This is a genomic window from Rufibacter roseolus (assembly GCF_017916365.1).
Classification (GTDB): Bacteria; Bacteroidota; Bacteroidia; order Cytophagales; family Hymenobacteraceae; genus Nibribacter; species Nibribacter roseolus.
The window spans coordinates 634,058-691,728 of sequence record NZ_JAFMSU010000003.1 but is presented as its reverse complement, the minus strand read 5'-3'; the positions used below and the strand labels follow the sequence as shown (position 1 = coordinate 691,728).

Sequence of the window (57,671 nt, the reverse complement as noted above, 5' to 3'; positions counted from 1 at the left end):
CGGCCCTGACCGGCATGCTCCAGGGGAACCAGTTTGGGGCGGCCGGCAGCAAAGTGGTAGTAGAGGAATTCCTGCAGGGTATTGAGCTTTCGGCGTTCATTCTCACCGATGGTAAAGAGTACGTGCTCCTGCCTGAGGCTAAGGACTATAAGCGCATTGGGGAAGGCGATACCGGCCTCAATACTGGCGGTATGGGCGCCGTTTCCCCTGTGCCGTTCGCCGATGATGCCTTTATGAACAAAGTGCGCCAGCGCATTATTGAGCCCACCTTGCAGGGCTTACAGCAGGAAGGCATCCCGTACACCGGTTTCCTGTTCATCGGGTTGATGAACACCAACGGCGACCCGTACGTGATTGAGTACAACGTGCGCCTGGGCGACCCAGAGACAGAGGCCATTCTGCCCCGCATCAACTCAGATCTGTTTGAGCTTTTCCGGGCGCTGCATGACCACGAACTTGGTCAGTTCCAACTGGAGGTGGACTCACGCTCGGCTACCACCATTTTCCTGGTATCCGGCGGTTATCCCGGAGACTATGAAAAAGGAAAAGAGATCAGCGGTTTGCAGACAGCCTTACCAGAAAACACCCTCTGTTTCCATGCCGGTACCAAACAGACCCACTCCGGACAGATTGTCACCGATGGTGGCCGCGTGATTGCCGTGACGGCCTTGGGCCAGGACATGGAAGAAGCGCTGGAGAAAGCCAACATCGCCGCTGAGCAGATCACCTGGGAAGGCCGCAACTACCGCCGCGACATCGGGTTTGACTTGAAACGGTTTTTAGCCCAGCAACTGTAAAAACAAAAATCCGGCTCCGTCGATTGTTCCCGGGTTTCAGGGCTGTTTTCTAGAAACCGGGCTTAAAATAGGTGAAAAGCCTGAGGGAGTTGAAGGGCCGCAGAGCTCTTGAAATACATGTTCCACGGGTGTAATGCCGGTGGGGCACCCATAAAACCAATGATTCCATTTCAAGCCTGTTTTACAGAAAACGGGTTTGAAATGACAAAGGCCAGCCAAAGTGCTGGCCTTTGTCATTTTTGTGATGAAAGACAGAGTTGATCTTTGCGGCAGATTTACGTAGAACCTGAAGCATCAACCTGTAAACATCTCATGTCTCTCCAACCTGACTACACCACCGCCGAGGAAGCCGTTAAACTGATTAAATCCGGAGACCGTGTTTTTGTGCACGGGGCCGCCATGACGCCGCTGCGGCTGGTGAATGCCGTCTCTGCCCGCGGGCCTGAGCTCCGCGACGTAGAGTTCATCCACATGCACACCGAGGGTCCTGCGCCTTACACGTACCCTGAGCACGCGGGAAGTTTCAAGACCAATGCCTGCTTTGTGGGCGGCAATATCAGGCAGGCCCTCAATGAAGGCACCGCCGATTACATCCCTATTTTCCTGAGTGAAATTTCGCTTTTATTCCGCCGAAACATCCTGCCCCTGGACGTAGCCTTGGTGCAGGTGTCCCCGCCGGATGCGCATGGCTACTGTACGCTGGGCTCCTCGGTAGACGTGGCGCTGTCAGCGGTGGAAACGGCTAAAACCTTAATTGCGGAGGTGAACCCCAGGGTACCGCGGTCGCACGGAGATGGCATTGTGCACATCAGTAAGTTCCACGCCAAGGTGTGGTCAGACGAGGCCCTGCCGGAGCACACCGGGAAAGCCTGCGGCACAGTGGAAACGCAGATAGGCAAACTGGTGGCGGAACTAGTGGAAGACGGCGCTACGCTGCAGATGGGCATCGGCGGCATCCCCGATGCGGTATTGCAGCAGTTGGGCAACCACAAGGACCTGGGCATCCATACCGAGATGTTCTCAGACGGTATTATCCCTCTGGTGGAGCAGGGGGTGATTACCGGGGCCCGGAAGAGAGTCCTGAAGCACAAGATCGTGTCTTGTTTTGTGAACGGCTCCAAGAAGGTCTTTGATTTCCTGCACGATAACCCATCGGTGGTGATGAAAGAGACTGTGTTCACCAATGATACAGCCATCATCCGGCAGAACCCCAAAGTGACCGCCATCAACAGCGCCATTGAGGTAGACCTCACCGGCCAGGTCTGCGCCGATAGCATAGGCATGTACCAGTTCTCGGGCGTGGGCGGGCAGATGGACTTTATGCGTGGCGCGGCACTGTCTGAAGGCGGCAAACCCATCATCGCGCTGCCGTCCATCACGAACAAAGGCGAGTCCAAGATCGTGAACGTGCTGAAAGCCGGAGCCAGTGTCACTACCACCCGCGCCCATGTGCGCTACATCGTGACGGAGTATGGCATCGCGGATCTGTACGGCAAGAACCTCCGGCAGCGCGCCAAAGAGCTCATCAGGATCGCGCATCCCAACCACCAGGAGGAACTGGAGCGGCTGGCCTTTGAGCGGTTCAAGGTGTTGTAAGCTGTATCAGGCAAAAACCGAGAGGCTCATAGGACCTCGTAGCGTCCGGAGGACCTGCGAGCGTCATTGCCAAAGCCTTTCCGTTACGCCAATCAGGAGATTGGCTGTCCCTTGGTGCGGAGAGCGCTAAAGCTAACTCTTCGCACAACAATTTCACCACAATAGGTGGACTATAAGACCTGTGAGGTTTTGAAAACCTCACAGGTCTTTGCATTTACTGCCTGATTTTCTGGAAACATCCTAAAAACAGAAGAGCCTGACTAATAAAGTCAGGCTCTTCTGTTTTTAGCTTAAAGACTACCGCAGATTAGCAGTATTCTTCAAAGGCGCCTTGCAGGTTGTCTACAATGCGGGTTAGGTCATTGCCTTCAATATGGTGACGCTCAATCACGTGCACCAGTTCGCCGTCTTTGAAAAGAGCAATAGACGGGGAAGAAGGAGGATATGGCAGCATGTACTCACGTACTTTGGCTACGGCTTCGGTTTCCATACCGGCAAACACGGTTACCAGTTTAGCTGGTTTCTGCTCGCTGCTGGCCACAGCCATTTTCAGGGCCGGACGGGCTTTAGCGGCGGCGCAACCGCACACAGAGTTAACGGCTACCAACACGGTGCCTTCTTTCTGGCTCAATACAGACTCCACTTCTTCGGGCGTCATCAATTGCTCGAAGCCAACGGAGGTAAGGTCTTCCCGGATAGGAGCGACCATATATTCAGGATACATTGCCATGGATATGGTTGATTTAAAAGGTGAAATCTGTTTCTGGCGTAAAATTACGAAATCAACCGTAAAACACCGCGGTTAGCTTTCTGGTTTCCAAAAGGATACTATTTCTCTGGTCAGAAACCTTGGCTAAAATAGCAAGAGAGCCTGCCGATATGTGTTAACGACTGCTTCACCTATGGAAGAGAAAGGGTAGGAGGTAGGGCTGTTGGGGAGACATCACCTTTATTGCAATGTAAACCAGAGAAGGAGATACTGAAGCGGACATGTGGCTCTGGGGAAAACTTTTGCTTTAAAGCTGGAATTGGGAATAGAGAAATGTTACCTTTGCATTGCAAAAGAGCCCTGGCCGGGAACTCTTTCGCTTCTCCTTCCCTTGCAGGAAAGAGCAAAAGCAGAAACCCGATTAAATTTGGGCAAGTTTCTTGGAATTTATCTGGCAAGCTTGTAGTTTTGCAAACTCATTTAGAATCAGAGTCAAAAGCATTTATCTATATTCACAACCATGGCTAACCATAAGTCAGCATTAAAAAGAATCAGATCTAACAACGCGAAACGCTTGCTGAATCGCTATCAGGCGAAAACGACCCGTACCTTTGTAAAGCGTTTAAGAACCACAACCGACAAAGCCGAGGCGCAAGAGCTGTTCAAGACGGTATCTGGTATGCTGGACAAGTTGGCCAAGAAGAACGTGATCCACAAAAACAAAGCAGCCAACAACAAATCTAAATTGGCTCGTTTCGTGAATAACTTAGCTGCCTAGTCTATTAGGTAGTATTTACTTTCTTGGGTATTACCAAAAAGCCTTGCCAGCCGCAAGGCTTTTTGTATTGTAGTAGCTTTCTGTTTTAAGCCCCTTTGGTTGAAAACAGCTCTAAAACAACTTCTCTTTAGATCCGATAGAAGTGGAATATTGGATTTGAATTGACGCTGCTGTTCCTGATTTGTCTAAGCCAGACCCATATAAAAGAAGAAGGCCAGTCTCTGTGATGAGACTGGCCTTCTTCTTTTATATGGGTCTGGCTATTACCTCCAGCTTCTGGAGCTCTTAGTGAACCACGCTCAACTTGATCATGTTGGCGCGCTTCTTCTCCATTACCGGCATAGAACCGATATTGATGAAGATGTCGCCGGTCTCTAAATGGCCTTCTTTCACCAGGATTTCCTTGAGGTCAGCAATGGTTTCGTCAGTAGACACGAATCGGTCATAGTAATAACCTCTGATGCCCCAAACCAGGTTTAAGGTGTTCAGGAGCACGCGGTTGTCAGTGAAGACGAAAATGTTGGCTTTGGGGCGGTGCTTGGCCAATTGAATGGCGGTGTACCCAGACTTGGTAAGGCAGATAAGCGCACGGGCGTCTGTGTCACGGGCCAGGGTTACGGCACTTGCCACTACGGTGTCATTGTAGAACGTAGGTGATTGTTTGTTGAATACAAAGTTGCGGTGATACACAGCAGCCTGGGATTCTACAGACTTGATGGTGCGGTTCATGCTCCGGATGGTTTCCAATGGATACGCACCGGCGGCAGTCTCTGCGCTCAGCATCAAGGTATCGGCGCCGTCCATTACCGCATTGGCTACGTCGTTGGTTTCTGCACGGGTAGGGCGTGGGTTGGTGATCATGCTTTCCATCATCTGGGTAGCTACAATCACAGGTTTGCCCAGCTTGTTGCATTTCTCCACAATCATTTTCTGCAGCATAGGCACGCCTTCCATACCTACTTCCACCCCTAAGTCTCCGCGGGCTACCATGATGGCATCGGTAGCCTCAATGATAGAGTCAATGTTGCGGATGGCCTCTGGCTTTTCAATCTTGGCTACCACCTTGGCGTCTTTGCCACGCTCCGCGATGATACTTTTGATCTCATGGATGTCTTCTACCTTTCTTACAAAGGAAAGCGCTACCCACTCCACATCATTGTCTAGCCCGAAGTGCAGGTCCTGAAGGTCTTTCTCGGTTAGGGAAGGAGCGGTTACCACGGTGTCTGGCAGGTTCATGCCTTTGCGGGGTTTCACCACGCCGCCGTACACCACTTCGGTGATCACCTCGTTCACGCCATCAGTGCTCAGAACGCGCACCTCCAGTTTACCGTCGTCAATCAGGATGGCATCACCGGGACGCACGTCCTGGGCCAGGCGGGCGTAGCTGTGCGACAACTTCTGGGAGTTACCCATGGATTTGTCATAGACAAAAGTCAGTTGCTGGCCTTCCACAATCTCTATGGCGCCGTCCTGCACATCATTGATCCTGATTTTGGGGCCCTGCAAATCTTGCAGTAAGCATATATTGAAGCCTTCGGCAGCGTTGATGGCGCGTACGTGTTCAATCACCTTCAGGTGTTCGTGGTGAGCGCCGTGAGAGAAATTAAGACGGAAAACATCTACCCCTTCCTGAATCAGGGCGCGAAGGCGCTCAGGGGTGTTGCTGGCGGGGCCAACGGTTGCAATAATCTTGGTGTTGTTGAAGGGAATAGCCATGCGCTAAAAAAGCAGGTTTTCTTTATAACGTAAACAATGTGGGTCAAAGGAACGCACGTACTGCACCAGCGGTACGGCATTAAGGGTCTGCAGGATCTCTTGCTGAAGCTGGCTGAGTCCGCCAGACACCTGTATTACATAATCATATTCTTTGATATCCGGCACCAGGAAAGGCGCCGCCAAAGTGCTGGTTCCTACAGACCGGTTGCGGAACAAACGCAGTGTGCCGTGCTCTGCGCGGTGCAGGTAGTTGGAGATGATTAACCGACCCTTGTTGAGGAAGTCAATGCATAGGTCGGTCTGTTTCACCAGCCGAATTTTAAAGTACTTGTTCAGCGCCCAGGCAAGGGTGTGCTCCTTGCTGGATGAGACAACTCCATATAAGTCGAAATCAAAATCGTATTCAACGTCTAGACGGAAAGATTTCATGTGAGTTGCGGTGCGCTGGTTGTACTTTAGGTTGGGTTGGCAATTTAAAGAAGTCAAATGGAAACTCAAGTGAACTTCTCAGAAAAGTATCACAATAAAACAATCTCTCGTAATTTGTTTGGCATTGTGTTTCCAAATCTATTTCTTTGCACTGTGTTTTAAAAAACTTCTAAAAAAATGTCAGAAATCGCAGAAAAAGTAAGAGCTATCATTATTGACAAATTAGGCGTTGAAGAATCTGAGGTAACGCCTGAGGCTAGCTTTACAAACGACCTGGGTGCCGACTCTCTTGATACTGTAGAATTGATCATGGAATTTGAAAAAGAATTCAATGTGTCTATTCCAGATGATCAAGCTGAGAACATTGCAACGGTAGGCCAAGCGATCAGCTACCTGGAAGAGCACGCAAAGTAATCTCCTTCCTCTTTTTTCCTTTTATCGATCCAAATTTACCTAATTAATATAGGTTCTTTCCCTCTACTAGCAGCGTATGGAGCTTAAGAGAGTTGTCGTAACTGGCCTTGGTGCGCTTACCCCTCTGGGGAATACCGTCTCTGAATACTGGAACGGCCTCGTGAATGGGGTGAGTGGGGCAGCGCCCATCACCCGCTTTGATGCGTCAAAATTTAAAACCCAATTTGCCTGCGAAGTAAAAGGGTACGATCCTGAGCAATATTTTGAGCGTAAAGAGGCCCGTAAGATGGACCTCTTTACCCAATTTGCGGTAATTGTCGCCGATCAGGCGGTACAGGATGCTAACCTGCAAGACGAGTCTTTGGACAAAGACCGTATTGGGGTGATCTGGGGCTCCGGCATTGGTGGTTTGCGTACCTTCCAGGAAGAGTGTGTGAACTTTGCTAACGGTGACGGAACACCACGATTCAATCCTTTCTTTATCCCAAAAATGATCGCCGACATCAGCGCCGGTCATATCTCCATCAAATACGGCTTCAGAGGTCCTAACTTTGTGACTGTATCGGCTTGTGCTTCTGCTACCAACGCCCTTATTGACTCTTTCAACTATATCCGGTTGGGAATGGCTGATATTGTGTTGAGCGGTGGTTCTGAAGCAGCCGTTACCGAAGCCGGTGTTGGTGGTTTCAACGCTTTGAAAGCCCTTTCTGAGCGTAATGATTCCCCAGAGACTGCTTCCCGTCCGTTTGACAAAGACCGCGATGGCTTTGTATTGGGCGAAGGTGCTGCGGCTATTGTGCTGGAAGAATACGAGCACGCCAAAGCCAGAGGCGCTAAAATCTACGCCGAAATCATTGGCGGCGGAATGTCTGCCGATGCCTACCACATCACGGCTCCACACCCAGACGGTTTAGGCGCCCGCAACGTAATGCAGAACGCCCTCCGCGATGCCGGAATCTCTCCTGAGCAGGTAGACTACATCAACGTGCACGGTACCTCTACGCCGCTCGGCGACGTAGGAGAGGCCAAAGCCATTGAGCACGTATTCGGTGACCACGCCTATAACCTGAATATCAGCTCCACCAAATCCATGACCGGTCACTTATTGGGTGCTGCCGGTGCTATTGAGGCGGTTGCTTCTATTCTGGCTATCCAAAACGGTATTGTTCCGCCTACCATCAACCACATCACGGATGATGAGCAATTCAACCCTAAGCTGAACTTTACTTTCAACAAAGCTCAAGAGCGCGAAGTAAACATTGCCCTCAGCAATACCTTCGGATTTGGCGGACATAACACCTCTGTGATTTTCAAGAAATTCACCGAATAGCATTGAGCCCGATTAGACCGGTCTTTCGCGCAATCCATAAATTCTTTTACAAGGACAAGGCTTTTGTGAACGCCATTACCCACATTACGGGTATGGCCCCAGATAACCTGCACTTGTACCAGTTAGCGTTCACGCACACGTCTTTCGTGCGCCAGAACCTAAAAGGAAACCAGGAGACAAACGAAAGACTGGAGTTTTTGGGCGATGCCATTCTGGGGGCTGTGGTGGCCGAGTACCTTTTCAAGAAATACCCTTACAAAGACGAAGGATTCTTAACCGAGATCCGGTCCCGCATGGTGAACCGCGAGTCATTGAACAACCTGGCCGTGAAGGTAGGTTTGCACTCGCTCATCAAAGTAGACAACGTTTCTGGGGTAACCCGCCATAAGTTCATCAACGGTAACGCGCTGGAGGCCCTGGTAGGCGCCGTGTACCTGGACAAAGGCTATGAAGACACCAAAAGGTTCATCCTGAAGAAGCTGGTGAAGCCGCACTTTGACCTGCACCAGCTCACCACCACTACCAGCAATTTCAAGAGCAAACTCATTGAGTGGGCACAGGGCCAGAACCGTAGCATCAGGTTTGAGATTGTGGGGCAGAAACAGTCTGGCAGTACCACTGAGTTTACCGCCGCCGTGGTGGTAGACAATGACATTATTGCCTCGGGCAGTGGTCTCTCCAAAAAGAAGGCGGAGCAAGCCGCCGCCGAGAAAAGTATGGAAGTGCTCAAATCCACGGGCATTATCCTTTCCTGAATTTACTTCTAATTCCGGCTTATTTTCTCAAACCAGCCTTAAAACAGCAGGTTTTATTTCCTGTTTTATACATTATGGACTTCCGGAAAGGTATTCATTTTGAACTGCTTAGCCGTTTGGAGTTGCATTGATTTATGGCTTAAATAAGAGTAATCTTTATGGTGCAAATAACCTGTATTTCCTTTCCTGAATCCTCTTAAAGCGAACCTAATTAGCCCTTTTATTTCTGGCTTATTAACAGAAAAACAGCTTGAGAATGCAGCTTTATAGCTGAGGCGTTTGCCTTAGTTTCTGCACGGTTTCTTGGTTCTTGGGGCATGGTTCTTAGTTTTGTATAACTCAGGCACAACAGGCTTTAGCGCTGTTGCGGCCGGTTTTTAACTTGCAAGGCTGTTCTTGCGTTAGAAAAGTATAAATACTAGCATCCTATGAAACTTGCCGGCGCCGCCCTCAACCAAACCCCCCTGGATTGGGATAACAACCTCCGTAACATCAAATCTGCCATTGAGCAGGCCAAAGAACAGAACGTAGACATCCTTTGCCTACCTGAGATGAGTATTCCCGGGTACGGCTGCGAGGATCTTTTCCTGAGCGAATGGGTGAGTGTGGAGTGCTTTGAGCGGTTGCTGGAGATAAAGGATTGGTGCGAGGGTGTGATTGTCTGTGTGGGTTTGCCTATCCGGCTGAACAACACCACTTATAACTGCGCCTGCGTCATCAGGGACAAAGAAATTCTGGGTTTCACGGCCAAGCAGTTCCTGGCCAACGACGGCGTGCACTATGAGCCGCGCTGGTTCAGTTCCTGGATTCCGGATACAGTAGCAGAGTTTGAAGCCTTTGGCAAGACCTATCCCATAGGTGATATCATCTATGAGCATCAGGGCATCAAGTTCGCCTTTGAGATTTGCGAGGACGCCTGGCGCAACGAGAACCGACCCGCGTACCGGCACAAACCCAAAGGTGTGCAACTCATCATCAACCCCAGCGCCAGCCACTTTGCCATGAGCAAAACTGATGTGCGTTACCACTTGGTGGTGGATGCATCACGGCAGTTTGAGTGCACCTACCTGTACGTGAACCTGCTGGGCAACGAGGCCGGTAAAATGATTTACGACGGAGAAATCATCATTGCGCAGAACGGAAACCTGGTGCTCCGCAACCAGCTGCTTTCCTTCAAGAGCGTGGACTTTGAGTGTGCCGAGGTTTCCTTTGATACCCCGCTGCCGCCGGTGGAAATGGACCTCCTGCCAGTGGATGAAAACGTGGAGTTTATCTCCGCGATTACGCTGGCTTTGTTCGATTACCTGCGCAAGAGCCGTAGCCGCGGATTTGTGTTGTCGTTAAGCGGTGGTGCCGATTCTTCTCTGTGTGCCGTAGCGGTAGCCGAGATGGTGCGCCGGGCCGTGGAGGAAATAGGGCTAGAAGAGTTTGCCCATAAAACCAATTGCCTCACCCCCAATGAGATTTCTGATTACAAAGACCTTCCCGTGGACGAGGTCAAAGGCATACTGGTGAATAAACTGCTGGTCACTGCCTACCAGGGCACCATTAACTCCTCAGACGACACCTACCGTTCCGCTGAGGAACTGGCCAAATCCATCGGGGCGGTTTTCTATAACTGGACTATTGACGAAGAGGTGAAAAGCTACCGAGGCAAGATTGAGCACGCCATCGGGCGCAGCCTTACTTGGGAGCACGACGACCTCACGCTGCAGAACATTCAGGCCCGCGTACGCGCTCCCGGCATCTGGATGCTGGCCAACCTCAAAAACTCCCTGCTGCTGGCCACTTCTAACCGGTCCGAGGCCTCGGTAGGGTACGCCACCATGGACGGCGACACGGCGGGTAGTATCTCACCCATTGCGGGGGTGGACAAAGCGTTCATCCGGCAGTGGCTGGTGTGGGCGCAGGAGAACCTGGGCTACGAAGGCTTACAGTACGTGAATAACCTGCAACCCTCGGCGGAACTGCGGCCTCTGGAAAACACCCAAACCGATGAAGAGGACCTCATGCCGTACCCGCTCCTGAACCAGATTGAACGGCTGGCTTTCTTTGACCGACTCTCGCCGCAACAGGTGTTTGAGAAACTTAAAGGCACTTACCCAGACGAGCAGCTGCGCCAGTTCATCCAGCGGTTCTACTCACTCTGGAGCCGTAACCAATGGAAACGCGAGCGCTACGCCCCAGCCTTCCACCTGGATGACTACAACGTGGACCCGCGCAGCTGGCTCCGCTTCCCCATCCTCAGTGGCGGCTTCCGCGAAGAGTTGAGTGAGCTAAGGTAATTTGGAGATGTGGAGATTTGGGGATGTGAAGATGTGAGGATTTGAAAATTGTTTGGGGCCTGTTTTCCAGAAAACAGGCCCCAAACGCGTTCAGGTAGAGACGCAATACTTTGCGTCTTTTTGTGTCGTTGTTTTGCCTCACTAGCCAGAACTTGCCGCAACCTTCCGCTGTTTTCTGCCTGATTTCCGTAAAACAGACCTTAAAAGTTTCACCTCCGGAGGCGCAAGGATTGCGCGTCTGCCGTCGCGGTTTAGAATCTATGGAAGAGTTAGAGTGTCCGGCTAGTTTCAATGAGTTAGAGAGGGCGACTTGGGCTTTTGCCGTGAAAGCCCATGGCGAGCAGCGGCGCAAGTACCAAAATGAACCCTATGTGAAGCATCTGGAGCGGGTGGCGCAAACCGTGATGGCCTATAGCGGCACCACCGGCATGGTCATGGCCGCGCTCCTGCACGATGTGCTGGAAGACACGCCCGTGACGGAGGCGGAAATGCAGGCGTTTCTGGAGGAGGTCTGCCAGGGTACCATCGTGAAACCCGCCGAGGTGTTGCAGATGGTCATCGACCTTACGGACCAGTTCACTAAGCAAAACGCGCCCGGCCACAACCGCAAACGCCGCAAGCAGATGGAAGTGGAACGCCTGGCCCAAATATCCTCCCGCGCCCAAACCATCAAGCTTGCTGATATCATTGACAACACCAGAGACATCATCCAACATGACTTCAGTTTCGCGAAGGTGTATATCCCGGAGATTGTGGCTTTGCTGGAGGTCTTGAAAAGGGGCGAGCCGTTCCGGTTGTACATGCTGGCCTGCTACGAGGTGCAGAAAGCCGTGCTCCGGTTAGAGGAAGAGAGAAGGTTCCATTCCAACCCTGAGCAAAACACAGCCAGCGCTGAGCAGGACGCAGAGTAGCCCCGCTGGTTTAAAGCCTGTTTTCAGAAAAAAGCGTTAAATCAGCGGGGTTAACCTTCTTATTTACCGCCGCTCAGGGCATCATCGTTCTCAATAGTTTTCTTCTGCTTCTGGCTGGCCTGCATCTTCCCGAAAGTCCAGTCAAAACCGATTCTGAAGGTGCGGTTGTAGTTGATGTTCTGGACGGCCTGCTCGTAGCTAGGGGTCACCACGGTGTACTTGAAGTTGATGGTGCTGCTGAACGGGTTGTTCACCCCGAAACTGATGGAGCCTTTATCTTTCATCACTTTCTTGCGCAAAGAGAAACCGGTATAATAGTTCTCCCCGATATTCACCTGCAACATTTTGCTCCTGGAGTTGTAGCCGGCGTTGGCTTGGGCAGTCAGGCCTTTGCCAAACTCATAGCTGGTGTTCAGGTTCAGGTTGTACTGCAGCCCCTCTCTTTTCTGGCTATTGTCTTCCATCATCACATAATTCAGGTTCAGGCTCGGGCTAATGGTCCAAGCGGGCATTGGCTTGGTGGCACCAGATAGGCTGAGACCGTACACCTTGTTCTTCCCGATGTTATCGTGGGTAATCAGCAGGACCTCGCGCAGTTGGTTGTTCACCACCAGTTGCTCGGGCGCCAATACCTGCTGGATGGAGTTGTCTGTTTGACGCAGAAACAGTGAGGCATTGATGGAGGTAGTCTTGAAATAGGTATTGTAGCTCACCTCATAGGCGTGGGTCAACTCGGCATCCAGGGTGGGGTTGCCGCGGTACCCGAAGTTGAAGTCCTCCAGCTGCAGGAAAGGGTTCAGGGAATAAATCTGAGGCCGCTGGATGCGCTGGGTGTAGCTTACCCGTACGGTATGGATGGTGTCAATGGTGCGCGAAATGCTCAGGCTGGGAATCACGTTCTGGTAGGCATCTTTGAAAGCGCTTCTTACCAGTTGGGTTTCTTTGGCGGCATCGTTCCATTGGGAGTTCAGGAACACGCCATTGATGCTTGTGTGCTCATAGCGGGTACCCAGGTTCACCTCGAATTTCTTCAGCTGGAAAGCATAGGTAGCGTAGGCCGCCTTTACATTTTGGTCATAGTCAAAGTTGTTGATGACCGTAGAATCTGTCTGGGTGGGGAACGTGTAGGCGTAGGTGGTGCGGCTATGTGCATCCCGGAAGATGGCTTTGGCACCCAGTTCCAGTTTGCCGCCGTTCTTGTAGGTTTGGGTGTAATCCACCTGCAGGGTTTTCTCCTCGCTGGGCGAGGTGTTGTCGTTTACCTGGCGCTGTACCAAGGGCGCCTCGGGGGAGTAGAGCAGGTTATTGTAAAGGTCATTTGACTCGTTGTGGTTCAACTGGGCCAGGAAAGTCAGTTCCTGCTTGGGCTTAAAGGTGCGGGTGTACCCGAAGTTCACATCGTAGCCACCGCCGTTCCAGGGATTTCTCAGGTCTGAGTACGCCACCGGAAGTTGCTCAGAACCCGCGCCCCGGTTCAGGGTGGTCTGGAAGCCGGAGCCCGAGAAATAGTTGCGGCGGGTAGAGACACCCAGGTTAAAGGCGTTCAAGGTATCCGGGTCGAAGGTGAGTTCCGCTTTGGCGTAGAACCCGTGGTTCAGAGAAAGATTGCGGCTTTCCTGCTGCAGGGTAGACTGACCTTCGCTGGTGCGGTTAACCACGTTCATTCTGCGTTGGTTGTTATCATAGCCGCTCAGGCTGGTGCTCAGCCCAAATTTGCCCTTCTTGATGTTCAGGCTGCCATTCACGTTCCGGTACCGGCTGCCCAGAGAAAGGCTGGCCTTGCCGTTCACGCCCTGCAGGCTGTTCTTTTTGGTGATGATGTTGATGATGCCCGCCGTACCCTCAGCATCATACTTCGCCGATGGGCTGGTGATGACCTCAATGCTCTTGATGATATCCGCCGGAATCTGTTTGAGGGCATCGGCTAAGTTGTTGGCCAGGATGCTGGAGGGTTTGCCGTCCATGAGCACCTTGAAATTGGCGCTGCCGCGCAGTTGCACGTTGCCGTCTCCGTCTACCGTTACCGAGGGCACTTTCCGCAGCACCTCTGAGGCGGTGGTTCCCTGGTTGCTGATGTCCTGCTCGGCGTTGTACACCAATCGGTCTCCTTTGTCTTCAATGAGGGCTTTCTGGCCTACCACGGTCACTTCCTGCAATTTGGTGGCATTTGACCGCAGGCTGATGCTGGGAAAGGTGACTTCCTGTTTATCGCCTGAAATGGTGAAAGAAGGCAAAGAACTGGTAGCGTAGCCCATGTAACTCACGGAAAGGGCGTAGGTACCGTACGTCACTTTGGTGAAGCTGAAACTGCCTTTTTCATCGGTGATGGTGCCATCTACGGGTTTGCCGGTGGAGGTGCTGGTAAGCGTAACGGTGGCAAACGCTACGGGCTTGGTGGAAACGGAGTCCAGCACCTGGCCTGAGATTTTACCGGTTTGGACCTGGGCCCGCAGGGGAGAGGCTATGGTTAGAAAAAGGAAGAACAGAGAAGCAAGGAGAGAGAGACGCATCGGGATTTCTTTTGCAGGTTTAGGGTGTATTACATCAGGTTCACAGGGACGCACTTCTTCCATCCGCCGCTACCGCCTGGTAGCCGCGCCGTGAGGAAAATGGCATCTGTAGTGGGATTTGGTAAGCAGTTGATGCGCGCAACTGTCTATTAGATGTGAGACCTGCCCAAGCGGTTGCCTGAGGTTGCAAACTTTTTTTGTTTCTGTGCTATTTCCCAGAAAACAGGCTGAAAGCGGCGGTTCTGTGTCGGGGCAAAAGTGGGCAGGAGAGAACTCAGGCGAGGACAGCAGATTTCAGAAACTGAAAAGGCAAAAAAAGAAGCACCCCGTAAAGGATGCTTCTGCTAAGCTGAATAAAGGTCCTTTAATTGCCCTCTCCGCCTTTGGCGTCATCGTTGCGGATGGACTTGCTGCGGCGCGGCTTCTGGTTCATCTCCATTTTCCCGAAACGGTATGAGAAACTCACCCGCACGTTGCGGCTGTAATTCTGGTTAAGGCTGTGCTGCTCAAACGTAGTGCTCCGCAAATCAGAAGTAAACCGGATGGTCTTGGAAAACGGATTGTCCACGCCCAGGCTCAGACTGCCTTTCTTGTCCCAAAGCTGTTTCCGGATGCTGAAGCTAGAGTAGTAGTAGCCCGAGAATTTGCCCTGTATCGTAGGCCTTGGCGAGCTGTAATTCCCGAAGAACTGCACCGCCAGGTCTTTCCCGAAATCATAGCTGGAGTTGAGGCTGGTGCTGTACTGCATGGCCGAGTTGCTTTGGAGCGTACTCTTGAGGGTAATGTAGTTCAGGTTGAAAGAGCCCCCGATGGTCCACTTAGGCATGGGTTTGGTGTTCCCCGAAAAACTCAGGCCATAGGTAGCGTTCTTCCCGATGTTCTGGTAGGTGTTGTAAGAGACACCGGGCTGTTGCCAGGTACCATCCAGCACGGGCAAAGCACCTTCGTCGCCCACAATCCTCCGGATAGATTCAATGGCGTTATTGGTCTGGCGCAGGTATAAAGACACGTTCACCGAGCTGGTCTTGAAGTAGTTGCTATAACCCAACTCATAGGCATGCGACAACTCCGGCTCCAACTCAGGGTTCCCGAACGACACGTTCTTGGCGTCTATGATATTCACGTATGGGTTCAGATACCAGATTTGCGGCCGCTGGATGCGCTGGGTATACCCCACCCGCACGGTCTGGCTTTTGAAGTTGCGGGAAATGAGGATGTTGGGGATGAAATTGTAGTAGTTGTCGGTAAATGGGTCTTGGTAGGGCTGGATGTACTTGCCGTCAATGGCCGTGTACTCAAAGCGAGCACCTGATTTCACGTTGTAGTTTTTGAGCAGTTTGAAGCCGTAAGAAGCGTAGGTAGAGTACACATCCTGGTCATAGGAGAACTCATTGGGCCGCAGTTCCTCCGCGCCAGTAGACAACCTGAGCCTGCGGTACATCGCGTCACTCTCGGCGTGCCGCAGGATGCCTTTGGTGCCCACCTCCAACTGGGTTTTGTTCCGGAATGGATGCACGTAATCTACCTGGAACGTCACCTCGCGGTTGGTACCGTCGTTGGTGTTGCGCAGGAGCGTGTCCAAGGTGTAGTTCTGGTTCAGGAAAATGTCCTGGTCTGAAGAGCTGTTGTTCTTTCCCTTGTTCCATTGGGCCAGCACCGATAATTCCTGCTGCGGCTTGAAGATGTGGGTGTAGCCAATGTTTGCGTCTATAGAGGCATTCTTGCTGGCGCCCCTCAGGTCATTCTCAATCTGCTGAAGGCCAGCGGGGTCTCTGGTCAGAGAGTTCTGGTAACCTTGATTGTGGAAATTACCCCGGTAAATATTAACGCCTGCGTTGATGCTGTTGGAAGAGTCCAGGTCGGCGTCAAAACCAATTTGCCCAAACACCCCGCCGCCGCGCCGTTTAGATTCCCCCATCTGGTCCAGGAAAGTATCAAATTTCTCTAGGTTGGCTTTGCTTTTGGTGGAGCGGTGTAGTTCGCTGTCGTTTTGGTTGTTGTACTGCTGGTGGGTGCCCAAACTGGCGTTGAAGCCCACTTTGCCGCGCCGAACGTTCACGTTGCCGTTTCCGCTGGAGTTCCGGTTACCTACCGAGGTGCTCACGCTTCCGTTCACGCCGTACAGCGTGTTCTTCTTAGTGATGATGTTGATGATACCGGCCGTACCTTCCGCATCATACTTGGCTGAGGGGCTGGTGATGACCTCCACGGTTTTAATCATGTCTGACGGAATCTGCTTCAAGGCATCGGCCACGCTGTTGGCCATGATGCTGGAGGGCTTGTTGTTGATGAGCACCCGCACGTTAGAAGAGCCGCGCAGTTGCACGTTGCCGTCCAAATCCACCGTGAGCGAAGGCACTTTCTTGAGCACGTCTGAGGCGTTGCCGCCAATGTTGGTGATGTCCTGCTCGGCGTTGTAGACCATGCGGTCAACCTTATCTTCCACCAGCGGTTTCTCGCCTACCACGGTCACTTCCTTTAGTTTGTTCTGGATGGGTTTCAAAACAATGCGGTCTATCACTACCTCGGGGTCTTTGTCTGAAACAATTATCCCGGTACGGGTAAAGCTTTCATAGCCAATAAAACTCACGCTAACCGAGTAGGTGCCATAAGCCACGCGGGACAAAGTGAAACGGCCCCGGTCATCGGTTACGGTGCCGTCAACGGGTTTGCCGGTGGCGGTGCTCACTAAAGAAACCGTGGCAAACTCCACGGGCTTGGTGGTGGTGGAATCAGTGACTACGCCGCTTATCTTCCCGGCTACCCTCTGCACGCCTCCACCTGCTGCGGCGGCTGTGGAAGGGGTGGGAACAAGGGAGGAATTTTGTGCCCGCAAAGAGGCCACAGTTGCCAGGCTAAGGCAGGCAATTAGTAAAGGGTGACGCATGAAGAGAGGGTGGAAAGATAGATAAAGGGTTGAACGATAGATTAATAGATAAAATAAATAATAGATAATTCGGTAATCTGGTATTTGAAAACGGTAAAATAAAAATCTGATATGGTAAAGAAGTTGCCTGTAGAGATAACTGCGGGTTAGACTTATTTTACAGGCAAGGGTTTAAATTACTTTCCAAAGACAAGCAAATAAAAACATGGTTGCATTGGCTATTTACAGCGCCTTTGTTTTAGGGCTGATTTTATTAAATGAAGGCTAAAACAGATGCAAGAATGTTATTAGTTTTGACGCTGAACTTCCACATTTATGCCCATTCCTAAAGGGGTTAATTTCTCCCATTTCGCCTGGCTGGCATCTTTATGATAAGTGGTATGGAAACCGGGTAAGGCGCCCGAAATAGTCAAGGCTAACGCTTCTTTTTTAGGCAGGCAGTCTATCCATTCTAAAGAAACCACAAAGTCATCTTCTGCATATATTCCATAGGGCTCCAGGTCAACCGTCATCCAGCCTCTTTTCTGGTTTTCAATGGTCACGTAAATGTCTTTGGGTGCCAGGTTCTGGAAGGGCAGGTTGTCTTTTATGGAATAAACGTTCACCCTGAATTTAACCAGGTCATATTTGTTCATAGTGAGGCAGAAGTTAAGCTTGTTCAGGAAGGCGGTTTTCTGCCCGTTTTTGATCAGGATGCCCATTTCATGCCCCAAGTTTTCATGCAGCGGGCGCTGCGCGATGGCAAAGTTGTGATGCACCATGGTGACCGGGCCAGCGTCTCCGCCCAGCTTCCTCGTCTTCCATTTCTTAAGATGAACGTCTACTTCCGCAAGCTGAACGGGTTTTGCATTTAGGCTAATAACGAGCTTGTTTTCCGGTGTACGGGCACGCAACAGGCTGGCGATTTTCACCTCTTTGGCCTCATACCCAATGGCGGAAATCCTGACCATTTCTCCCAGTTTTTCCGTGGGAATGGAGAAACTGAAATTCCCTTTCTCGTCTGAGATTGTGCCCTCTGAACCGTTTAAAACTCCTATGCTGGCATAAGCAATAGGCTGATCTGTTCCACTAGTGATGACAGTGCCCGAAAGGATTGTTTTCTCTCTTTTTACCAGAACGTCTGGCTCCCACGTAGGGAAAGTAAAGGAGCATAGAAAAAGAAATACACCAAAAAAAGACAGGGTTATGGAGGGTCGTTTCATGTCGGGGGAATCCTGAATAAGAAGGCCTCTTATTCAGGATTGTTGATTAAATATTGAATTGAATATTTGATTGTAATATTTTATAAAGGTTAAAAGTTTAGGCATTCTTCGGGCTTTAAGGCAGTATGATTATTCAACCTGAAGTATATAAGGCAAATTGTATATACAAGAAGTATATATTGAAAAAATAGCAAGAGGCTTTCTCTAGTTAGGGGCTTTTTTTCCAGAAGCAGGCTTAAAACGAACGGCAAAAAAGAAGGGCGATGACCTTGAAGCCATCGCCCTTTTTACCTTTATCACAGAGGCTAAAGTTTAATTCTGCACGCCGCCACCGTCGCCTTGTTTGGCGTCATCGTTGCGGATAGATTTTTTGCGCTTAGGCGGTCCTTGCTGCTGCATTTTCCCGAAGCGGTATTCAAAGGTTAATCTGAAGCCGCGGTTGTACTGGGTTACCAGAGACTCGGTTCTGAAGGGCAGGCCAGAGGTGATGCTTCTGCCAGACAATTCATTCTCAAATCTTAATGCTTCCCTAAACGGGTTGTCCATGCCTAAGCTCAGCGCACCTTTTTTCTCAAACAGCTCTTTCCGGATAGCCAGGTTGTGGTAAGAGAAAGAGGAAGCGATACCTTGCAGTTGAACCCTGTCTGAGTTGAAACCACCGGAGAACTGCGCGCTGATTCCTTTCCCGAAGGTATAGCCTGAGCTCACGTTGATGTTGTACATCCAGCCCGAGTTAGAGGCGAAAGGCGCGTTCAAGTCAACAAAATACAGGTTTAGGTTTCCGTTGATGTTCCAGGCCGGGATAGGCTTGGTCGAGCCAGAGATACTGGTGCCGTAAGTCTTGTTCTTGGCAATGTTGTTGAAGGTCACATAGGTGATCTCATCCACCACATCAGAAACAGACTCAATGGCGTTGTCAGTGACGCGCATGTACGCCGATACGTTGATGGAAGTGGTTTTGAAGAAGGTGCTGTAGTTTACCTCATAAGAATCGGTTAACTCAGCGTCCAGTCTTGGGTTACCGTACACGATCACGTTTGGTCCCTGTTGCTGGCGGTACGGGTTCAGGAAGAACAACTGCGGCCGCTGGATACGCTGGGTGAACGAGGTCCGGAGCTTCATGTTAGGCTTCAGGTCATAGGCCAAGGTGATGTTCGGGATGAAGTTGTCGTAGTTCGTGGTGAAGTCCTGCTCTGGGTTCGCAAAATTCCCGGCCACGTCGGTGTACTCATAGCGTCCGCCAAACTTCACCTGGGTTTTCTTGTTCAGGTTGAAGCCGTAAGACAGATAAGAAGCAATCACGTTCTGGTCATAAGAGAAGCCGCTGTTCTGGCCAGAGCCGTTATACAAAGACTCACTGGAAACATCACGCAGAATGCCTTTGGCCCCAACTTCCAGCAGGGTATTCTTAGGCATGGGGTGCGCGTAGTCGGCCTGGAAGGTAAGTTCCTTGTTCAGTCCTTCGTTTTCATTGAGCAGGGTAGAGCGCAAAGGACCTTCCACCTCGTACCGGGTCTGGTTTACGCTGTTGTCCTGGTCGGTTTGGCTGTAGAGCGCCAATAAAGTAAGTTCCTGCTGCGGCTTTTTGAAGAGGTGCGTATAGTCCAGGTTCAGGTCCATGCTCAACCGTTGGTTGTTGTTCTTCATGGACAGGTTGTATTCATCCACCAGCGTGGGTTCGCCAAAGCTAGTGCCGGCATCATTTTGCCCCGCCATGGTGTTCGTGGCCGATTGATGGGAACGCATCTTGAAGGAACCGGTATTCACCCTTATGCCCGCTGCCAGACTGTTCTTCTCGTCCAGGTCGTACTCCAGGCCTAACTGACCAAACCCGAACATGCCGTCTACGGTACTGGTACCTACCTGAGCCACATTGTTCTCAAATACCTGACCTGTATTCTGATCCCGGCTTTGGTTCATCTGGTTGATGTTCATGGCGCCTTTGCTGTAGAAGCGGTTCACGCCCGCATTCACGTTAATGCCCAGTTTCCCGTGCTTGATGCCTATGTTGCCGTTGCCGTTGCTGGCGCGGGTACCGCCGGTCAATGTCACCGATCCGGTTACGCCCTGCAGGCTGTTTTTCTTCGTGACGATGTTCACAATACCAGCGGTTCCTTCGGCGTCATACTTCGCTGAGGGGCTGGTGATGATCTCCACGGTCTTGATCACATCCGCAGGGATCTGCTTCAAGGCATCGGCTACGCTACCGGCCATTACCGTAGAAGGTTTGCCGTTGATAAGCACCCGCACGTTAGAGGAACCGCGCATCTGAATATTGCCGTCCTGGTCCAGAGACACGGAAGGTACCTTCTGCATCACATCGGCAGCGGTACCCCCGGCATTAGTGATGTCTTTTTCGGCGTTGTAGACCATGCGGTCCACTTTGTCTTCAATCAAAGGCTTTTCGCCTACTACAGTCACCTCCTGCAGCCTGGTCTGCGAGCCGCTTAGTTGTACGCGGTTCAGGTTCGCTTCCTGGTCATTAGCGGAGATGGTGATGTTCTTCAGTTCCTTGGTTTCGTAGCCAATGAAGCTGATGTTAAGGGTATAGGTGCCATTGGCTACCCGGTTCAGCGAGAAATGGCCTTTCTCATTGGTGACGGTACCGTCTACTGTTTTGCCGTTGGCTGCATTGATCAACGCGATGGTGGCAAACTCTACGGGCTTGCCGGAGATTGAATCTACAATGGTTCCGGTGATTTTACCGGTTCCCTGGGCAACTTGGGTAATGGCTCCAGCAGCCCCAGCGGGCGCTGCCTGTGGACGGGGAGAATTGACTGGGTTCTGCGCCCAAAGCGGGGCAGACGAGGCGCAGCTTAACAAGGTTAAGAGCAGAAGTTTTTTCATACAGAGTTTAGAGAAGGTAATTGCTTTTGCGGCTGACAAAGGTACTTAATGATTTGCGGTGCCAGAGATAAAGGTTGAAGGCAGTTCGCAGCGCATCAGTATTTATTCAGTTGAAGCATTAGTATGCCCGCCCCGGTGATTATTACAGCCCCAAAAACAAAAAGAAGGTTTTTAACAGAACCTTAACATTTTCACCAAAGGCTTTTAAGGGATAAGTGTCAGAAGGTTAGTTGTTTGCGGGCAGTGTTTAGTCCAGAAGGAAAGGACGCGGATAGGTTAATCCCAAAGGATAACCATCTGGCCTTGTTACTGGGCTGATTTCTGGAAAAGAGATGAAAAACAAGATTAACTGAAAGGCATCGCCAGCCTATAACCAACCTTCCCGCACTGCCCTTGCAATTAGTTCTGAGGTACTGGCAGCCCCGGTTTTGGCCAGCATGTTCTTGCGATGCGTATTCACGGTGTGCTGACTGATGTACAACTTCTCACTGATCTGGGAACTGGGGAACCCGGCAATGAGCAGAGACAGAATCTCTTTTTCCCTTTTGCTTAGCAGGTCGCGGTCTGGGGAGAAAATGTTCTTGGCGTGGACGTTGATGTAAGAGGGCTCCCCCTGCAACCCGATGTAGGAAAGCACGGGTATGCCTTCTTTCTTCAGGTGCGAGATGTCTGTGTGCACCCCCAAGGTCCGCAACACCCCTCCAGAAGCATCTACCTGGATAGGCAGGGCCTGCTGAAGAATGCGGAGGTACTCGCCGTTGGCCTTCTTGAGCCGGTAATCGTAGCGTATCTTGTACTTGAGGCTTCTGTCTGGCGGTAAACTAAGTAAGAAATCCTTGGCCGCCTCTTCATAATTTAGAAACCAGACCAGGTCATCGGGGTGAATTTTGTCAAGGATGAATGGGACCGTAACCTCCTCAGGGGCATAGCCCAAAACAGACAATACATTGTCGTGCACAAAGTCTACCTTGGCTTCGTGGCAGTTGAAAATGTAGTGATAGTAATCTCCTACCTGAAAGATGTTCAAGAGCTTTCTACGCACTTTCAGGTCAAATCTTAGCTCGGGAACGGTAGCTTCTTTTGAGATTTGTTTCCAGATTCTTTGCGCTTCTTCAAAAGCAGTAAGTGGCATTGTGAAGTTTTTTAGTATAAAATATTTTATATATCTACTTTTCTTAATTTTCCTCAAGGTACAACTTTGGGTGAAATATTATGCAAAGTAGGTTAGAGGAAATAATTAAAAATTTGTGTCGAAGCCATAAAAAGCTAAGCGTTGAAAAAGAAAATTCCTATTTAGAGACAAGTAAGTTATTAGTAATCGTTTGGTTTTGATCCATTTTTCGCAGAATAGCCCTAAAACAGAGAAGCCCCGACAAATGCAGGAGATGCATCGGCCGGGGCTTCAGTAAAAGGAGTGTACTTCTTAGTGATCAGACATCACCCGCAGGACCATTCCGTCTAACTCAGGGGTAACCCTTATCTGGCAAGAGAGGCGGCTGCCATCGCGCAGGTTGGGCAGGTTCTCTAGCATGTAGAGTTCATCGTCTGAGGGCTCAGGCAGGGCCGGGGCCTCCAGGAGTTCCACGTGGCAGGTAGCACACAGGGCCATGCCGCCGCAGGTAGCCAGGATATCGAACTCGTTCGCTTTCAAGGCTTCCATCAGGCTCAGGCCCATGTCTGTGGGTACGGGAACGGCCACGCGCTCGCCGGCTTGGTTCTCTACATAAACGGTGATGTCTTCTTGCATGTTGTTACAGGGTTGGCACTCCGTTTACGGTAGTGTATTTCAAAACGAATTTCTTGTCTGGGTAAATGTGGGAGTAAGCGCTCTGGGCCATAAGGGCGGCCTCATGGTAACCGCACAGAATCAGCTTCAGCTTGCCCGGGTACGTGTTGATATCCCCGATGGCATAGATGCCAGGTATGTTGGTGCTGTAATCCACGGTGTTCACCACAATGGCTGATTTCTCCAGTTCCAGACCCCAGTTCTCCAGCGGCCCCAACTTAGGCACCAACCCGAAGAGCGGGATAAAGTAATCCGTTTCAATCTGGTACGGCTCGGCTCCATCGGGGGCCAGGGTAACTGCTTTGAGTTGGCCGTTGCCGTGTACCTCGGTTACGTTAGATTTCAGGAGCAGGCGCATGTGGCCTTCCTCGGCCAGGCTGGCCACTTTCTCGGCAGATTCCGGGGCGCCTCTGAAGGTGGTACCCCGGTGTACCAGGGTAAGTTCTTTGGCAACATCGGCCAGGTAAATGGCCCAGTCCAGGGCAGAGTCACCACCGCCGGCCAGTACCACACGCTTGTCACGGTAGTGCTCTGGGTCCAGGATCATGTAGTTCACGCCTTTGCCGCCTTCAAAGTTGGCCAGGTTGTCAATGGCTGGTTTGCGGGGCTCAAAAGAACCCAGGCCGCCGGCAATCACCACCACCTTGCAATGGATCTCAGTTCCTTCGTTTGTCACCAGTCTGAAAGAACCATCTTCCAGTTTCTCCAGGTCCTCTACGCGCTCGCCCAGGGTGAAGGTAGGGTGGAAAGGAGCGATCTGCTCCATCTGGTTCTTGATCAGGTCGCCGGCTAGGATGGACGGGAAGCCCGGGATGTCATAGATGGGTTTCTTGGGGTAGATCTCTGAAAGCTGGCCGCCCACCTGAGGCAAGGCGTCTACCACGTGGCATTTCATTTTAAGAAGACCTGCTTCAAACACGGCAAAAAGCCCAACCGGCCCGGCGCCAATAATACAGATATCAGTAGTTACAGTTGACATAAATGGTATAGTAATTCACACAGGCAGTCTGGCTTCTGCTTTTCCGCCAATATAGGTGGTGCGCAAACGTTACACTTTATGGTTTGCGCCCACAAAGTAACATCATTTTCGGGTAAAGTGTTTCCTCAGAAGCAGAAGTGATTCTTGCCACTCCTAGATTAAATTGTAATTTTAGCCCCTCTAACCTGTTTTACATGCTGAATTTTATCACCTGGGACGTTTCCCCCGATATTTTTTCCCTTGGGCCGGTGACGGTACGCTGGTATGGTTTGCTCTTCGCGATGGCTTTTGTGCTCACGCAGCCTATTGAGAAATACATCTACCGCAAAGACGGCCGCACCGATGAAGACGTGGACATCCTGACCATGTACATGATCATTGGGACCGTGATTGGTGCGCGCCTGGGGCATTGCCTTTTCTATGATCCGGTGTATTACCTGTCTAACCCCCTGGAAATTTTTAAAATCTGGGAAGGCGGTCTGGCCAGCCACGGCGGTACCATTGGTATTCTGCTGTCACTGTATCTGTTCTGCCGCAAATATAAGTTCGATTACCTGTGGGTTCTGGACCGCATTGTGATTGTGACCGCGCTGGGCGGCGCCTGCATCAGGCTGGGGAACCTCATGAACTCAGAGATCATCGGGCGGCCCAGCGATGTGGCCTGGGCATTCAAGTTTGTGCGCAACAACGAACTGTTCAACGGAGTGCCGGCCTACGTAGACCCGCGCCATCCTACGCAGCTGTACGAGAGCCTTTTCTGTATTTTCCTGTTTATACTGCTATATACGCTATGGAAAAGAGGAGCGGGCCAGGTACGCGGACTTTTATTCGGGTTGTTTGTGACCTTGCTTTTCTCATTCCGTTTCCTGGTGGAGTTCCTGAAAGAAAATCAGGAGGAGTTTGAAAACGCCCTGCCATTGAACATGGGCCAGTGGCTGAGCATCCCGCTGGTGCTGGTGGGCATTGTGGTACTGTTCTACGCCATGAAACAGCCGCGCCAACCCAGCCGACCGGTGAAAGTTTAGCGGTTTTAAGCTTCTTTTCTTTATAATAGGCTTTAAACGCCGGGGCCTCGCAAGTACACTTGCGAGGCCCCGGCGTTTTTATGGGTTTTCTATCCTTGAGTGGGCAATTCGTTACAAGGCGTATCTGTAGAGGTTTCCTTCCTCGTTGGTGATGACCAGGTGCTGGTTATCTTTGAAAAGAACGGCCTCGGCCTGACCAATGGCGGGCAAATCCAGGACTTTGGGTGCCTGGGAGAAGAACTGGGTAGAGCCTTTGGCTACCGGGTATAGGTACAATTTTCCATAAGTCAGTACTGCCAGGTGACGCCCGTCGGGGCTGAGGTCAGCAGAGGTGACCAGGCCATTCAGTTCTTTCTTGCTCAGCAGGCGGGCGGTATGGGTGCCACCGTCATCAGGGAGGACATACAGTTTGGCGGTGCGCTCCGCACCACGGTCTTTGGAGATTAGGTACAGTTTGCCGTTTTGCCAGAAGAACGCCTCACAGTCAAAGTTGCGGTTTTCCTTGGCTATTTTCCCGGCCGGTAGGTCTTCATAGGTGAACTTGATCTGCTGCGCCTTAAACCCATTCTTCAACGATACTTTGTAGATGCACAGGTCTTTGCGTTTGTTGCTGTTGTTGCCCATGTCACCTATGTAGAGGTTGCCCTGGTTATCCTCGGCCAGGTCTTCCCAATCGGTGTTGGTGGCACCCTGGATGGTCACTTCCTGCAGCAGTTTGCCTTGCTCATTGATCTTGTAGAGAATGGGCGCGTTGCCGGCATCGTTGTGGGTCCAGTAGGTATTAGGCTTATCGGCGAGTTCCAGCCCGGAGCTTTCCACCACAGCGCCGGGCAACTTGGCCAGATGGGTGAGGGTGCTGGTTCCTGCGACCTTCACAGACGTATTCTCAGGGGCCTTGGCAGGGTAGTAACTGCTGAAAACAAAGGCGATGGGTAGTGCCAGAATTGGCCACAGATAAAGATGGGGGTTTCGTTTCATGTGGTCGTGTTGTAGGGTTGGTGCATGTGTTTTCCGGCCCGGCCGGAAATTTATTTAACGGAGCACAAGCCAAGGGGGTTTATGAAAATCCTATTTAGGCTATCTGTTTTCAAGCCGATTTTCCCAAAACAGGCTGAAAACAGAAACTCCGCAGCCGGGCAGACTGCGGAGTTTCCAGAAGGGTTTAGAAGGGTTAGTTTACCTGCAAACCGGCGGCCGGTTCAAAGTCCAGCGCGATGGAGTTCATGCAGTAGCGCTTGCCGGTAGGTGCGGGGCCATCATCGAAAAGATGACCCAGGTGCCCGTCGCAACGGCCGCAGAGCACCTCAATGCGTTCCATGCCGTAGGTGTGGTCTTCCTGGTAAATAACGGCGTTCTTTCTTATGGTCTCAAAGAAACTGGGCCAGCCGCAATCGCTCGCAAACTTGGCATCTGACTTGAAGAGTTTGTTTCCGCAGGCCGCGCAGTAGTAAGTGCCGCGGCCCGTGAAATTCCAGAGCTTGCCGCTGAAAGCCATCTCGGTGCCCTTCTTCCGGGAGACGTGGTACACCTCATTGGGGAGCACCTTTTTCCATTCGGCGTCTGAGACGTGCAGTTTGGTGGTATCGGTGCGGGAATAGTACGGGTTCTTGGCGTGCTGCGGGTCGCCAGCCTTTTGCTGGGTGGTTACCATGGGCGGAACTTGACTTTCCTGGCTTACTTTAGGAGCGGCCCGCTGGCAACTGAGCAGCGCCAGAAGCAAAACGGAATATAGCAATACGATGCGTTTCATAAGGATAAAATAGGAAGAATAGACTCTTTCTGATAAACTAAGCCTGATTCATCTGGCGTCTGTATGTACGGCAAACGCCCAAACGGTGGATTCTCTGTTTAAAGGCAGTTTTCTCCATAACGCATGTGAAGCCAGAAGAATTTCACTTCTGTTCTTCTGGACCGAATTCCTTTAAAAATGGTTTTTCAAATAGCGTCAAGCATCTTCTTTTCCACCATCGGTAAGCTAAGCCGAAGTCGTTTTTCGCCCTATTTTCCTGAAAAGGCCTGAAATCAAAAAGTATAGCAGGCACGGCAAACCCACCCACACCAGTTCGCTCTTGATCACGGCCAAGCCTTTCTCGCTGAAGAACCGCCCCGCCCCGATGGGTGACACCTGAATAGGCCGCCAAGGCAGAAAATAGCGCCCGTTATCAAAAGGGGAGAAGACGCCCACACCTAGGCCCCCGTTGGTCAAAGCATCCAGCAAGATATGGGAGGCCGTGCACAGAAAGAAGAACGCAATCAGTTTCAGGCCCCGGCTGCTGGTTAGGGGCACGTTGCGGTAGAAAGCAAGCTTCACCAGCATGCCCAGCAGCAGCGCAAATACCAGCGAATGGGAAAATCCCCGATGGCCCAGAAAGTGCTCATACGGAACCCCGAACTTGAACATCACCACATCGGCATCGGGGAGGATGGTGCAGAAGATGCCTAAAAATAGCAGTTTGCGCTTGTTTTCTTTCTGGGATCGTCTTCCCAGGGTGAAAGCCATCAAGGCATGGGCAAAGGCGGAAGCCATGTGGGTAATTAACTTTTAGAGAAAAGGCAGCCCACCGAAAACGGGCTGCCCAATTGATAAGCTGAAAAGTTGTTTTAGGCCGGAAATATGAAAAACAGGCCAAAATGAAGTGAGGTGGTTTACACCCCAATGTCTTCGTTCCAGACCGTTGGTTTCTCCTGAATGAACCGTTGCATGAGCTCGTAGCACTCCTGGTTGTCTTCCACGGTCACTTCCACGCCGCGGGAGCGCAGTAGTTCCTCCTCGCCCATAAAGCTTTTGTTCTCACCCACCACTACTCGGGGTATGCCATACAGCAGAATGGTGCCTGAGCACATGGAGCACGGCGATAGCGTGGTGTAGATGGTGCACTCGCGGTACACTGAGGCGGGCTGACGGCCGGCGTTCTCCAGGGCATCCATCTCGCCGTGCAGAATGGCGCTGCCGTCCTGCACCCGTTTGTTATGGCCCCGCCCGATGATCTTGCCGTTGTGTACGAGTACTGATCCGATGGGAATGCCACCTTCCGCGTATCCTCTTTTCGCCTCGTCTAAGGCAGCCTGCAAAAATTCGTTCATGATTTAGAAAGTAGGTGTTCTCTTATTCTGATCAAGAAAGGCAGAATAATCAAGCTTAGCAAACCCGCGGAGAGCGCCGCCACCATAATGTAGTACCGGTTCAGTTTTCCGCCGGCCATGATCCAGAGCGCCACCACCACGCACACAATCACCCCAGACATAAACCAGAAGCCCAGCAGCGGTTTTTTCTCCAGGAGCCGGTTCTCTTTGGGGAGCAGGTAGATGAAGATGACCATGATAAAGCCCCCTATCACCGACAAGGTCTGCTGCAGGAACGCGTACCAGGACCTGGTGAAAGGCTCGGGCAATACCTCGCTCAACAGAAAGGGAAACAGCCTTACGCCCAACCCGGTGCTGTGGGTAAAAGAATCCCAGGCCAGGTGCGAGACAATGCCCACCAGCAATGACAGCAACACAATGAGGTAATGGCTTTTGAAATAGGTTTTCCAGTTGAACCGCTTGTACCGGTTAAAGCGCTGCCGCAGGAAATAAGGCAGGTGGTCAATGAGGGCATCACGCACAATAAGATGGAAGACAAAGCAAAGCAGCAGCCCCATGGGCAGGTTGAAGTAGAAGATGCCCTGCCAGGTGTGGCTGTGCGGGTCATGCAAACTCATCCGGATGAACTTCTCAAAGTCTGGGGCCATGCTGCCCACAATAAGCCCCGTTGCGGATCGCCATCGGTGCTTTAACCCTATGAATGGTAAGACAATGGCCGGATGAGAGAAGGTGAAGGGCATGCGCGTGAGCTTAAGTCTTCTTAACGTGTAGGTGGCGCAAATTGATACGTGGCTGGTGAACTGTTAATCTTTTTGAAAAGGAGCCGAATTCTTTGCTATTCCAGCCAAGGCAAAATTTACCAGCGGGCAAAGAACAATTGCAAGGGCAAAGTACAAGAACCAGGCTTTGGGGTACTTATCGTCCATAAAGAAATCAATGACGGAACCATCGGGTACCAGTAAGCCCATCAACACCAGGAGTGCATAAAACAACGCGAACTTCACCAAGATGCTTTTCCTCTTGAACCGCCTGGTGGTACAAAAGAGACTGTAGGGCACCTGCACGAAAAGAAGAAAGCTCCAGGTACCGTAAAACAACGTGGTGCCCCGTACTATTTCAAAATAGGTGAAATCAAAAGTTGGTTTTCCGGCAAACGCATCGGGTTTGTTTAAGAGGGTTACAACCAAGCCCGTCAGGTAGGGGAAAATGACCAGCGTGATCACTGCCAACCACAAGTACGGCCACAGCAGATAAAGTCTGTTGAGGTTTGTTATTGCTTTTACTTCAGCCATGTAGCAACCTGTTTAATGCTGTGGAACGACAGAAGGAAAGGCATTGCATGGGGCAAGTATTTAGCATTAAGTAGTTTGAAGAAGTATTCAGGGAGTATTGGGTTTAGCTACGGCACCGGGTCATAGCCGTGGCCGCCCCAGGGTTGGCACCGGCCAATGCGTTTTAAGGCCATCCAACCGCCCTTAAACGGACCGTACTTCATAATGGCCTGGTGCGCGTAGGCCGAGCAGGTGGGCGTGAAGCGGCAACTGCCCGGCGTAAGCGGCGAGATCATGTAGCGGTACACCCACACAATGCCCAGAAAGAGTTGCCTGAAAAGCCAGTTGATTGCCTGCATATGCTGCTAGTTTCGGGAAAAAAAGTCACAAATCCTTACCTTTGTGCTTTCTAACTAACAATCGTAATGCTAAAAAAGATCTATAGTTTACTTCTTGTCGGTTGCCTGGGCTTGTCTATGAACGCCCGCGCCGATGAGGGCATGTGGTTGCCGCTGCTGGTAAAGCGCCTCAACCACGTGGACATGCAGAAGCAAGGCCTGCAACTAACCGCCGAGGAAATCTACAACGTGAACAACGCCAGCCTCAAAGACGCCATCGTGCAGTTCGGGGGCTTTTGTACCGGCGAGTTCGTGTCTAAAGAAGGCCTTTTGCTTACGAACCACCATTGCGGTTACGATGCCATTGCCTCTAACTCCACCCCGCAGGATGACATCCTGAAAAACGGTTTCTGGGCTATGACCCGCGAGCAGGAAAAGAAAAACGAAGGCCTGTTCGTAGACATTCTGGTGCGCATGGAAGACGTGACCGGCCAGGTGTTGCAGGGCATAACGCCGCAGACCGCTGAGCAGGAGCGTACCCGCCTGGTAGCTGAGCGCACTAAATCCCTCGCTGATGCCGCCAAGAACAACGGCCAGTACGTGGCCTACGTGCGCGATTTCTTCAATGGCAACGAATACTACATGTTCGTGTACGAGCGCTTCTCTGATGTGCGCCTGGTGGGAACCCCGCCGGAAAGCATCGGAAAATTTGGCGGTGATACCGATAACTGGATGTGGCCGCGCCATACCGGTGACTTCTCCATGTTCCGGGTGTACATGAGCCCAGACGGAAAGCCAGCCGAGTACTCTGAGAAGAACGTGCCGTATCGTCCTAAGCACCACCTGCCCGTGTCCATGAGCAACGTGAAAGAAGGCGATTTCGCCATGGTTTTCGGATTTCCGGGCAAAACTACCCGTTTCATGGCCGGTTCTGGTCTGAGCATGGCCGTGGATCAGTCCAACCCCGCCCGTATCAAACTGCGGGAGCGCCGCTTGGCATTGATGAAGGAAGCCATGGATGCCTCGCCCGCTGATCGTCTGAAACTGGCCTCTAATTATGCCAGCATCAGCAACTACTACAAATACTACATCGGGCAGAACGAAGGCATCAAGCGCATGAAAACGCTGGACAAGAAAGCCGCCGAGGAGAAAGCCTTCCAGGAGTGGGCCAATGGCAATGCCAGCCGCAAAGCCCTTTACGGCACTGCCTTAGCTGACATTAACGCCTCTTACGCCGGACAGCGTGGTTATAACCTGTCGGCCATCTACCGCACCGAGGCCGCTCTGGCCCCGCAGCTGATCGCGCACGCCTACCAGTATACGCCGCTCTACAATATGCTGAAGGCCGGCAACGTAGACAAAGCCAAACTGCAGGAGCTGGCATCGGCCTACCAAGACATGAACAAAGAGTTCTACGCCAACTACGTGAAGTCCTCTGACCAGAAAATCTTCGCCGAACTGATGCAGATGTACTACAAAGATGTTCCCAAAGCGCAGCACGCCGATATCTTCAAAGACCTGACGGCTACCTACAAAGGTGATTTCAAGAAGTGGGCCGCCGATGTGTACAGCAAATCCCTGCTTTCCTCCGAAGCCAAGGCCAACGCGTTTTTGGCTAATCCTACGCTAAAAGCCCTGGAAACAGACCCAGCCTTCAAGTTCATGCGCGCCGTACAGACGAACTACCAGGACAACATCCTGCCGAAGTTGAATGAGTACAACGCTGCCCTGGGTCGGGCCAACCGCCTGTACGTAGCCGGCCTGCGCGAAATGCACCCAGACAAAGTATTCTACCCAGATGCCAACTCCACTTTGCGCCTGAGCTACGGAACCGTAAAAGACTACGAGCCGCGCGATGGCGTGCAGTACAAGTATTACACCACGCTGCAAGGCATCGCCGAGAAAGAAGACCCTACCAACCCCGAGTTCCTCGTGCCAGCCAAGCTGATGGAGCTGTATAACAAAAAGGATTACGGCCGCTACGGCGAGAACGGCGAACTGCGCGTGGCCTTCATCACCAACAACGACATCACCGGCGGTAACTCCGGTTCACCGGTCATCAACGGCCGCGGCGAACTGATGGGCCTGGCCTTCGACGGGAACTGGGAAGCCATGACCGGTGACCTGGTGTTTGACCCCGAGTACAAGCGCTGCATCAACGTAGACATCAAGTACGTGCTCTTCGTGATTGATAAACTCTCCGGCGCCGGTCACCTGGTGAACGAGATGACCTTGGTAGACAAAGGCAACCCCAACACCACCTTCAACCCCGCCATCAACGACGTGAAGATGGACGGCAAGATGGAGATTGAGACCCCCGAGGGCCAGATCAAAATCAAGAAGAAAAAGAACGAGACCAAAATCAAAAAGGAAACGAAGAAGCAGAAGAGCTAAGCCGTTTAGAGCCTCTTTTCTGAAAATAGACACAAAACGCCCGGAGAGCTTCTCCGGGCGTTTTGTTTTTTAACTGGATAGGTAAGTAGGGGTATTCTCTATCCCGCTATTTTGTATTCAACAATCTCTCCTGAATTGAACCAACCCTTTCTGCTTTGAACCATCCCTCTGCCATCCTGAAAGGATCTTGTGGGCAAGCTAGAAAAGCAAAGGGAAATCGCCCTTTCCGTTCACCACCAAGATCCTTTCAGGATGACAAAGAGGGATAATAAGCCTTGCTGCTTACCAACAAGTCAATAATGCTGAAAACCTATGAGGAGTGTTGATGGCAATTAGACCAGAAACCTTATTTGCAGTGTACATAGCAAAGAACCAGCTCGCATTTACCCCACTGTCTGCTCTTGCACTGTTTGCCGGTTGATTTGGCAATAGCAGTGCATTGCGGGTTGTAGACGGAAGCAGCGTTTGCAGAGGGTTGAGAAGGCGCTGAAAAGGACAGCAGGAATCCTAAAGTGGCCGCTGAAGAGATAGTGGTAAAGATTCTTTTCATAGTTCCGATGGTGTAAGAAAGAGGCAAGTAAATACGCGTATAAATATAGTAAAACTAAATATTTAAGTACTACCATTTTGAGGAGAGATTCGTAAAGTAGAAGCCCACCAAGCCTTTGTCTATGCCGCGACTTCTACGCTTGTACTTGTTTCTCTTCTTGCTTTATAATCCCTTCTCCGCGAAGGGGCAAATGGCCAATTCAACCGTGGGAGCCAGAGGAGTAAGCCTGGGCGGGGCGGCTGTCACCTTACCCGATGTCTGGGCCCTAAGCAATAACCCGGCGGGCATCGCCGCCTTGAAAAGCCTTGAACTGGGTGCCTACGCCCACAACCGCTTCTCCCTCAAAGAACTTACCACGGTAGGATTGCTGGCGGTCTATCCAACAGTCAGGTATGGAACCATTGGGGTGGATGTGCAGCGGTTCGGCGGAGAGTTGTACAATGAGCAGCGGCTGGGGATTGGGATGGGATATCAATTAGGCGTGGTGCGGTTGGGCCTGAAGGCCGATCTGTTGCAGGTACGGGTGAAAGAATGGGGCAGCCGCAAAGCTGTGGCCCTGAGCATGGGAATTCAGTCAGACCTGCTACCGAAACTCACCTTTGGGGCGCACATCTACAACCTTAACCAGGCCAAACTGGCCCAGTTTGAAGACGAACGCGTGCCTACGGTCATGAAGATCGGGCTGAGCTACGAGGCCGCCACCAAGGTGTTGCTGGTGCTTGAGGTTGAGAAAGAGCTGGCGTTTCCGGTGGCGGTGAAAGGTGGGATTGAGTACCGGGTATTGCCAGCGCTTGGGCTGCGTACCGGATTCAACACCGGCACCAGATCGGGCACCGCTGGCGTGGATGTCAGGTTCAAGCAGTTTCAGGTGGCGTACGCTTTTGGGGCGCAGCACCAGTTAGGCATGAGCAATTACTTATCAGTGGGTTACAAGTTAGAGAAGGAGAAGCGGCCATGAAGCGCTGTTTTTGGCTTGTTTTCCTATTAATAGGCCTTAAACAGGTAGCTACAGGGCAGGAGGTGCCGCGCCCGCCCGTAGATGTGGAACTGCTGGTGCAGGAACTCTTCGCGCAGCAAGATGATGAAAACTCCGTGGCCTATGAAGACCTCTATGAAACGCTGCTCCAGTACTACCGCCAGCCTCTGGATTTAAATCGCGCTTCCCGCGAAGAACTCCGGGGGCTTTGGTTGCTTTCTGAGGGGCAGATCTCTGTGCTGTTGCAGCACATTCAGGACAATGGCCGGTTGCTCAGTTTGTACGAACTGCAGTCAGTGCCCGGCTTCGACATGATCTCTATCCGAAGGTTGCTGCCCTTTGTAACGGTCCAATCCTTGGGGCAGGTAGGCCAAAGACCTTGGCGAGAACGCCTCAAAAATGCCGACAACCATTCCCTCTTACTTCGGTATGACCGCACCTTGCAGGAACGCCGTGGCTACACGCCTCCTGAAGGCCGTTCAATCACCCGCTATCTCGGCTCCCCGGATAAGTTTTTACTGCGTTACCGGCTAAGCCATCCGCGGGATTTCAGCTTTGGCGTCACCGCTGAAAAGGATGCAGGCGAGTTGTTCACGTGGAACCCCGGGCAGCGGATCTATGGATTTGATTTCCTTTCGGCGCACGCCCAACTGTATGACCGAGGCGCTTTCAAGACCATCGCCTTAGGCGATTACCAACTGCAATTTGGGCAGGGCTTGTTACTCTCCAGTGGTTTCAGCGTGGGCAAAGGCGGTGAGACCATCACCACCCTCCGGCGCAGCCAACTGGGCATTAGGCCACACACTTCCACCCTGGAAGCCAACTTCTTCAGAGGCGCCGCCGCTACCCACCGCTGGCGAAGATTGGAAACCACCTTGTTCTATTCGAATCGGCGGGTAGATGCCTCGGTGGGTAACGCCCTGGCGGATGACTCTACTTTGGTGACTTTGGGCGGATTGCAAACCTCGGGACTGCACCGCACGCCTACCGAATTGGCGAACCGGCAACGAGCACGGGAACAAGTCCTGGGCGGAGACATCACCTATCGGAATCCACAGCAGACGCTCAGCTTGGGAATCACCGGCGTGCACACCTGGTTTAACATCGCATTGCAACCCCGCCCGGAGCCTTACAATTTGTTTACCTTCCGCGGAAACCGGAATACGGCAGTTGGGTTGCATTACAGCTACCTCTGGCAGAATCTCAACTTCTTCGGAGAGACGGCCCACTCCGATAACGGAGGCCTGGGTACCGTAAACGGAGTTTTGGCCAGCCTTTCTGAGAAAGTGGAGGCTTCTTTGTTGTACCGCTATTACGCTCGAGAATTCCGAACCCTGTATGGCGCAGCTTTCGGGGAGGGGAGCCGGAACCTGAACGAGAGCGGTTTGTACACCGGCCTGAAAGTCAAGCTAAGCCATAGGTGGCAACTCACCGGTTACTATGACCGATTTTCTTTTCCGTGGCTTCGCTACCGGGTAGATGCTCCCTCTGATGGGGAAGAATACCTCCTGCGTCTGCAGTTCATGCCTTCCAAAACCACCCTGCTCTACGGGCAATACCAGTATGAGCGCAAAGCCCGTAATGAATCTGTGGAAAGTGAGCCCTTGCGGCAAGTCACTGCCACGTACGCTCACCGCTTTCTGCTGCTCCTGGAAGTTAGCCCCCTGCCTTCCATGCGCCTGCGTTCCAGAGTGCAAGCCAGTAGGTTCAGGCAAAGTGGTCCCGCCCGCACCGGCTATTTCGTGGCGCAGGATGTGAATTGGGAGCGTAGCAATACCCGCCTGAGCGCTCGCTACGCCCTCTTTGACACCGATGATTACGATACGCGACTCTATGCACCGGAGCAGGATGTGCTGTACGGATTCTCCATTCCAGCTTTTGCTGGTCAAGGCACCCGTATCTATTTGCTGGCCCAACAACGCCTCACCCGCCACCTGGATGCCTGGTTCAAACTCAGCCACACGCATTACCGCGGGCAAAGCACCATCGGCTCCGGCCTGGAGCAGATCCAAGGACCTAAACGCACCGATGTCAGGCTTCAAGTCCGCTATCGTTTTTAGGCTGTTCTTAGAAAATCAGGTTTGAAATGGAGTTGTTATTTAGCAGGGTTGGCACGTAAGGCATCTTGGGGTGTACCCGCCACAAAATCCGCCTTTGGAAAAGGAGCGGGACCAATCTGGTACAGGTAGAAGAAATGGTGGGTGATGTTTGGCTCTTCAAGCCAGGACAACAATTTCACGGGGTAAGGATACCAATTCAAGTCAATTTCCTGCGATGAGACTAGAACAACGCGCCTGTTTTCCTTTTGTGCCAAGGCTTGTGCCCAGTCCAGCAATTGGTAGAGGGTTAACTCGTTTTCCTCCGGAGTGTCAGGTTGGAAGAAAGTGCTGGGAGTCAACGTCGGCAAGTAAAGAATCGGCTTGCCGTAGTAAGCCACAACAGAAGACAGAATGATGTCGTCTTCCAAAGCAATCAGGTCAGTTGACGGTACTTTCGCCTTCAGGTAAGCCGCCGTTTGCTTCGCCGGGTGAAAAGGATGCCTGATGTCCGTGGCTACCGCGTGAATGCCTACTCCAAACTGAATGAAAGTAGCCAGGAACAAAAGCTGTTGCAGTCGTTTAAAGGAAATCAGGGCTAGTGCGGAGGTGTCTTGATAGTAGCTTAGTTGCCAGCCAAATGCCAGAGTAAAGACAAAATAATGCCCGAAGTGCCGGATACTGCCCATGTATTTGAACGCAAAAAATACGGCAAGAAGAACAAATAGCCCTAAGAGAGGCAAGAACAGGCGTTTCACCGGCAAAAAGCACCGAAGCACGAAAGTGACAATTGCCACCGAAAGAATAGCTTCGCAGGCGTATCCCAGCAAGGTGGGCGTTAAAATGTATGAATTCCAGAAATCAACAAAGAAGTGGGGGATGGGAAAGAATGCCTGCCACGGCCTGGTCACCGATCTGAGGTTCAGCATCACCAACTCTCCCTCAGACGGCCTGATTATGCTGTACAGCGAATAAAGACTGCCCGCAGCCCATAAACCTAATCCCATCCATTTTTTCAGAGGAGGGATTGCTGGGAGTTGCTGTGCATCTTTCCAAAAACCAAAAGCCTCTGAAAACAGCAAAAGGCCTAAAACGCCGGTAAAGAATAGCCCGAAGAGATGTGTCTGCGCATTGAGCACCAACACAAGCAGGAAAAGGTACCAGTGGGAGAACCGTTTGGTGTAAAGGGTACAGATGAGGAAAGTGGTGAACAGTTCCAGTGCGTAAAGCCTGCTGATGGTGCCGTACTCAAATAACCCGTAGTACCCAAAACAGAACAGCACCCGCAACAGCCAATGAAACGGGGCGTACCGCAGGAAAACGAACACAAACCCGACGGCAAATACGAGCTGTGCTGTCTGTAAAGCTAGTAAATCATGGGTGAACCTGGTTACTATAAACAGCAGGCTGTACCACAGGTTCGGGTGCCCTTCATACACTTTGTTCTGTAATAGTTCAGCATAAGAATCGCTGTACAGGGCCAAGAGCCATGGCTCGGTCTCGTCAAACCAAAGCTCATGGTACTGTATAAGCCAGGCCAGCAACAAGGCGTAAAGCAGAGTGAAGAAAGTAGCAAAAGACCAGTTGCGGGAGAGAGGAGGCATTTGTTTAAGGAGGAACTTGTCTTTTGCCTTCTTTTATTATTGTTTATTAACTGCCGCAGGCAACGCTACCGGAGTGCCCGCCACAAGATATGGCTTTTGCAGGTAATTGGGCTCCATTAGATATAAATAGGTATGCTTATCAAAAAGAAGAATGTAATTGTATTCAAAAGACTTTATGAGTTTCACCGAATAAGGTGAAAACTCGGTAGCGATCTTCTTGGAAGAGATGATAAGGATAGTTGTTTTTTTCTTTTGAGCTAAAGCCTGCGCCCACTGTAAATTCTGAAAAGGAGTAAGATAGTTACTTGCCGCATCATCAAAGTCAAAAAAGGTCCTCATTTCCCCTCTTGATAAATTAAAGATAGGTCTTTCCATGTAGGCTCCAATGGTAGAGGCATGGAAATCATCTGTAGAAGCTAGAAATTGGTTAGGATAATTTTTCTGCAGGAAAGCAGCGACATCTTTAGCGGGGTGAAAGGAGTATCTGTAATCCATAGAAACAGCATACAATCCGGTAAGGGCCTGTGCCACCACAGCCAGTAAAAGGATTCCACTGAAAAGTTGAGTTCTGTTCTTAAAGGAAAATAAATTTTTTACCTCAATGGAGGGCGGGTAATGGTTGTAGGAGGCGCTCACCCAGAACATGGCCATCGTGAATAAAAAGAAATGGGCATGATGGCGCAGGTATAATTCAAACTTAAAGGCGAAGAAATAGAAGAGGGCGGCATACATTAAGAATAAACTTACCAGTAACCTGCTGCTTTTAAGGGAATAAATAAAAAGCAGCACCAAAAGGATAGACAGCGGAATCTCGTATCTGGTTTTTAGATAAGACGTGTTCCAGAAGTGGAAAGTGAATTCTGGCACGGGGAAAAATGACTGCCAGATTCTGGTAGAGGCTTGCTGAATTTTGTACGGATCCAAAATATGCGGCTGGCCAAAGCCTAGGAAATGGGTAATGCTCCAGAAAGAGACGCCGCAGCCCAAAGTCCATATCAAAATGCCTGCCGCTAATTTCTTATGGCTGATCTTTTCACGGAAAGGAACATTCTTCCAGAAACCCAATGCCTCGGTGAAAAGAAGCAGGCCCATAACCCCGGAGAAATATAAGCCAAACAGGTGGGTTTGGGCATTTACCGCCAACAGTACTAGATACAGAAACCAATGAGTAAAGCGCTTTGGGTAGAGCGCGCACACCAGGAACATGGTAAACAACTCTAAGGCATAAAGCCTGCTTAGAACGCCGTATTCAAAAAGCCCATAATAGCCAAAGCAGAATAATACCTTAATAACTCTATGGAAGGGCGCATACCGGAGAAAAACGAAGACAAACCCTACGGCAAAAATGAATTGAGATACCTTAAGGGCCTGTAGATTATGAGTGAAGCGCGTTACCACATATAAGATGCTGTACCAAAGATTAGGGTGACCTTCAGAGCGCTTGTTGTAAAGCAGCTCACCGTAGGAGTCACTATAGCGGGCAAGAAGCCAGGGCTCCGTTTCATCGGGCCATAGTTCGTGGTGGTGCATGAGCCAGGCCAGCAGTATGCCGTATAGTAAGGTGAAGCCAATGGCAAAGGAGTTATCCCGAATAAAAGCGCGCATCATGGGGTCTTATAGGGAATCAGCTTGTTCGTGGTACTCTTGTTCCGTGTTCACTGCCCACAGGTTGGCCTTGTCGGTGCGGCCAGCACTGATGTTTTCCACGGCTAGCATGGCGGTAAGCATGGAATGGTCCTGATTGTTGTACTTGTGCATACCGTTACGGCCCACCAGAAACAGGTTCTCAATGCTATCCAGGAAAGCCTGTACCTTGGGGAACTCGTTGTAAGAACCAAAGTAAGCCGGGTAGGCTTTGGGCATTTTCACCACGGTGCCGTCAATGACTTGGTCAGCCGAGATGATGCCTAGTTTATGGAGCTCCTCAATGGCCAGCTGCTGCAGATCATTTTCAGACATTTGCCAAAGCTCGTCTTCTTCCTGGCAGAAATACTCTACGCCCAGCCAGACTTTATCCGGATCGGTGACCAGGTAAGGGCTCCAGTTGTTGAATAGCTGGAGTCGGCCGGCCTGGACATCCGGTTCCTGGATGTAGATCCAGTTATCCTGAATGAGGTCACTGTCTTCCTGTTTAAGGGCCAGTTTATGCAAAAGAAGGCCCACGGAGATGAAATTCCGGTAAGGCAGGTTTTCCGCAATCTCCCGTACCTCGGCAGGTACTACTTCGCCTAGGGCGCGGATCAGGCTTCTGATGGGCATGGTGGAAATCACGTGCTCGGGATTCATCTGATAGGTAGCCCCAGTGGAGATTTCCTGGATTGTGGCAGAGACAATCCTGTTGCCTTCTAATTGCAAGGCTACCACTTTTTGCTGCATGTGCACTTCACCTCCCTGCTCTTGTACCTGACGGGTGACAACTTCCCATAGATGACCCGGTCCTAGTTTAGGGTACAGAAACTGCTCAATCAAAGACGTCTCCGTTTCTTTCTGGGTGAAATCCTCTGTGGAAGAGGAGAATTGCTGCCGAAGGAAGTGTTTCAAGGCCTCGGTAATAGAAAGCGCTTTAATGCGCTGGGCACCCCACTCGGCACTGATCTGCTGACAGGGAACACCCCACACTTTTTCGGTGTAGGCTTTGAAAAAAGTCTCATACAGGTGTTTGCCGAAGCGATTGATGAAGAACTCCTCCAGATTTTTCTCTTCTTTGATAGGGCTTAGCACCTGCTTCAGGTAGCTGAACACGGCCTTCGTGGACCAACCTATCCCTAACTGCGCAAGGGTGTTCAGCGAGAAGGAAAGTGGGTAGTCAAAGAATTTACGGCGGAAGAAAATGCGGGATTTTCTTTGGCGCAACAGCATCACATTATCTCCGGCCGATGTATCTGTGGCAGAAACTATAGGAATTGCCCGGCTTTTACCCCGGTAATTAAGTGCGCCAATGGTTTGTCCGGCCTCTAATTGCAGGGGCAAAATTGACAACCACCAGTCCATAACCCGATCAGATTTAGAAAAAAACCGGTGACCTCCTATGTCCATCCGGTTACCCTTGTAATTGATGGTAGCTGAGATGCCGCCAATACGGTCCGTGGCTTCTACTACGTAAGGATGCACTTTGGAATGCTTCAAGAATTCATAGGCAGCCGTTAAACCGGCAGGTCCAGCTCCAATAATAAGAGCTGTAGAGGGAGTCGACATAAAAGCAGGATAAGCTTTCCAAAGATAACAGGCAAAAAGGGTTCTGCCAAAGTTCTACACTGGCAGCTGCTCCCATCCAGGAAACCAGAACCAGGCTGTTTTTCGCCTAAACCTTTTAAAGGCTTCCTAAAAAGAATAAATATAAAAGAGGGATAGGTAAAACGATAGTCTATGGCTTAGGGAAGCAGAGAGAGGGTTAGCAAGAAATCTAGGCTAAATCCTTTGAAGAAACTGATAGCGGCAAGGGTTGGATAGAGGTTGATTGGCCTTCAAAAAACTGGCTGAAAAAATAAACGTTTAGAGCCTGTTTTTAAAAAACAGGCTCTAAACGCAAAGAAAAGCGTGGTTAAGTAGGCCGGCAATCTTGTAAAATCTGGCAATCTGGCTTGATCTCGGCACTGATAAGGTGACCCTGTCTGTCCAGTTCCAGGTGACAGCACTCCAGGAAAACCGCTTTCAGTTTCTCGCGCCCGCGCTGTATCCTTGATTTGGCTCCGGATAAGGAAAGCCTTAGTCTATTGGCGATTTCCTGTTGGGGAACCCCTTCCAGGTCACTCAGACGTAGAGGCTCGGCGTATTCTGGCGGAAGCAATTGCAGGAGTGGGAGTACGCAGCTCTCCAGGTCGCGGAGCGGGTTCTGTTCAGTAGAATCCGCTAAATCGGCGCCTTCCGGTAAGGCTGTCTCGCGCTGGCGTTCACGGTAGAAGTCATGTACCACGTGGCGGGTGATCTCATAGAGCCAGGCCCGTACGTTGCGGACCTCTGGCAGTTTCTCGCAATTCCTATGCACTTTCAATAGCACCTGTTGGGAGAGGTCCTCGGCATCTGCACGGCTGGGAACCCGCTTGCGGATGAAACCCTGCAAGGCTTCCTGGTAACTGAGAAACACGGGCGCCACAGCCGCACATGGGTCTTGCGAAACGCAAACGGAGGCAGAACTACAATTATTTTTATTTTCCATTAGGCAATGAAATAAGCAAGCGCAAGAAGCAGGATGAACAGCGGTTTAAATTAGGAACCTTGTCTTCTTTTAAACGGTACTTGCTCTGTTTGGGGCCTGTTTTCTTAAAAACAGGCCCCAAACAGAGCAAGTATTCTTCAACTACAGGCCTACCGTGCTACTGCGGCGTTCCAGTAATACGGTATCGCGCCACTGGCCATCCAGTTGCCCGATACGCTCCCGCATTCCCACCATTCTGAAACCGCATTTCTGGTGTAACCCAATACTGGCCTCGTTCTCCCGGAAGATTCCCGCCTGCAGGGTCCACATGCCGTTGGCTTCCGATTCCTGTATCAACTGGCTCAACAACCTTGCACCCAGGCCCTGCCCCCGGAAATCCTCGTGCAGGTACACGCTCACCTCAGCCACGCCACCATACACGCACCGTCCCGAGACTGGGCTAAGGGCTGCCCAACCAGCTACTTCCCCGGAATAGGTGAGCGCCACCAATCGGCTGTGCGGCAGATGGGCCGCGTCCCAAGTTTCCCAGGTGGGGGCAGAAGTCTGGAAGGTGGCGTTCCCGGTGGCTATGCCTTGCTCATAAATGGCTTTCACCTGCGGGTAATGTTCGGCCAGCAGGGGCTGTAGGGTGATTTGGGTAAGCGTTTCCATTACATCAGAGGTTTACGGGTTAAACAGTAGCGATTTCCTGGGTAGTGGGTGTGCAGCAAGTAGGTGCGCAGCAGGCGTTTGCCTTGGCCTCGCCGCCGTAGGTGGTGGACTCTCCAAAGGTATAAAACGTTTCCCATTCTACTCCCTGCGGATCCCGTATCCAGGATTTTTCTGACTGCGCATAGCAACAGGTGGTGGCCCCCTCATTGCGTATAGTGCCTTTGGCCTGTGTTAATCGGCCGTATACTTCCTGCAACTCCTCTGGTGTTTCCGCCTGGATGCCCAAGTGCTCAATGCCAATGCTTCCCTGGTGACTGGAGATGGCAAAATTCACGCGCGGGTCCTCCAGCATCCATTTGGCGTAATCGGTTTTCAGGACGGTAGGCTGGGCAGCGAAAAGCGCGGTGTAGAACTCAACAGATTCCTGCAAGTCTTTTACACTGATGTTTACATGTAATCTTTTCATGGCTTAATTTTTTACGGTTTCTTAGTTTTGCCCTGATGACGGAGTGTTGCCTGAAAAGACGCAGGTTTTCCTGAAAAATTTTGAAAAGTTTTTCAGCACCCGAATAATGTTTTCTTTTAAAATCACCAATCAGGTGCAAATCGCTTGGAAGTAACAAAGCAATTTCAGTCTCTGACCTTTTTAGTAACTTGCAAGAAATGCAATTAATGAGTAGAGATTGTTGAGGGCGTTGCGTTGGCTCTTCTGTAAGTTCTGATAAAAGATAGAAAAGGTGGGTAAGCCGTACTTGATTGAGTTTCCTGTGATTGGATCTTTAGATATAGGATTCATTTCTGTTGCAGAAAACAATAATCTGATTCCTTTTGAAGTAAAGAGAGTCTTCTGGACGTATGGTACCCCAGAGCCTATTGTAAGGGGCAGGCATGCTCACCATGAGACAAAGCAGATCATCATAGCGGTAACGGGGCGTATTTTGGTTACCACTGAGCAAGCCAACGGTGAAGTAAACGTATTCGTATTGGATAAACCTAACCAAGGGCTTTATGTTCCTCCAAGTGTGTGGCATACCATGCAATATACCCAAGCAGCCGTCCAGATGGTGTTGGCCTCCACATTGTATAGCGAAAGTGATTACATAAGAGAGTATACCAAATTCAAAGCCATATGGAGCAAGGCTTAGACGAGCTGATTAACTTCCGGAAAAACGCCCTAGCTTTTTACAGCCCTTATGTTTTCATAAGAGAAATAAAGCCCTTTGATCAATTTGATCTTTTTGTAAAAAGGAGGATTGAAGAGTTTGGAACCAAGGATTCATGCTTGCAATTTGCAGTGACGGTTGATGGGGCAAACTTTGTCTTTTTATATGAATACCTGACCTGGGACAGTAACCACTTCGAGAGGAAGTGCTATAAACTATTTACCGTTCTGTACTCCCAGGAGAATGCCCCGGCATTGGTGAAAGCGGCCAGAATTTTTAAAGATAAATTGTTTCAGGTTGAGCCTTGTTACTGTTTCTCTGAGATTCCTGCGGAAGATATATTTCTGATTCAAGCTTTGAATGAGGCAGGTTTTAAGTTGGTGGAAACGCGACTCCACTATTTCAGGAAGAAACTGGAAGACTTTACCGGAGAACACTACTCGGTGAGAAGCGCCAGGGCTGAAGAAGCACTAGTGCTTTCCAAAGTAGCAGCCCAAAGCAGGAATGAGTATGACCGACTGCACGCCGACTACTCCTTTTCAGACGCAGAAGCTGACCATTACCTTGCCACGTATGCCGCTGCCAGTGTTAATGGATTCTGTGACTGCGTCATTGTGCCCAATGTGCCTAACTTACCGGTTGCTTCTTTCCTGGCTTACGATGTTTATGAGAAGATTTCGCCTAATCATTATCTAAGTGTGATGTATGCCAGATTGGCGGCAGTTACTTCTGAGAACAGAGGCTGGTATGTGAAACTGTTAACTGAATTTATGCAGCGTGCAAAAGAGCAAAAAGCTTCTTACGTGAAGATCACTACGCAGTCTACTAACAAAACTGTAATTAAAACCTTTGAAAAGCTGGGATGTAGTTTAGGGGCAGCCTCCCATATTCTTACTTACAATTCCTGAGCGTCTGCGGGGAGTACCCTTTTAGCTTAGACTAGATTAGCCTGTAAATAAAAAACTTATTTCCTCTTGAATGCCGCTACTATCTGTTATCATTCCATGTTATTTCAATGAGCAAAACATTCCGGTAACGGTAAAGGAGTTAATCAGTAATGAGGTGAACTTCCCCTCTGATGTTGCTTTTGAGTACATATTTGTGGATGATGGTTCAAAAGACAATACTTTTCAAGAACTTTTAAAAGTAAAAGCACAATATCCCAATAAGGTAAAAGTAATAAAGCTGGCAGGTAATGTAGGTTCATATAATGCGGTAATAGCAGGAATGGAATATGCTACTGGAGACTGTGCTGTAATTACCTCTGCAGACCTACAGGATCCTTTGGAGTTGATGGTTAAAATGTATGCCTATTGGCAGCAAGGATTCAAGTTAGTAATTGGAAGCAGGAAAGATAGAGATGATCCATTGGTTGGGAAGGTACTTTCTAACCTTTTTCATTCTATTATGAAGAAAGTAGCATTGAAGAATATTCCGGAGGGCGGGTTTGATTATGTTTTATTTGATAAATTGGTAAAGGAGGAGGTTTTAAGAGTCAAAGAGAATAACAGCAATGTTATGTATCTGATGGTTTGGATGGGGTTTGATTTTGTGCATATTCCTTACCACAGAAACCAAAGAAAAATTGGCACTTCAAGGTGGACTCTTAAGAAGAAAATAAAGTTGTTTATTGATTCTGTTTTGTCATTCTCTTATTTTCCAATTAGAGTTATTTCCATTGTGGGACTAATTTTAGGAATAGCTGCTTTTTTTTATGGCATCTTTGTGATCATAGCTAAGTTGAATGGAGGCATCATGGTAGAGGGGTGGTCTGCATTAATGGTCGTTGTTTTGTTTGTCTCTTCCTTTCAAATGATTGCACTTGGCATTATTGGGGAATACGTCTGGCGAGCGTTAGATGCATCAAGAAAGAGACCCCTTTATATTGTGGAAACAGTGCTGTAAATAAAAAGTAAAGGTATTGGTTTTGTTTATATTTATCCTTGCTTAAAAGGAGATGATGCTACTTGTTCTATTTTTAGGTATTCTCCTTCTGTCCTTTTTTTATTTAGTTGGTTCCTTGTTTTTGCATAATGCCTTAAAAGCAGAGGCTTCTTTTCTACAACAGGTAGTGAATTTCTGGGTAGGGTTGCTGGTGGTGGTTTCTATGTACGCCCAATTTAAAACTACGTTTGTTTCTGTTCTTATCTTAATTCCTGTTATCCTGTTTTCTTTTAAAAGATATTTTGTAATTGAGTCAGGAGAAAGGAAGTTATCTGGTTTTAAATTTATACTAATTTCTGCAGGTGTATATGCTTTGTTGTATTTTCTGCAGGTTAACTTCAATGTAAAATTCTTAACTGACCCTGTTCCTTACATGTCTTATATTCACCCAAGAGAAGACGAAAGGCATATTTACAGTACTATCATAAGCTTCCTTCATTATGAAGGTGTTGAAACCATTAGTTCAGAATCAATATTGCATGGAACTTCAGGTTTGTCATTGTATCATTTTATTGAGTTCTGGCTTGGTAGTTTTTTTAAGCTATTCTTTAATGTGAAAAGTGATATCGCATTATTTTACTTTGTGTATCCGGTTTTCAAAACGTTCACAGTTCTTGCTATATGCTCTATTCTTTCTGACAAAATAACCACACGAGTTGATTTTCTTTTAGTTGCAGGTTTTGCTTTTTGCTTTATTATCCTTGGTTTGAAGATGATTTTCCCTCCGGTTTATAAAATGACCATAAGGGATATTCTATTCGTACCCATTATTGCTCTAGCGTGTAAAGCAATATTCTTAAAGAAGTATGAGGCTTCTATGGCTCTCTTAATGATTGCCTCCGTAGAGAATATTTTATTCTTACCTGCCTTAGTAATATTTCTTGTTGTGTTTTATGGAAAATACAACAGGTATTCGTTGCTAAAAGGTATTCTTTTCTTATTGATATATGTTGTATTTTTTTATCTGTTTAAAGAAAAAGTAAACGATAAATATTTTTCTTTAGGGCTTAAAGATGCAGTTGATCTTGTTTTTTCTTTTAAGACGTTACATCAAGGTTACAGGACCTTGTTAGCTGCAGTTCTGTCCTTTCCAATGAGATTGTTACTGTGCTTCCTTGTTTTGAATTGGTATAGTAAAGTTAAGTTGGAAGATCCTAACTTGAGGTTTGCCTGCTGGATTGCCTTGTGCTTCTTTGCATATCATCTTGCCTTTTCCCTTATGGATGATTTGTCCATTGACGCCAATCAGTTACAGATTCTTGCAAATATTCTTATCAGTGTTTCTTTTTTATTTGTTGTGCGGTATTTTATTGGTAATAGACAACTAGTAGTTTGTGTGATTCTGTTATTGCTATTAAGTGATTATACTTATCCTTTTGGAAAGGTTGAAGTCCCTGCCGGGTATGACAGTGCGTTGGAGAAAAAGTTAGAAGAAGTAGGTAAAGGAAGAATATTAAAAGGTCTTTATGTTGATGAGAACCAAGTTTTGAAAGATCAATGGTACTTAAAGTATTATCCTGTGTATTTTACAGAATATGCCCGGGGGAATGACTATAGAATGTACTTGTTTAATTATGATATAACTGATTTGAGAAGTTCAATAGGTGGATTAGGTCAAAAGTATAAACCAATTTTATATAAAGTCATTCAGCCGAATTTTTCTTTAGATACTAATGTCCTATCAAATATTGATAAATATAATATTTCTTTAGTTTGGATAAGGAAAGACTCTAAGTACTTAGATGCTTTTAGGGATAAAAGAATTTTTCATGAATTGCAGGATTATTACATTTATTATATCAAGAAGTAGTTAGTATTTGGGAGCTTAATATCTTTATTGGGGCAGTTGAAGGCCCTTTTGCTGTAAGTTCATTTATAGTATTACCTTCGCTTCTGAAATGTTTCATTGAGTAGAGTGAATTTAACTTTGATTCTTTAACTGTTTCCATTGCATACCATCAAGATAAGTATTGCCTATTTATTGTCGTGACCCTGAAGTGCTCAGCATTGCTTGGAGTCTTCCTTCTCCTCCTTAAGGGTTTATCATAGTAAGTTAATCTAACTTCTGACAAAGCTTTGAAATAGCAGTAAGCATACAGGTGACATCTGGAAGTTAATTAAATTGACCAACTCTGTAGGAGCGCCCAATAGATGTAAATGCAACTGGTGTGAATGTCTTAACTGACCAACACGAGCAACAGGAATTTGGCAACAGCCTTAATAGTGCTTTAAAAGCACTATTAAGTAGAAATGAACTCGCTAGTTTTGGAGTGCTTTCAGATTTCTAATCAGTTAGACATATTCCATTCCCTTACTTTCCTTCACATGTGAGACAAAGTCCTTGACCTGCTGCTCATTTTTGCGTTGGCAGATCATGAGAACATTGTTGTGTTCCGCTACAATGTAATCCTGCAGACCCTGAATGACTACAAGTTTGTCCTGAGGGGTTTTGATGATGCAGTTTTGGGTATCATAAAGCATGGTGTCGCCGTCTACCACATTCCCCTCAGGGGTCTTATCTGCAATGCTGTACAGTGAATTCCAAGTACCCACATCAGACCATCCCAGGTCACCCAAGATTACATGCACGTTATCTGCCTTCTCCATAATTCCATAGTCAATTGAGACGTTGCGGCAGTTGGTGTAGGTATTGTCTATGAATGTGTCTTCTTCTGGCGTGTAGTAGTTTGCTGTGCCTGCCTCAAAAAGATCCGCTACATCTGCCAGGTGGGTTCTGAATGCCTTAAGGATAGACTGAACATTCCAGATGAAAATACCTGCATTCCAGACAAAGTCCCCGCTTTCAATGAATTTCAAAGCATTTTCTAAGGTGGGCTTCTCCGCGAAGGTTTTCACTTTCATAGAACATTGGGAGGTATCCTTTATATATTGGATGTATCCATACCCAGTGTCTGGCCGAGTGGGTTTTATGCCTAAGGTCACCAGGATGTCCTCTTTAGAGGCTACTTCCAAAGCTTGTTGTATACAGTCTAAAAAGGCTTGCTCTCGTAAAATAACATGGTCTGCAGGGGCTACTATTATATTAGCCAGCGGATTCTTCTGAGCTATCTTGTAACAGGCATAGGCAATGCAGGGAGCAGTGTTCCTGCCAATCGGTTCCTGTAAAATCTGGGCGTCACTTAGGTCTGGGAAATGACTCTTTACTAAGTCCCTGTACTCTCTGTTTGTTACTATGTAGATGTTTTCTTTAGGGCAAACCGAGGAAAAGCGTTTTACAGTGGTTTGAATCATGCTTTCCCCTATGCCTAGAACATCGTGGAACTGTTTTGGGTAGTTATTTCTGCTGAAAGGCCAAAACCTGCTGCCAACTCCGCCAGCCATCACAACTACAAATGTGTTCTCAGATAAACCTTTCATAACCTTAAACTTGAGTGAAAATATTGAGCTACTGACGCTTTATGAAGTGAAACAAAGTTACAGTTGTGTAGGTAATATGCAAAAAAATATTTAATTTATTAAAATATATAATGCAAACGTTGGAAAGAAGTATATAATTACAAATTTGTGAGCCGCTAATAGCTTTTATTATGTGATTTTCAAGAAATGTACCATAAATGGAGTAGTTAATTTGTCTGAATTATAGAAGGGTTGTAACTTTTTTTGCTTTTGATTAGAATACGGGTATGTTTGTATGAAGAAATCGTAAGGGTAACCTGTTTTTTGTTCAAATAAAGTATAATTCTAATATATCTATTATGAGAATTGCAGTAGTAGGCACTGGTTACGTGGGCCTGGTGACGGGCACGTGTTTCGCCGAGGTGGGCATCGATGTGACGTGCATAGACGTGAACGTCAAGAAGATCGAGGACCTCAAGCAGGGCATCCTGCCCATCTACGAGCCGGGCCTGGAGGAGATGGTGCTCCGGAACGTGGAGAAGGGGCGGTTGCAGTTTTCCACGGACCTGAGCTCGGCGATCCAGGGCTGCGACGCGGCCTTCATCGCGGTGGGCACGCCTCCGGGCGAGGACGGCTCGGCGGACCTGAAGTACGTGCTGGGCGTGGCCCGGGAGATCGGCCAGCACATGGACGACTACCTGGTGGTGGTGACCAAAAGCACCGTGCCGGTGGGCACGGCCAAGAAGGTGAAGCAGGCCGTGGCCGAGGAGCTGGCGAGGAGAAACTCCGATTTGGCCTTCGACGTGGCCTCCAACCCCGAGTTCCTCAAGGAGGGCGCCGCCATCGACGACTTCCTCAAACCCGATAGAATCGTGATCGGGGTGGAGTCTGAGCAGGCCGAGGAGGTGATGCGCAAGCTCTACAAGCCGTTCCTCTTGAACGGGCACCCGATCATCTTCATGGACGTGCCTAGCGCGGAGATGACCAAGTACGCGGCCAACTCCATGCTGGCCACCAAGATCAGCTTCATGAACGACATCGCCAACCTGTGCGAGCTGATGGGGGCGGACGTGAACATGGTGCGCCGCGGCATCGGCTCGGACTCCCGCATCGGCAACAAGTTCATCTACCCGGGAATCGGCTACGGCGGCTCCTGCTTCCCCAAGGACGTGAAGGCCCTGATCAAGACGGCCCAGGAGAACGGCTACCGGATGCAGATCCTGCAGGCGGTGGAGAGCGTGAACGAGAACCAGAAGGAGGTGCTCTTCAACAAGGTGATGAGGCACTTCTCGGGCGACATCAGCGGGAAGACCTTCGCGCTGTGGGGCCTGTCTTTCAAGCCGAAAACCGACGACATGCGCGAGGCCCCGTCCCTTGTGATTATAGACAAGCTCCTGGCCGAGGGCGCCTCTGTGGTGGCCTACGACCCGGTGGCCATCAAGGAGGCCAGGCACATGATCGGGGAGAACGAGCGGGTGAGCTACGCCAAGGACGAGTACGAGGCCCTGATTGACGCTGATGCTTTACTGATTGTGACCGAGTGGCCCGAGTTCCGCTCGCCCAACTTCCAGGTCATCGGCAAGCTGCTCAGAAGCAAGGTCATCATCGACGGGCGCAACATCTACGAGGCCAAGGAGCTGCAGGAACTGGGCTTCTGCTACTACGGCATCGGGGTGAAGGAAGTGCTGCCCATCGTGGAGACCACCAACTAAAAGACAGAGAAGAAACCATACAGACGCTACTTTAGGGCTATAATGGCAAAAACGGACAGAAAACGCGTATTGATCACCGGCGCCGCAGGGTTTTTAGGCTCTCACCTGTGCGACCGCTTCATAGACGAGGGCTACCACGTGATCGGGATGGACAACCTGATCACGGGGGACTTGAAGAACATAGAGCACCTGTTCAAACTGGAGCAGTTCGAGTTCTACAACCACGACGTATCCAAGTACGTGCACGTGCCGGGGCACCTGGACTACATCCTGCACTTCGCCTCCCCCGCCTCGCCCATCGACTACCTCAAGATCCCGATCCAGACCCTGAAGGTAGGGTCCCTGGGCACGCACAACCTGCTGGGGCTCGCAAGGGCGAAGGGCGCGCGGATGCTGATCGCCTCCACCTCGGAGGTGTACGGCGACCCGGAGGTGCACCCGCAGGTAGAGGAGTACTGGGGGAATGTGAACCCGGTGGGCCCCCGGGGCTGCTACGACGAGGCCAAGCGGTTCCAGGAGGCCATCACCATGGCCTACCACATGCACCACGGCCTGGAGACGCGCATCGTGCGGATCTTCAACACCTACGGCCCCCGCATGCGCCTCAACGACGGCCGTGTGCTGCCCGCCTTCATGGGCCAGGCGCTGCGGGGCGAGGAATTGTCCATCTTCGGGGACGGCTCCCAGACGCGGTCCTTCTGCTATGTGGACGACCTGATTGAGGGCATCTACCGGCTGCTGCTGAGCGACTACGCCCTGCCCGTGAACATCGGCAACCCCTCGGAGGTCACCATCAAGGAGTTCGCCGAGGAGATCTGCAGGCTGACCGGGGTAGAACTCAAGCTGGGCTACCAGCCCCTGCCCGAGAACGACCCGCAGAAGCGCCGCCCCGACATCTCCAAGGCCAAGGCCCTGCTGGGCTGGGAACCCAAGGTGTCCAGGGAAGAAGGATTGAGAAGGACCCTGGAGTACTTCCGCGAGAACGTCCACGCCGAAGAGGTCGAGCATCGGGCGTTTTAGAGCTCCTATTATAAAAACAGGTCAAAAAGGGATTGCTGCCGATTGGTAGCAATCCCTTTTTTATTAGTGACCATTTATATCATGTTGAAAGAAGAGGGAGCCAGCAGCTATATAGTTCAGGATGGATGTATCTATAGATAGCTGTTTTATGTGGGCTTTTGTTAATTGTTGACCTTTAAAAGCAAATCCTAACTGTCCTGCTGTGACAAAGTTCAAAGCAGAAGAGGGTTCTGGGTGAAATCATCTGAAGCCGTTTTGCTTGGATTATTTATAAAATTGTCAAAAAACACAAATGGTGATTTAAAAAGTTAAAAGCAAGAGTAAATTCTTAACAATTTGTTTTTTGTTGAATAAGCATTTGCTTACTAGATAGTTAGCTTTGTTTGGAGGCTTCATCTGGAAGTGCATTTGAATGGTGAAGTATAATCTATCCGATATAGTAAAACCATCTCAAGGATATGTCGTACCTTTGCGGCAATATGTGCGGTATATCAGGAATCTACGCTTTTACTCAGGAAGGCCGTTTGGCCGTTGATCGTTTACCAGCCTCCACTGACGCGCTCCAACTGCGCGGCCCAGATTCGGGAGGTCATTTTACCCATGGAAACGTAGGGTTGGGCCATCGGCGCCTATCCATCATTGATGTGAGTGATGTGGCATGTCAGCCCATGCATTCAGAAAATGAACGTTATACCATCGTCTTCAACGGCGAGATCTTCAACTATCAGGAGCTTAAAAAACAGCTTGTAGAAAAAGGCTACACCTTCTTCTCGCATTCTGATACCGAGGTATTGCTGAAATACTACATAGAAGAAGGACCTTCGTTCCTCAAGAAGCTGAATGGCTTTTTCGCCTTCGCCATCTATGACAAAGAGGAGGAAACCCTGTTTGTAGCACGTGACCGGTTTGGCGTAAAGCCCTTGCTGATGTTCCAGGATGAGGGCAGACTGGTGTTTGCGTCTGAGATGAAGTCTCTGCTGGAGTTCGGCATTCCACGCAAGCTGGATTATGCCTCATTGTACGAGTACCTGCAGTTGAACTACATTCCCGGACCAGCTTCTATCTTCAAAGGTGTCAAGAAACTGATGCCGGGCCATTACTTTATGGTGGGGAAGAAAGGCAAAGTGGAGATAAAGCGTTGGTACAAAATTCCGTACGACGAGAAAAAGGTAAAGCACAACACGCTTTCCTATGAGGCGCAGCAGAAAAAGCTGGTGGACCTGATGGACGGTGCAGTGCAGCGCCGTATGATCTCTGATGTTCCTTTAGGCGCTTTCCTGAGCGGTGGGATCGATTCATCCGCGATTGTTGCCTTAGCCTCGCGCCATACACAGCACCTGAATACCTTCTCCATCGGGTACAAAGACGAACCATTCTTTGACGAGACCAGGTACGCCAAATTGGTAGCCGATAAATACAAGACGAACCATACTGTCTTCTCGCTTACGAACAATGATTTATACGAGCACCTGTTCCGGGCCCTCGATTACATAGATGAGCCTTTCGCCGATTCCTCGGCCTTGGCCGTCAATATTCTTAGCTATTATACCCGCCAGAAAGTGACCGTTGCTTTATCGGGTGATGGCGCCGATGAACTCTTCGCCGGCTATAACAAGCACATGGCCGAGTACAAAGTGCGGCAGGGTGGATTTGCCGCCGAAACGGTAGCCGCTTTGCTGCCGCTTTGGGAAATGATGCCCAAATCCAGGAATTCTTCCTTCGGGAACCGCATGAGGCAGTTCCAGCGCTTCGGCGAGGGTATGAACCTCTCAGCGAAAGACCGCTACTGGCGCTGGGCGTCTTTCGCGACCGAAGAGGACGCTAAAACTCTGCTCAGCGGAAGGTCCAAAAAGATCCTTTCCAAGGATGTTTACAAGAAGCGCCGTCAAAAGATTCTGAGCCATATTTCGCAGAAAGGGGACATAAACGAGGTGCTCTTAACCGATATGCAGCTCGTGCTCCCCAATGACATGCTCACCAAGGTGGACCTCATGTCAATGGCCAACAGCTTAGAGGTTCGTACGCCCTTCCTGGATTACAAAGTCGTGAACTTCGCCTTCTCCTTGCCGCAATCGTCTAAGATTGACGGCAACATGAAAAAGAAGATTGTGCAGGATGCTTTCCGGGAAATGCTCCCAGCGGAACTGTACAAGCGCCCCAAACATGGTTTTGAGGTTCCTTTACTAAAATGGTTCCAAAACGAACTTCGGCCCATGATCATGGACGATCTGTTATCGGAAGCCTTCATCGAAGCCCAAGGAATCTTCAACCTGAAAGAAATCCAGCGTTTAAAAGCCCAGCTGTTCTCCAAAAATCCAGGCGATATTCATGCCCGTATTTGGGCGTTGGTGGTTTTCCAGCACTGGTGGAAGAAGTGGATGGCCTAAGAGTATCAATCTCCTTTAATACCAGAATAGCATTAGGATAATCTTAATTTTTAATTTCTCCCATGAAAATTGCAGTAGTAGGAACAGGCTACGTAGGCTTAGTAACCGGTACTTGCTTCGCCGAGGTAGGTATTGATGTTACTTGTATTGATGTCAATGTAAAAAAGATTGAGGATCTAAAGCAAGGTATTTTACCTATTTACGAGCCTGGCTTGGAGGAAATGGTGATGCGGAATGTCGCAAAAGACAGGCTGCATTTCTCCACAGACTTGGCTACCGCTATTCAAGGGTGTGATGCAGCTTTTATTGCAGTGGGGACACCTCCAGGCGAAGATGGTTCTGCGGATCTGAAATATGTATTAGGCGTAGCCCGGGAGATTGGTCAGCATATGAACGACTACCTGGTGGTAGTAACAAAGAGCACCGTGCCGGTAGGAACAGCTAATAAAGTAAAGCAAGCTGTGGCCGAAGAACTAGAGAAGAGAGGTTCTAAACTTTCTTTCGATGTAGCTTCCAACCCAGAGTTTCTAAAGGAAGGAGCAGCTATAGATGATTTCTTAAAGCCAGATAGAATTGTCATTGGCGTAGAAAGTGACCAAGCCGAGGAGGTGATGCGCAAGCTCTACAAGCCTTTCCTGCTGAACGGACACCCCATCATCTTCATGGACGTGCCTAGCGCGGAGATGACCAAGTATGCCGCAAATTCCATGCTAGCCACCAAAATCAGTTTCATGAACGACATAGCCAACCTATGTGAGATTATGGGCGCCGATGTGAACATGGTGCGTCGTGGTATTGGCAGTGATACCCGTATTGGCAATAAATTTATTTATCCGGGCATTGGTTACGGAGGCTCTTGCTTCCCTAAGGATGTGAAAGCCCTGATTAAAACTGCTGCAGAGAATGGATACCAGATGCAGATCTTACAGGCAGTAGAATCTGTGAACGAGAACCAGAAAGAGGTGCTCTTCAACAAGGTGATGAAACACTTTGGTGGGGATCTTGCTGGTAAAACTTTCGCGCTGTGGGGGTTATCCTTTAAGCCTAAAACTGATGATATGCGCGAGGCGCCTTCTTTGGTGATCATTGAGAAGCTCTTGGCCGAAGGTGCCTGTGTAAAGGCCTATGACCCGGTTGCTATCAAAGAGGCAAAGCACATGATTGGCGAGAACGATAAGGTGGAATACGCCAAAGATGAGTACGAGGCCTTAATTGACGCGGATGCATTACTGATTGTTACTGAGTGGCCAGAGTTCCGCTCACCCAACTTCCAGGTCATCGGCAAGCTGCTCAAGAACAAAGTAATTATTGACGGTCGTAACATCTACGAGGCCAAGGAGCTGCGGGAACTGGGTTTTGCTTATTATGGAATAGGCGTTCAAGAAGTCTTGCCAGTAACTGAAGTAACAAATTAGAATGGCAGCAGAAGGAAAAAGAGTTCTCATAACAGGCGGAGCTGGCTTTCTGGGTTCACATTTATGTGACCGGTTTATAGATGAAGGTTATCATGTCATTGCAATGGATAACCTAATTACCGGAGACCTTCGAAACATCGAGCACCTGTTCAAATTAGAGCAATTTGAATTTTATAACCACGATGTCTCTAAGTATGTGCACGTACCTGGTCACCTAGATTATATTCTCCATTTCGCCTCTCCTGCTTCTCCAATTGATTATCTCAAGATTCCTATCCAAACGTTAAAAGTAGGATCTTTGGGTACCCATAATCTCCTTGGCTTGGCAAGAGCTAAGGGAGCTCGCATGCTGATCGCCTCCACCTCAGAGGTGTACGGCGACCCGGAGGTGCACCCGCAGGTGGAGGAGTACTGGGGGAACGTGAACCCGGTGGGCCCGAGGGGCTGCTACGATGAGGCCAAGCGCTTCCAGGAGGCCATCACCATGGCCTACCATATGCACCACGGCCTTGAAACTCGCATCGTGCGCATATTCAACACCTATGGGCCTCGAATGCGTCTTAACGATGGTCGTGTACTTCCCGCCTTTATGAGCCAGGCGTTGCGAGGGGAAGAATTATCCATTTTCGGAGATGGCTCTCAAACCCGCTCCTTCTGCTACGTGGACGACCTGGTGGAGGGCATCTACCGGCTGCTCTTGAGCGACTATGCCCTGCCGGTGAACGTCGGCAATCCATCGGAGGTTACCATCCGGGAGTTTGCTGAGGAGATCTGTCGCCTGACCGGCGTAGAGCTGAGGCTGGGCTATCAGCCCCTGCCCGAGAACGACCCACAGAAACGCCGTCCCGACATCACCAAGGCTCGCCAGATCTTGGGTTGGGAGCCCAAGGTCTCCCGTGAGGAGGGCCTGAAGAGGACCCTAGAGTACTTCCAGGAGAACATCCACATGGCAGAGGGCGAGCATCGGGAGTTTTAAATGAACCTAATAATATAGGAAGGCTGTTAAATTTAAATCAATGTGGCCTAAAATCAATTACTAATATTTGATTTTTAGAGTAATCTTATAAACAATACATATTGATCAGGGATTTAAGTTGAAAAGTTACTGAGATAAGTGTCCTTTCATTTAAAAATTGGGAGTAAATTTTTTTAAAGTAAATTTGTAGATTATTGAAAATCTGGTAGGTAGATCTTAAAGAATAATATTTATAGTAATAAATGTTTGAATGCATTTATTCACAGATTCAAGTAACTAAGTTTTGGGAACTAAAATATAATGAATATGTTCGATTTTAACTACAATTCACCAAAGATTATAGCAGAGATTGGTTGTAATCATATGGGGAACTTTGAAATTGCTAAAGAATTGATTCGTTTAGCAAAAGATTGTGGAGCTAACTATGCTAAGTTTCAGACAAGGAACAATAGAGAGTTATTAACTGAAGAGCAATACAATGCTCCTCATCCTAATCCTCATAATTCATATGGAGACACTTATGGAGCTCATAGAGAATTTTTGGAATTTACACAGGACCAACATGGACAACTCATGAACTATTGTAAAGAAATAGGCATAGGGTATTCTACATCAGTTTGGGATATTATTTCTGCACGAGAAATTATAGAATTAAATCCAGAGTTTATCAAAGTGCCTTCAGCCTGTAATAACAATTATTCTATGTTGAAGCAGTTAAGGGATGATTATTCAGGAGAAGTACATATTTCTTTTGGGATGACCACGCAAGAAGAAGAAGAGGAGGTGGTTAACTTCTTTGAGGAGACAGGCGTTGCGAAAAATCGATTAGTGATTTATTCGTGTACTTCTGGGTATCCAGTTCCTTTTGAGAATGTATGTTTACTAGAGATAAATAGGTTGTATGGGAATTTTGGGGAAAGGGTTAAAGCAATAGGTTTTTCAGGGCATCATTTAGGGATTGCCATTGATAACGCAGCTTTCACTCTGGGTGCTCATTGGATAGAAAGGCATTTTACTAAAGATAGGACCTGGAAAGGTACAGATCATGCTGCATCTCTTGAGCCTTCTGGACTTAAAAAATTAGTGAGAGATTTAGATGCTACTTATAAGGCTTTGCAATTCAAAGAAGAAGAAATTCTAGAAATTGAAATGGTGCAAAGAAAAAAATTAAAGAATAGAAAATAGTTAAATCCCCTCCAAAAGAGGGGATACTTTTTATATGAAGACAGTCGCTTTGATCCCTGCCCGATGTGGAAGTAAATCCATCCCCTTAAAAAATATAAAACAATTTTGTGGAAGACCTTTAATTTATTGGAATCTACAAGCTATAGAAATGTCATCTTGTATTGATGAAGTATATGTAGCTACAGATTGTTCAGAAATTGAAATGGTTGTTAAAAGTTTCGGTTTTAATAAAACAAAAGTCTACAGAAGAAGTGCAGAAAATGCGCAAGATACTTCCTCAACTGAGGCTGTTATGTTGGAGGTAATTGAGAATCTTCAGTTGGAAGACCAAGCTAACTTAGTGCTAGTACAAGCAACCTCTCCATTTACCTCACATAAGGATTTTGATGAGGCGATGGCACTTTTTGAGCAACAGAAAGCAGATTCTTTACTTACCTGTGTTCGTACAAAAAGGTTTTATTGGAATGAGGATTGCCAAGCAATAAATTACAACTTC

At 49.4% G+C, this 57,671-nt stretch carries 47 protein-coding genes (2 of these 47 running past the window's edge); 23 read left to right on the top strand and 24 right to left on the bottom strand.

The features are described from left to right. Positions 1 to 797: the 3' portion of a phosphoribosylamine--glycine ligase gene (gene purD / locus J3P35_RS18720; protein ID WP_210466281.1), read on the top strand. The gene continues 508 nt to the left of window position 1, outside the view; 797 of the gene's 1,305 nt are visible here — the last part of the coding sequence; the start codon falls outside the window, past its left edge; its stop codon occupies positions 795 to 797. Between the two features lie 312 nt (positions 798 to 1,109). Beyond that, positions 1,110 to 2,393 (top strand): acetyl-CoA hydrolase/transferase family protein, encoded by a 1,284-nt coding sequence (locus tag J3P35_RS18715; RefSeq protein ID WP_210466280.1) that lies wholly within the window; start codon positions 1,110 to 1,112, stop codon positions 2,391 to 2,393. A 307-nt stretch (positions 2,394 to 2,700) separates the two neighbouring features. Here J3P35_RS18715 and J3P35_RS18710 read toward each other — a convergent pair whose 3' ends face one another. Next, the gene (locus J3P35_RS18710; RefSeq protein WP_246850429.1) at positions 2,701 to 3,117 is read right to left on the bottom strand and encodes a BrxA/BrxB family bacilliredoxin; all 417 of its coding nucleotides are present in this window, start codon (positions 3,115 to 3,117) and stop codon (positions 2,701 to 2,703) included. A gap of 505 nt (positions 3,118 to 3,622) precedes the next feature. Here J3P35_RS18710 and rpsT point away from each other — a divergent pair. Beyond that, positions 3,623 to 3,880, top strand: coding sequence for a 30S ribosomal protein S20 (gene rpsT, locus J3P35_RS18705; RefSeq protein WP_210466279.1), 258 nt, complete (start codon positions 3,623 to 3,625; stop codon positions 3,878 to 3,880). A gap of 285 nt (positions 3,881 to 4,165) precedes the next feature. On the opposite strand, the gene pyk is transcribed toward rpsT, so the two are convergent. Further along, positions 4,166 to 5,596 (bottom strand): pyruvate kinase, encoded by a 1,431-nt coding sequence (gene pyk, locus J3P35_RS18700; RefSeq protein WP_210466278.1) that lies wholly within the window; start codon positions 5,594 to 5,596, stop codon positions 4,166 to 4,168. A gap of 3 nt (positions 5,597 to 5,599) precedes the next feature. Next, positions 5,600 to 6,025, bottom strand: coding sequence for an IPExxxVDY family protein (locus J3P35_RS18695; RefSeq protein WP_210466277.1), 426 nt, complete (start codon positions 6,023 to 6,025; stop codon positions 5,600 to 5,602). A 177-nt stretch (positions 6,026 to 6,202) separates the two neighbouring features. On the opposite strand from J3P35_RS18695, the gene J3P35_RS18690 reads away from it, so the two are divergent. The 5 genes from J3P35_RS18690 (at position 6,203) to J3P35_RS18670 (ending at position 11,720) form a co-directional block, all read left to right on the top strand. Beyond that, positions 6,203 to 6,439, top strand: a complete 237-nt coding sequence (locus tag J3P35_RS18690; protein WP_048919546.1) for an acyl carrier protein — start codon at positions 6,203 to 6,205, stop codon at positions 6,437 to 6,439. Between the two features lie 76 nt (positions 6,440 to 6,515). Continuing rightward, positions 6,516 to 7,769 (top strand): beta-ketoacyl-ACP synthase II, encoded by a 1,254-nt coding sequence (gene fabF / locus J3P35_RS18685; protein ID WP_210466276.1) that lies wholly within the window; start codon positions 6,516 to 6,518, stop codon positions 7,767 to 7,769. A gap of 65 nt (positions 7,770 to 7,834) precedes the next feature. Then, positions 7,835 to 8,524: a ribonuclease III gene (gene rnc, locus J3P35_RS18680; protein WP_317195405.1), complete on the top strand. Its 690-nt coding sequence runs from the start codon at positions 7,835 to 7,837 to the stop codon at positions 8,522 to 8,524. Positions 8,525 to 8,952: 428 nt separating this feature from the next. Continuing rightward, the gene (nadE, locus tag J3P35_RS18675; RefSeq protein WP_210466275.1) at positions 8,953 to 10,809 is read left to right on the top strand and encodes an NAD(+) synthase; all 1,857 of its coding nucleotides are present in this window, start codon (positions 8,953 to 8,955) and stop codon (positions 10,807 to 10,809) included. A gap of 260 nt (positions 10,810 to 11,069) precedes the next feature. After that, positions 11,070 to 11,720 (top strand): HD domain-containing protein, encoded by a 651-nt coding sequence (locus tag J3P35_RS18670; protein WP_210466274.1) that lies wholly within the window; start codon positions 11,070 to 11,072, stop codon positions 11,718 to 11,720. A 59-nt stretch (positions 11,721 to 11,779) separates the two neighbouring features. Here the strand turns inward: J3P35_RS18670 and J3P35_RS18665 are convergent, their stop codons facing one another. The 7 genes from J3P35_RS18665 to J3P35_RS18635 form a co-directional block, all read right to left on the bottom strand. After that, positions 11,780 to 14,230, bottom strand: coding sequence for a TonB-dependent receptor domain-containing protein (locus tag J3P35_RS18665; RefSeq protein ID WP_210466273.1), 2,451 nt, complete (start codon positions 14,228 to 14,230; stop codon positions 11,780 to 11,782). 364 nt (positions 14,231 to 14,594) lie between these two features. Further along, a complete protein-coding gene (locus J3P35_RS18660; RefSeq protein ID WP_210466272.1) occupies positions 14,595 to 17,117 on the bottom strand; it encodes a TonB-dependent receptor domain-containing protein in 2,523 nt (840 codons plus the stop codon). A 287-nt stretch (positions 17,118 to 17,404) separates the two neighbouring features. Beyond that, on the bottom strand, positions 17,405 to 18,319 hold the full coding sequence (locus tag J3P35_RS18655) for a carboxypeptidase-like regulatory domain-containing protein (RefSeq protein ID WP_210466271.1): 915 nt from the start codon (positions 18,317 to 18,319) through the stop codon (positions 17,405 to 17,407). A 312-nt stretch (positions 18,320 to 18,631) separates the two neighbouring features. Then, a complete protein-coding gene (locus J3P35_RS18650; protein WP_210466270.1) occupies positions 18,632 to 21,166 on the bottom strand; it encodes a TonB-dependent receptor domain-containing protein in 2,535 nt (844 codons plus the stop codon). A 367-nt stretch (positions 21,167 to 21,533) separates the two neighbouring features. After that, positions 21,534 to 22,298, bottom strand: a complete 765-nt coding sequence (locus J3P35_RS18645) for a LuxR C-terminal-related transcriptional regulator (RefSeq protein WP_210466269.1) — start codon at positions 22,296 to 22,298, stop codon at positions 21,534 to 21,536. A gap of 291 nt (positions 22,299 to 22,589) precedes the next feature. Further along, on the bottom strand, positions 22,590 to 22,913 hold the full coding sequence (locus tag J3P35_RS18640; RefSeq protein ID WP_210466268.1) for a 2Fe-2S iron-sulfur cluster-binding protein: 324 nt from the start codon (positions 22,911 to 22,913) through the stop codon (positions 22,590 to 22,592). Positions 22,914 to 22,917: 4 nt separating this feature from the next. Continuing rightward, complete coding sequence (locus J3P35_RS18635) at positions 22,918 to 23,931, bottom strand: NAD(P)/FAD-dependent oxidoreductase (protein ID WP_210466267.1); 1,014 nt, start codon at positions 23,929 to 23,931, stop codon at positions 22,918 to 22,920. A gap of 194 nt (positions 23,932 to 24,125) precedes the next feature. Between J3P35_RS18635 and lgt the strand changes: the two genes are divergently transcribed. Then, positions 24,126 to 24,956, top strand: a complete 831-nt coding sequence (gene lgt / locus J3P35_RS18630; RefSeq protein WP_210466266.1) for a prolipoprotein diacylglyceryl transferase — start codon at positions 24,126 to 24,128, stop codon at positions 24,954 to 24,956. A 111-nt stretch (positions 24,957 to 25,067) separates the two neighbouring features. On the opposite strand, the gene J3P35_RS18625 is transcribed toward lgt, so the two are convergent. The 7 genes from J3P35_RS18625 to yidD form a co-directional block, all read right to left on the bottom strand. After that, positions 25,068 to 25,934 carry a hypothetical protein gene (locus J3P35_RS18625; protein WP_210466265.1) on the bottom strand — a complete coding sequence of 289 codons (867 nt, stop codon included), beginning with the start codon at positions 25,932 to 25,934 and terminating at the stop codon, positions 25,068 to 25,070. 193 nt (positions 25,935 to 26,127) lie between these two features. Beyond that, positions 26,128 to 26,706 carry a peptide-methionine (R)-S-oxide reductase MsrB gene (msrB, locus tag J3P35_RS18620; protein ID WP_246850358.1) on the bottom strand — a complete coding sequence of 193 codons (579 nt, stop codon included), beginning with the start codon at positions 26,704 to 26,706 and terminating at the stop codon, positions 26,128 to 26,130. A 225-nt stretch (positions 26,707 to 26,931) separates the two neighbouring features. Continuing rightward, complete coding sequence (locus J3P35_RS18615) at positions 26,932 to 27,483, bottom strand: metal-dependent hydrolase (protein WP_210466264.1); 552 nt, start codon at positions 27,481 to 27,483, stop codon at positions 26,932 to 26,934. Positions 27,484 to 27,602: 119 nt separating this feature from the next. Beyond that, positions 27,603 to 28,040, bottom strand: a complete 438-nt coding sequence (locus J3P35_RS18610; protein WP_210466263.1) for a nucleoside deaminase — start codon at positions 28,038 to 28,040, stop codon at positions 27,603 to 27,605. Continuing rightward, the gene (locus J3P35_RS18605) at positions 28,037 to 28,780 is read right to left on the bottom strand and encodes a DUF4184 family protein (protein WP_210466262.1); all 744 of its coding nucleotides are present in this window, start codon (positions 28,778 to 28,780) and stop codon (positions 28,037 to 28,039) included. The genes J3P35_RS18610 and J3P35_RS18605 overlap by 4 nt, the downstream gene beginning before the upstream one ends. A gap of 63 nt (positions 28,781 to 28,843) precedes the next feature. Next, the gene (locus J3P35_RS18600) at positions 28,844 to 29,332 is read right to left on the bottom strand and encodes a hypothetical protein (protein WP_210466261.1); all 489 of its coding nucleotides are present in this window, start codon (positions 29,330 to 29,332) and stop codon (positions 28,844 to 28,846) included. 107 nt (positions 29,333 to 29,439) lie between these two features. Continuing rightward, the gene (gene yidD / locus J3P35_RS18595; RefSeq protein WP_210466260.1) at positions 29,440 to 29,670 is read right to left on the bottom strand and encodes a membrane protein insertion efficiency factor YidD; all 231 of its coding nucleotides are present in this window, start codon (positions 29,668 to 29,670) and stop codon (positions 29,440 to 29,442) included. A gap of 66 nt (positions 29,671 to 29,736) precedes the next feature. On the opposite strand from yidD, the gene J3P35_RS18590 reads away from it, so the two are divergent. The 3 genes from J3P35_RS18590 (at position 29,737) to J3P35_RS18580 (ending at position 35,629) form a co-directional block, all read left to right on the top strand. Continuing rightward, positions 29,737 to 32,043 (top strand): S46 family peptidase, encoded by a 2,307-nt coding sequence (locus J3P35_RS18590; protein WP_210466259.1) that lies wholly within the window; start codon positions 29,737 to 29,739, stop codon positions 32,041 to 32,043. A 671-nt stretch (positions 32,044 to 32,714) separates the two neighbouring features. Next, positions 32,715 to 33,551 carry a PorV/PorQ family protein gene (locus tag J3P35_RS18585; protein WP_210466258.1) on the top strand — a complete coding sequence of 279 codons (837 nt, stop codon included), beginning with the start codon at positions 32,715 to 32,717 and terminating at the stop codon, positions 33,549 to 33,551. After that, positions 33,548 to 35,629 (top strand): ComEA family DNA-binding protein, encoded by a 2,082-nt coding sequence (locus tag J3P35_RS18580; protein ID WP_210466257.1) that lies wholly within the window; start codon positions 33,548 to 33,550, stop codon positions 35,627 to 35,629. Before J3P35_RS18585 ends, J3P35_RS18580 begins: the two co-directional genes overlap by 4 nt. A gap of 35 nt (positions 35,630 to 35,664) precedes the next feature. On the opposite strand, the gene J3P35_RS18575 is transcribed toward J3P35_RS18580, so the two are convergent. The 6 genes from J3P35_RS18575 to J3P35_RS18550 all read right to left on the bottom strand — a co-directional run bounded on the left by J3P35_RS18575 (position 35,665) and on the right by J3P35_RS18550 (position 42,482). Beyond that, complete coding sequence (locus J3P35_RS18575; RefSeq protein ID WP_210466256.1) at positions 35,665 to 37,209, bottom strand: hypothetical protein; 1,545 nt, start codon at positions 37,207 to 37,209, stop codon at positions 35,665 to 35,667. Positions 37,210 to 37,245: 36 nt separating this feature from the next. Further along, entirely contained in the window at positions 37,246 to 38,607 is a 1,362-nt protein-coding gene (locus tag J3P35_RS18570; protein WP_210466255.1) for a hypothetical protein, read from the bottom strand. Between the two features lie 216 nt (positions 38,608 to 38,823). Further along, the gene (locus J3P35_RS18565) at positions 38,824 to 40,404 is read right to left on the bottom strand and encodes an NAD(P)/FAD-dependent oxidoreductase (protein ID WP_210466254.1); all 1,581 of its coding nucleotides are present in this window, start codon (positions 40,402 to 40,404) and stop codon (positions 38,824 to 38,826) included. A 346-nt stretch (positions 40,405 to 40,750) separates the two neighbouring features. Then, the gene (sigZ, locus tag J3P35_RS18560; RefSeq protein ID WP_317195404.1) at positions 40,751 to 41,302 is read right to left on the bottom strand and encodes an RNA polymerase sigma factor SigZ; all 552 of its coding nucleotides are present in this window, start codon (positions 41,300 to 41,302) and stop codon (positions 40,751 to 40,753) included. 204 nt (positions 41,303 to 41,506) lie between these two features. After that, positions 41,507 to 42,016, bottom strand: a complete 510-nt coding sequence (locus J3P35_RS18555) for a GNAT family N-acetyltransferase (protein WP_210466252.1) — start codon at positions 42,014 to 42,016, stop codon at positions 41,507 to 41,509. Between the two features lie 19 nt (positions 42,017 to 42,035). Then, positions 42,036 to 42,482 (bottom strand): ArsI/CadI family heavy metal resistance metalloenzyme, encoded by a 447-nt coding sequence (locus tag J3P35_RS18550; RefSeq protein WP_210466251.1) that lies wholly within the window; start codon positions 42,480 to 42,482, stop codon positions 42,036 to 42,038. 286 nt (positions 42,483 to 42,768) lie between these two features. Here J3P35_RS18550 and J3P35_RS18545 point away from each other — a divergent pair, with 286 nt between their 5' ends. The 4 genes from J3P35_RS18545 to J3P35_RS18530 all read left to right on the top strand — a co-directional run bounded on the left by J3P35_RS18545 (position 42,769) and on the right by J3P35_RS18530 (position 46,933). Continuing rightward, positions 42,769 to 43,161, top strand: coding sequence for a sugar 3,4-ketoisomerase (locus J3P35_RS18545; protein WP_210466250.1), 393 nt, complete (start codon positions 42,769 to 42,771; stop codon positions 43,159 to 43,161). Further along, positions 43,146 to 44,087 (top strand): hypothetical protein, encoded by a 942-nt coding sequence (locus tag J3P35_RS18540; RefSeq protein ID WP_210466249.1) that lies wholly within the window; start codon positions 43,146 to 43,148, stop codon positions 44,085 to 44,087. The genes J3P35_RS18545 and J3P35_RS18540 overlap by 16 nt, the downstream gene beginning before the upstream one ends. Positions 44,088 to 44,157: 70 nt before the next feature. Continuing rightward, positions 44,158 to 45,084, top strand: coding sequence for a glycosyltransferase family 2 protein (locus J3P35_RS18535; RefSeq protein ID WP_210466248.1), 927 nt, complete (start codon positions 44,158 to 44,160; stop codon positions 45,082 to 45,084). Positions 45,085 to 45,136: 52 nt separating this feature from the next. Beyond that, complete coding sequence (locus J3P35_RS18530; RefSeq protein WP_210466247.1) at positions 45,137 to 46,933, top strand: hypothetical protein; 1,797 nt, start codon at positions 45,137 to 45,139, stop codon at positions 46,931 to 46,933. Positions 46,934 to 47,415: 482 nt separating this feature from the next. Here J3P35_RS18530 and J3P35_RS18525 read toward each other — a convergent pair whose 3' ends face one another. Further along, positions 47,416 to 48,501 carry a mannose-1-phosphate guanylyltransferase gene (locus J3P35_RS18525; protein ID WP_246850354.1) on the bottom strand — a complete coding sequence of 362 codons (1,086 nt, stop codon included), beginning with the start codon at positions 48,499 to 48,501 and terminating at the stop codon, positions 47,416 to 47,418. 338 nt (positions 48,502 to 48,839) lie between these two features. On the opposite strand from J3P35_RS18525, the gene J3P35_RS18520 reads away from it, so the two are divergent. The 7 genes from J3P35_RS18520 to J3P35_RS18490 form a co-directional block, all read left to right on the top strand. After that, positions 48,840 to 50,192, top strand: a complete 1,353-nt coding sequence (locus J3P35_RS18520) for a UDP-glucose dehydrogenase family protein (protein WP_210466246.1) — start codon at positions 48,840 to 48,842, stop codon at positions 50,190 to 50,192. Between the two features lie 42 nt (positions 50,193 to 50,234). Beyond that, positions 50,235 to 51,212, top strand: a complete 978-nt coding sequence (locus J3P35_RS18515; protein ID WP_210466245.1) for a UDP-glucuronic acid decarboxylase family protein — start codon at positions 50,235 to 50,237, stop codon at positions 51,210 to 51,212. Positions 51,213 to 51,691: 479 nt separating this feature from the next. After that, a complete protein-coding gene (asnB, locus tag J3P35_RS18510; protein ID WP_210466785.1) occupies positions 51,692 to 53,599 on the top strand; it encodes an asparagine synthase (glutamine-hydrolyzing) in 1,908 nt (635 codons plus the stop codon). Between the two features lie 62 nt (positions 53,600 to 53,661). Further along, the gene (locus J3P35_RS18505; RefSeq protein WP_210466244.1) at positions 53,662 to 55,014 is read left to right on the top strand and encodes a UDP-glucose dehydrogenase family protein; all 1,353 of its coding nucleotides are present in this window, start codon (positions 53,662 to 53,664) and stop codon (positions 55,012 to 55,014) included. 1 nt (position 55,015) lies between these two features. Next, entirely contained in the window at positions 55,016 to 55,990 is a 975-nt protein-coding gene (locus tag J3P35_RS18500; RefSeq protein ID WP_210466243.1) for a UDP-glucuronic acid decarboxylase family protein, read from the top strand. Between the two features lie 306 nt (positions 55,991 to 56,296). Then, positions 56,297 to 57,175 (top strand): N-acetylneuraminate synthase family protein, encoded by an 879-nt coding sequence (locus tag J3P35_RS18495; protein ID WP_210466242.1) that lies wholly within the window; start codon positions 56,297 to 56,299, stop codon positions 57,173 to 57,175. 34 nt (positions 57,176 to 57,209) lie between these two features. Further along, a protein-coding gene (locus J3P35_RS18490; protein ID WP_210466241.1) for an acylneuraminate cytidylyltransferase crosses the window boundary here: on the top strand, positions 57,210 to 57,671 show its start. It continues 687 nt past the right edge of the window; the window shows 462 of its 1,149 coding nt (coding positions 1–462); the start codon lies at positions 57,210 to 57,212; its stop codon lies off the right edge, out of view.

Excerpts from the sequence above, each read along its gene's own strand:
- J3P35_RS18590 (WP_210466259.1), top strand. The coding sequence starts at position 29,737 with ATGCTAAAAAAGATCTATAGTTTACTTCTTGTCGGTTGCCTGGGCTTG.
- J3P35_RS18635 (WP_210466267.1), bottom strand. The coding sequence starts at position 23,931 with ATGTCAACTGTAACTACTGATATCTGTATTATTGGCGCCGGGCCGGTT.
- J3P35_RS18660 (WP_210466272.1), bottom strand. The coding sequence starts at position 17,117 with ATGCGTCACCCTTTACTAATTGCCTGCCTTAGCCTGGCAACTGTGGCC.
- J3P35_RS18520 (WP_210466246.1), top strand. The coding sequence starts at position 48,840 with ATGAGAATTGCAGTAGTAGGCACTGGTTACGTGGGCCTGGTGACGGGC.
- J3P35_RS18615 (WP_210466264.1), bottom strand. The coding sequence starts at position 27,483 with ATGGCTTCCGCCTTTGCCCATGCCTTGATGGCTTTCACCCTGGGAAGA.
- J3P35_RS18610 (WP_210466263.1), bottom strand. The coding sequence starts at position 28,040 with ATGAACGAATTTTTGCAGGCTGCCTTAGACGAGGCGAAAAGAGGATAC.
- J3P35_RS18495 (WP_210466242.1), top strand. The coding sequence starts at position 56,297 with ATGTTCGATTTTAACTACAATTCACCAAAGATTATAGCAGAGATTGGT.
- J3P35_RS18640 (WP_210466268.1), bottom strand. The coding sequence starts at position 22,913 with ATGCAAGAAGACATCACCGTTTATGTAGAGAACCAAGCCGGCGAGCGC.
- pyk (WP_210466278.1), bottom strand. The coding sequence starts at position 5,596 with ATGGCTATTCCCTTCAACAACACCAAGATTATTGCAACCGTTGGCCCC.
- J3P35_RS18655 (WP_210466271.1), bottom strand. The coding sequence starts at position 18,319 with ATGAAACGACCCTCCATAACCCTGTCTTTTTTTGGTGTATTTCTTTTT.
- J3P35_RS18650 (WP_210466270.1), bottom strand. The coding sequence starts at position 21,166 with ATGAAAAAACTTCTGCTCTTAACCTTGTTAAGCTGCGCCTCGTCTGCC.
- nadE (WP_210466275.1), top strand. The coding sequence starts at position 8,953 with ATGAAACTTGCCGGCGCCGCCCTCAACCAAACCCCCCTGGATTGGGAT.
- J3P35_RS18515 (WP_210466245.1), top strand. The coding sequence starts at position 50,235 with ATGGCAAAAACGGACAGAAAACGCGTATTGATCACCGGCGCCGCAGGG.
- J3P35_RS18550 (WP_210466251.1), bottom strand. The coding sequence starts at position 42,482 with ATGAAAAGATTACATGTAAACATCAGTGTAAAAGACTTGCAGGAATCT.
- J3P35_RS18695 (WP_210466277.1), bottom strand. The coding sequence starts at position 6,025 with ATGAAATCTTTCCGTCTAGACGTTGAATACGATTTTGATTTCGACTTA.
- J3P35_RS18600 (WP_210466261.1), bottom strand. The coding sequence starts at position 29,332 with ATGGCTGAAGTAAAAGCAATAACAAACCTCAACAGACTTTATCTGCTG.
- J3P35_RS18625 (WP_210466265.1), bottom strand. The coding sequence starts at position 25,934 with ATGAAACGAAACCCCCATCTTTATCTGTGGCCAATTCTGGCACTACCC.
- J3P35_RS18645 (WP_210466269.1), bottom strand. The coding sequence starts at position 22,298 with ATGCCACTTACTGCTTTTGAAGAAGCGCAAAGAATCTGGAAACAAATC.
- J3P35_RS18585 (WP_210466258.1), top strand. The coding sequence starts at position 32,715 with ATGCCGCGACTTCTACGCTTGTACTTGTTTCTCTTCTTGCTTTATAAT.
- msrB (WP_246850358.1), bottom strand. The coding sequence starts at position 26,706 with ATGAAACGCATCGTATTGCTATATTCCGTTTTGCTTCTGGCGCTGCTC.
- rpsT (WP_210466279.1), top strand. The coding sequence starts at position 3,623 with ATGGCTAACCATAAGTCAGCATTAAAAAGAATCAGATCTAACAACGCG.
- J3P35_RS18665 (WP_210466273.1), bottom strand. The coding sequence starts at position 14,230 with ATGCGTCTCTCTCTCCTTGCTTCTCTGTTCTTCCTTTTTCTAACCATA.
- J3P35_RS18535 (WP_210466248.1), top strand. The coding sequence starts at position 44,158 with ATGCCGCTACTATCTGTTATCATTCCATGTTATTTCAATGAGCAAAAC.
- J3P35_RS18715 (WP_210466280.1), top strand. The coding sequence starts at position 1,110 with ATGTCTCTCCAACCTGACTACACCACCGCCGAGGAAGCCGTTAAACTG.
- J3P35_RS18530 (WP_210466247.1), top strand. The coding sequence starts at position 45,137 with ATGATGCTACTTGTTCTATTTTTAGGTATTCTCCTTCTGTCCTTTTTT.
- J3P35_RS18525 (WP_246850354.1), bottom strand. The coding sequence starts at position 48,501 with ATGAAAGGTTTATCTGAGAACACATTTGTAGTTGTGATGGCTGGCGGA.
- yidD (WP_210466260.1), bottom strand. The coding sequence starts at position 29,670 with ATGCAGGCAATCAACTGGCTTTTCAGGCAACTCTTTCTGGGCATTGTG.
- J3P35_RS18575 (WP_210466256.1), bottom strand. The coding sequence starts at position 37,209 with ATGCCTCCTCTCTCCCGCAACTGGTCTTTTGCTACTTTCTTCACTCTG.
- asnB (WP_210466785.1), top strand. The coding sequence starts at position 51,692 with ATGTGCGGTATATCAGGAATCTACGCTTTTACTCAGGAAGGCCGTTTG.
- J3P35_RS18540 (WP_210466249.1), top strand. The coding sequence starts at position 43,146 with ATGGAGCAAGGCTTAGACGAGCTGATTAACTTCCGGAAAAACGCCCTA.
- J3P35_RS18605 (WP_210466262.1), bottom strand. The coding sequence starts at position 28,780 with ATGCCCTTCACCTTCTCTCATCCGGCCATTGTCTTACCATTCATAGGG.
- J3P35_RS18710 (WP_246850429.1), bottom strand. The coding sequence starts at position 3,117 with ATGTATCCTGAATATATGGTCGCTCCTATCCGGGAAGACCTTACCTCC.
- J3P35_RS18555 (WP_210466252.1), bottom strand. The coding sequence starts at position 42,016 with ATGGAAACGCTTACCCAAATCACCCTACAGCCCCTGCTGGCCGAACAT.
- J3P35_RS18500 (WP_210466243.1), top strand. The coding sequence starts at position 55,016 with ATGGCAGCAGAAGGAAAAAGAGTTCTCATAACAGGCGGAGCTGGCTTT.
- J3P35_RS18670 (WP_210466274.1), top strand. The coding sequence starts at position 11,070 with ATGGAAGAGTTAGAGTGTCCGGCTAGTTTCAATGAGTTAGAGAGGGCG.
- J3P35_RS18505 (WP_210466244.1), top strand. The coding sequence starts at position 53,662 with ATGAAAATTGCAGTAGTAGGAACAGGCTACGTAGGCTTAGTAACCGGT.
- J3P35_RS18580 (WP_210466257.1), top strand. The coding sequence starts at position 33,548 with ATGAAGCGCTGTTTTTGGCTTGTTTTCCTATTAATAGGCCTTAAACAG.
- lgt (WP_210466266.1), top strand. The coding sequence starts at position 24,126 with ATGCTGAATTTTATCACCTGGGACGTTTCCCCCGATATTTTTTCCCTT.
- J3P35_RS18565 (WP_210466254.1), bottom strand. The coding sequence starts at position 40,404 with ATGTCGACTCCCTCTACAGCTCTTATTATTGGAGCTGGACCTGCCGGT.
- J3P35_RS18690 (WP_048919546.1), top strand. The coding sequence starts at position 6,203 with ATGTCAGAAATCGCAGAAAAAGTAAGAGCTATCATTATTGACAAATTA.
- fabF (WP_210466276.1), top strand. The coding sequence starts at position 6,516 with ATGGAGCTTAAGAGAGTTGTCGTAACTGGCCTTGGTGCGCTTACCCCT.